Source organism: Alteromonas sp. G5_S2_22_S1 (genome assembly GCF_054968525.1).
Window position 1 is genome coordinate 1 of record NZ_JBQKUJ010000015.1, and the last position, 57,671, is coordinate 57,671.

Consider the following 57,671-nt stretch of genomic DNA (forward strand, 5'->3'; position numbering starts at 1 on the left):
ATGCTAACCCCATCACAGGCTTGCCGTTTGATGTAAATCTGTATAAGCAATTAGGTAGAGAAAATATTCTCGCCATGGTGGGAGATTCTACTAATGCCCCCAAACCCGGCTTTTCTATTTCCGAAAGAAATTGCTACGACGGATTGCTGAGCACAATTGCTCCCATAAAGGGTAGGGTGGTGGTAGGTTGTTTCGGCAGTAATATTGCGCGGCTTATTTCAATAGCCAAAGTGGCAAAAAAGACTAAGCGGTACATGGCGCTGTATGGCCGTTCGCTTATGAACATGTACGGTATTGCGAAGCAACAGGGTATTTGGCCCGATGACTTGCCAATTACCGATCCTCAGCATTTAGGCTACCTACCTCCTCACGAAGTACTTGCAGTGGCTACAGGTAGTCAAGGGGAGAAAAATACCGCGCTGGCGCGACTAGCAAAAGACAGCCATCCGCATTTACAGCTGGAAAAAGGAGATACCGTATTATTTTCCTCAATAGTCATACCGGGCAATGAAGAAAGTGTAGAACGGTTAAGCAAAGCGTTGGCGGCAAAAGGCGTAGCAGTTATCCATAGCGAGGATAGCACATTGCCAATTCACGCAAGCGGCCACCCTTGTGAAGAAGAGCTCAAACTTATGTATCACTGGGTCAAGCCTGAGATTGCCATTCCGGTCCATGGTGAGCATTCACACCTTAAGGCTCACGCAGACATTGCGAAAGCGAGTGGTGTTTCAAAACATTATGTAGGGCAAAACGGCGACTTGTACCGCTTAGCGCCGCAGCCAAGTATTAGAAGACAGGTTATCCCGGTGGGCCGGATCCCCGTTCAACAAGATTAACCACATCGAAGTTAAAAGATAACGCAAAGCGTGGAGCTGCAGATCTTTAGTGCATAGCTCCACCCGTAAATTGCAAAAATAGCCCATTATTATCAATACGATAGTCGCTAATAACTTCTGTGTTAAACCTTAGTTATGAAACTGCCCAAGTTTCAAACATTCTGTTACACTTAGATTTATAATAACAATTTCAAACGTGCGACCCATTCCCAATGAGACGTTTTGCTTACTTATTTTTGCTGATGGCAATCACCGCGACGCAAGCGGTGGCGGCGCCTCGGCTGTCTAACCCTGTATTCCAATCACTGTCGACAAAGAACGGCCTTCCCCAGGATATCGTCAACGATATTGTCATCAATAGCGACGGATTTGTTTGGATAGCGACAGACGGTGGGTTGGTTCGTTGGGATGGCATTAGAACGAAGCGTGTTGCTGGGCCGGATAACCTACTTTTCGACGCTTCAATCTACCGTTTAGCACTACAGGGTGAAGAGGCGCTTTGGTTTAGTGTTTACGGCCGAGGTGTGTATTACCTCGATTTAGAATCACAAGAAGTCGTACAAATTGAACCTACTGACTTTCGCGATTTAGAAGGTTTTGTGCAGCACGGTGAAACCTTCCATTGGCAGAGCGATACGCAGTTAATTATTGCGCTGAGCGAAGAAGTACAGCGGTTCAATACACAGACAGACACCCTTGAAACCTTAGCTAAATTACCCGAAACGTTGCTCGACAATAAGCAAGCCATTCGGGCAGCGATAACGGTTGAAGATATCTTAGTGGTAGCAACCACTGACGGCGTCTACACCAAAAATGTTAACGACATCGCGCAGCCGCTTAAAGAGCTAGATTATCTTGCCGATATTCCCGCCAACTTGGATAACTTAAATGCCAAGTTTTTGTTGGAAGACGATAGCGGTAGAGTGTGGATTTCCACTGTTTTGGGTGTCTTCGTAGCGAATAAACAGGATTTCCTTCAGCAAGTACGTGGCGAAAAAGAACATGTATTTACGCAAGTAGTTGCAGATAGAAACGTTTGGACGCTAGTACAGCATAAAGATGATGCTTTTTGGATGGGCACTAACAAGGGGCTTTATCAATTAACCTGGTCAGCAAATGATGGCTGGCAATACGAACATATTCTTGAGCCTAATAACGGCTTAACAGAAATATCAAACAAAAAAATTGCGGCAATTGCCAAAGACGAATCCGATAACTTGTGGCTAAGTTCGGTCTACGCAGGCGCGTTGTATTTCGGCACTAAAAGCGCAAATATCTTTGCGATACAAAACGAGCGCTCTGTCGGTAACGACGTTCTTACTAGCCATGTTATATGGGCGTTCGCAGAGACAGAGCCAAATAAACTTTGGCTAGGCACAGAAAACGGGCTAAATCATTACGACTTTTTGGCCAAAAGCGCTGAAAAATACCTGTATTCAAACAGTGAATATGCGATAGCAGGCAATGGCGCAGTCGATGGTATTATACCTGGCCCGGACGGAACAATATTTCTTGAGACCTATGATGGTATACGTATTTTTAACCCAAATAGCGGTGAAGCAAAACGGCCAGAGATAGCAAACGGTGGTGATAGCAGCGTTTTCGATGCTTATGGTCCGGGCGCGACGCTCTCTAGCAACGGCCAACTGTATTTCATTGGCAATGAAGGTTATTGGAAATATGACATCGCCGAAAAATCAATTTCGCCGTTACAGCTCGACCCTCGTGTTTTCGATATTAATTTCTCCTACGGGTTTTTAGGCGAGTCTGAGTATCACCAAAAAAGGTTGTTTTTCGCAACAGAGGGTGGGTTGTGGTTAATTAATCCAGAGACGAGCCAGCACGAAATCGTATACCGTTTCTCTGAGGTTCATCGAGGAAGGGACCGCTCTATTGGTTCTTGGGTAATCGACGATTTAGGTGTGTTGTGGCTTGCTTATAGCGGCGTGGGGTTAATTGGCGTAGACGCTGATACCTTTGAACCCCTTTATAACTTAAATGACAGCAACATATTACTCTCAAACATTGTTTATGGGCTGCAAAAAGATGAGTCTGGCAATATTTGGTTCAGCTCGCATAAGGGGCTACATAAATACGACCCATCAACAGGCCAAATTAAAAACTTTATTTATGGCCGCGAACTTAGCGTGTCCGAGTTTAATCAAGGTGCTTCAATTAAGTTGAAAGACGGGCGACTCGCCTACGGCTCTACAAGCGGGGCTGTGGTTTTTTCTCCGTCACAATTAGAAAGTTTAGAGCCTGAAGGGAGTTTACTTGGTAAGCAAACCGCGATTACTGAAGTGGCGGTAGACAATCGAGTATTGAATCAACCCTTAAGGAACTTAAATGGGCACCACTTCGACTTAAACTACGAAGATTATGGTTTAACTATCCACTTTTCTTCGTTGACTATGTCGGGCGTCGGGAAAGTTAAATACTATTACAAGTTATTAAATGGCGACAAAGTGGCGACCGAAGGGGTTACGGAAGACGCGAAAATTACGTTTACCAACATATCGCCCGGCGATTACGTCTTCTCTGTGGTACCCACCCCGGGCAGCTTCGATTTTAACGTGTTACCGGCCGAGATAACCCTTTCTATGCCCTATGCGCCGCTGCGCTCACCGTTGGCTTACACTATTTATGCAACGCTTGTTATTGGCTTATTCGTCGCTTATTTACTCTCCAGACAGCGTCAGTTGTTCAAATTACAAAAGGCGAAACAACAGGTTACGCTATTTAGCGATGCCTTCAGACAAACCCGCGATTGGGTATTAATTTTCGATAAAGAAAAGCGCTTAGTCGCAGCTAACCCTGCTTTCGAACAAGTATTTGGTTTTAACAATAAAGAGCCCTTACCCAAGCAACTCGCTAAGTTGTATATGCGCTATCCGAACTTAAATCGCCAGCTGTCTGGAAAACTTCCTGAGATGCAAGGCGGTGACTTTTGGAAAGACGAGGCGGTTATCGATGGCGCTGACGGTAAACGTTACGATGTACTAATTGATATCACAGCAGTAAGCGGCGAAAGCAATGCAGCCGACCATTACCTAATTGTTATCTCAGATATCACTGAACAAAAAAATGCTGAACGTAAATTACTGAAAATAGCCACCTACGACAGCTTAACCGGGTTGGTTAACCGTACTTTGTTACTCGATAGGCTAGAGCATGCTATTGGGCTTGCTCGTCACAATAAGCATCGCGTAGCCGTGATGTTTGTAGACCTAGACAGGTTTAAAGGCATTAACGACTCGCTAGGTCATGACTACGGCGATAAGCTATTGCGCATTGTTGCCAATCGAATGAGAAATTTGGTGGCCGAGTCGGGTACGGTTGCCCGGTTAGGTGGGGATGAATTTGTCATTGTTATTGAAGAAGTGCTAAATGACGACGATTTAAGCTCTTTTGTAGGGCAAATAATTGAATCGGTTGAAACACCCATCTCGTTAGCAGAAGAAGTACTTCGTGTTTCTTGTAGCATTGGCGTGGCATTTTATCCAGAGGATGCCTCTGAACCTGCTGACTTGATAAAGCAGGCCGACGTTGCCATGTATAGCGCGAAAAAAGATGCCCTTAGCGGCTTTACTTACTTTACCCGTGATATGAACGAACGGGCGAAAACGCGTCTGTTGCTAGAGAATAAGGTAAAACGTGCCTACTCAGATGATTGCTTCTTTAATCACTACCAGCCAATCATTGATGCCCGTACCAACACGACAATAGGCGTAGAGCTACTATTACGTGGAAAGCTAAACGATGAACCGCTCTACCCAGATCAGTTTATTCCTGTTCTCGAAGAGCTTAAGTACATTATAGAAGTGACGCGGCAAGCGATGCGCAGAGCAGCCGAAGACTTATCACAGTGGTACGAGCAAGGATTTAACGGATACGTCTCCATTAACCTATCTGCATTACACTTTAAAACCGAGTTTGATCTTGGTGGTGTGCTGAGCGTGCTTGAAGAGTTTAAGCTTCCTAAATCGGCCTTCCGATTTGAAATTACTGAAGGAGTACTTATGGACGACAGTGATAATGCGTTAAGGCAGATAAAGCGCTTTGTTAAGGAAGGGTTTATCCTTGCGTTAGATGACTTTGGAACGGGCTATTCATCGTTAAGCTATTTGCAGCGCTATCCGCTATCCGTACTCAAAATAGACAAAAGTTTTGTTAACGAAATGGCGGCGGGAAATGCTAATGAAGCCTTGGTAACCACAACAATCACGCTAGCTAGTAATCTAAATATGAGTTGCGTAGCGGAAGGCGTAGAGACACAAGAGCAGGTAAAAGAGTTAATCGATAAAGCCTGTTTTTTCCACCAAGGTTATTTTTATGCCAAACCCTGCACGGCGAGTGAGGTGGCTCCGCTGCTGTTTAAATCTTGGTCATAAAGGCATTTATGGGCAGGGATTTTAAGCTAATAAGCCCATAAAAATGCAAAAGCCCAATCTATAAGAAAACTAAATTAAGGGGCTCAAGCCCCGTCATTCGTCGCATAGAATGTAAACGCTTGTTTAAAAAGCTTGTTTTTCAATAAAAAATAAGGCTTATTAGAAGTCTGTGAAATCATTGTGAAAATGAGCTACATTATAACAACATATGAGTGACCTATGCCGCTAGACATGACAGCAAACGCAAATACCACGGAAGTAATAACATCGCCATTAAGTATGTTGTACCACTGGGAACAGAACCGTGGGAACGATGTATTTCTTACCCAGCCTATTAAAGGTGAATATCACGATTACACGTGGAAGCAAGTCGCCGAACAAGCCAGAAAGGTAGCGGCCCGCCTGCGTGAATTCAATTTTCCACAAGGTAGCCGAATTGGAATTTTTTCAAAAAACTGCGCCGAATGGTTTATTACCGACCTAGGCATAATGATGGCAGGTCATGTCTCGGTGCCTATTTTCTCTACGGCGGGGCCAGACACTGTTCAATACGTATTAAAGCACGCTGATGTACAGTTACTTTTTGTGGGCAAGCTAGATAATACCGCAGAGCAGGTAGCGTCTATTCCAACTGAATACCTAACGGTGGCGTTTCCTTACCCCAACATTGCTACCAAGCAACAATGGGCTGAGTTTATGGATATTGCGCCTATTAAAGATTCGCCTGTACCAGATATGGACGACATCATGACCATTATCTATACATCAGGTAGTACAGGTCAGCCAAAAGGCGTAGTACACAGCTACAATACTGCTTGTTGGGCTGCTCGCCGCTCGTTGGACCAGCTCGGCATTAATGAAAACGACCGTACAATGAGTTACTTGCCTCTGGCGCATATCACGGAACGAGTGCTTGTAGAGCTTTCCAGCTATTACAGCGGTGGAAAGATTCACTTTGTCGAAGACCTGGCTACATTTCAGCGAGATGTGGGGCATTGTCAGCCAACACTATTTATTTCTGTTCCCCGTTTATGGACGAAGTTCCAAATGGGCGTGCTAGCGAAAATGCCGCAAAAGAAACTCGATACCTTGTTGAAAATTCCAATTCTCAACAAAATTGTAGCGAAAAAAATTCGCAATGGTTTAGGCATAAACAACGCGCGTTTGTGGGCCAGTGGTTCTGCACCGTTAGCGCCTGCCGTAATCGAGTGGTTTGCTAAAATAGGTATTAATATTTCTGAAGGGTGGGGCATGACCGAAAACAGTGCTTATGGCACAGGTAGCGTTCCGTTCCGCCACGATAAAATAGGTTGCATTGGAAAGCCTTATGATGGCGTAGATATCCGAACGTCTGAAGAGGGTGAGATACAGGTTAAGTCGCCATGTAATATGCTGGAATATTACTTAGAGCCGGAAAAAACCGCTGAAGTGTTTACCGAAGATGGGTATTTGCGTACTGGCGATAAAGGGGTGATTGACGCTGATGGTTACGTAAAAATCACAGGCCGCTTAAAAGACATCTTCAAAACGGCTAAAGGCAAGTACGTGACGCCAGCGCCAATTGAAGCGAAGTTTATGGAAAACCCTATCGTAGAGCAGGTATGTGTAACAGGTACAAACCTTCCTCAACCTGTGGCTCTGCTAGTGCTTAGCGAAGAGGCGCACAAGAAAGATAAGGCAAGCATTGAATCGAGCCTTAAGAAAACCTTTGATGCCATAAATGCTAAGTTGGAAAGCCATCAAGTGATGGATCGTGTTGTGGTCATGAAAAAAGAGTGGAGTATTGAAAACGACTTACTTACACCCACGTTGAAAGTGAAACGACACGTTTTAGAAGAGCGTTTCGAAGGTATTATTCAAGGCGATTACTCCGAAAAACTTGTGTGGGTAAACGCGTAGAGACCCGCGCTATTTAGCTAAGTTCATAGTAAAAAGCTCTGCAACTTGCAGAGCTTTTTTACATATAAGGGACTGTGTTTTGAAATCATACCCCTTTAAGCTGGTGGCGTTCGGTGCTTTCGCCGCTTGTAGGCGGGTGATAGTAGGCAGGGGCGCTTTCTAACACCCCGTGATTTCGTGAAAAGCCTACCTTATGAAGGGTAGCGATTGCGCAGACCTTCATAAACTAAGTCGCTAAATTCGGGCTTAGTTAAATCAAGGGCATCCATTACTTCAACTAAGTGCTCGTTATCTTCGCGGCCTTCCCATACTTTAACGTAGGTACCTTCTTTATAGCCGTTGTCTTGGCGGAAGAAGTTCAGTACGTTTTTACCCACATATTGTCGGTAGAGCTCGTCTGCGCTCATTTCACATTGGTTCACAATAAACATAAATAACGGCACGCTAAAGCGTTTTGCTGCACATAAGCCAGTCATTAACTCTAGGTTGTCCAGCAGTGACTGGTTTGCTGCATCGTAATCTTTTCCGTCAAACGTTACTAATGTATCGCCACTTGCTAGCTCAGCAGCAATACTTTTAGCTGACGCTTCAATGTCACCGTTATATTCAATGATGCAGGCGCTTAGGGCAAAGTGCCATATATCAACTAATTCCATTTGCAGTTGCGGTAAGTCTTTTTGTTGCGCCTTCCACCATTTCCAACCGTGGTGCTCAATAGCTTCAACCGACTCAACCATGGCGGCCCGCAAGTATCCATAGCCCGCATTCAGCCAATCGGGGTTTACTTTGGCGTTCATTTTGTCTTGAAGAGAAAGCATAGTGGCGAGTTGTTGGGCGGTTAACATTATTGCTCCTGACCGTGAAGTGGCACGCGAAATTGCAGTGATTCTTGTAAAGGGCAAATTGTACTTGAATGACGCTTACTGAGAAACTGATAAATTTTAGTCGGTAATGGCTTAGCATTTTCTTTACGGACTGCTTGCTCTTGGTGCACCTGCACCACGGTGCAACTGTGACCTATTGGTCATGTTTTTTTGCTTCTTCTAAGTTATTGAATTATATGAAGTAAAAAACTGGCACTCTATCTGCAAAACAATCATTGTTAACAGTGCTGCGCAGTAGCGCTAACGTGAATGAGTGCCAGGCAACGCTTATTCACGTTGTTACTGAGTAGACCGTAAACCTTACCCATACAGATTTTTCGTGTCCTGAGGTCTGTATGGGTTTTTTTTAACAACTGTCTCGATTTTCTATCGTTGCTTTCCTTCGTAAAACCCCACTCGTTTCGTTCTGCAGTATTTTTCATTTTTACGCTTTCAAAAAGCATTGTATTTGGTTTAAGAGTACACGATTTATCCGGTCCAGACGGCATAAGCAATTTACTTAGCTAAATTGGAAAGAAATCACTTAACTACTACGCTGATTGCGCTACACTAATTTGAATATCTAAGATGAATGTTCGCTATCTATACATTATCTAAGGGCTCGTTCTACAAAGGATTTTTCGATTGCTTGCGCTATATCCCTCTAACAAATTAGAACACTTAAGTTTTCTTCTTACTACGCTTTTACGTCAACAACCTTTAGGCGTATTTACCCCAGAAACGATCTTGGTTGAAAGCCCAGGTATGCAGCATTGGGTAAGCATGCAGATGGCTAACGAACACGGCGTAGCTATGAACATCGACTACCCACTGCCCGTGCGTTTTATGTGGAATACAGCACGCACTGTATTGGGGGCTGACAAGGTACCGAAACAATCGCCTTATCGCCGCGAAGTACTCACGTGGCGTATAGATAATGTTCTTCAAGATAATGCGCTAATGGATAGCGATGCATTCGAGCAGGTTAACAAATACTGGCAAAGTGCAGGTAGTGAACAAGAGCAGCGGCTTCAGCTTGCTACGGCACTGGCTGACGTATACGAACAATACTTGCTGTATCGCCCTGACTGGTTGTTTAAATGGGAAAATAACGAGCGAGCCGTATTCGACGATATGGAAGTGTGGCAAAGTGAAATTTGGCGAATTTTAGCGAAAGACCAGCCTTTGCATCCCGCACGCTTACACCAAATGACGCTGGAAGCGCTAGAAGCGGGTAACGTACCTGCTCATTTGCCCAAGCGCGTTATTGTTTTTGCCATAAACACCATGGCGCCCCAACTCATTGCGTTTTTCGATGCCCTTGCCCAGCACATCGATATACATATCTTTCACCTCAACCCCAGTGTTAACTATTGGGGTGAAGCAAAAAGTAGTAGTGAGCAAGCCAAGCTGCTTCGTTTAGAAGGACTTAAAAAGTGGATGGAAGAAGACCAATCCAACCCACTGCTTGGCAACTTAGGAAAGCAGGGCCGAGAACTGTTTAACTTACTCACCGAGCTGGATACGTTTGAAATAAGTGCATTCGACTCGCCAGATTTCGAAAGTGCAGGTGAGGGAGAGGATGAACACGGACAGTGTCATTCCAGAGGCCTGCTCGACTACATTCACAATGATATCCTTCAGGCTGCTCACCCCCAGCCACTGACTCACCAATTAAAGAACAAAGACGACAGTGTCACCGTAATGTGCACCCATTCTGCACTGCGCGAAGTTCAAGTGTTACATGACCACTTGCTGCACTGGTTGTCTCAAGACAAAACCCGCACACCCTCTGACATATTGGTGATGTGCCCGGCGATTGAGAATTACGCGCCGTTTGTTGATGCAGTATTTCACCGAGTGGGTACCAAATCTTTAGGTGGTACTGGCCAGGTACGTCTTCCTTGTACTATTGCTGACAGAAGCCCCATGGATGCAGAGCCCCTTATTGCAGCATTCATGGCCTTGCTACAGTTACCGGATAGCCGCTTTGGTGTATCGGATATTTTGGATTACTTACAGCTCGACTCGGTTCAAAAGCGCTTTTCCGTGTCTCAAGATGATATAGAGCAAATGGTCGTTTGGTTAAAGCAGGCACACATTCATTGGGGCCTTAATAGCGCTCATAAAACTGCGGTGTCAGAAGGCGTAAATTTAGACGACACCTATAGCTGGTGGTGGGGCATTCGCCGTTTACTTATGGGCATGCTTGCGCCAGATAGCGAAATGATAGTGAGTGATGTACTTACCATTCCCGATGTGGAAGGGCAAAGCGCGTTAACGTTAGGTAAGCTCATAGAAGTGGTGGCGTTACTGGGGGAATTTGCTCAAGAGTTAACCCAACCCCGACCGCCAGAACAGTGGTCTAAAGCATTGATTGCGCTTCGTGACGCCTGCTTTATGCCTACAAAAGATCAGCAGCAAAGCTGGGATCTCATCGCCAAAGTCGCCGCAGACCTTGCCGCCCGGTGTGAAGAAGCTAACTATGAGCACGAATTAACCTTGCGACAGGTTCGAGATCTTTTGCTCAATCGATTTTCATCTCCAGATGCCGGAAACCACTTTATGACCGGTCAGGTTACGGTATGTTCTATGCTTCCAATGCGAAGCATACCGTTTAAAAAAGTGTGTATTTTAGGCCTGAATGACAGTGAGTTTCCTCGTAAATCAAGCCCGTTAGGGCTCGATTTAATGGCAAGTGATGGTCGCAGGGTTGGCGATCGCTCTAGACGATTGGAAGACAGGTACTTATTCCTAGAAGCTATTATCTCAACCCGGGAAAGCCTGTATTTAAGCTATCAAGGTAACGATGTAACGAATAACAGCGAACGGCAGCCCAGTCTCGTTTTGGCTGAGTTCATGGATATGCTTGAAAATAACTATGCATTGTCACTAGAGAAATACGCGGTTCATGCGCCGTTACATCCCTTCAGTGAACCGGTTTTTGCTGGGGCGTTGCCCAGTTATGAAACGGGGTGGCTTCGCCTAGCCGATGCGCTTCAGCACAACAAATTAGGTGCTAACGCGGCTGATACGAATGAAAACGCTGATGTTGTTGATACCTCCCTTGATACGGCGACAGCTGATATTAGCCAGTCGCCCCGCGCACTTGCAACACAAGCGCTACGTTTGTCGAATATGCAAATCGCCAGAGCATTTAAAGATCCGCTTGAGCATTTTTCCATACAAAGGCTTGGCGTGAATTTATCGCAATCATTTACCCTGCTTGAGAACAGCGAACCTTTCGAAACAAATGCATTGCTGCGTTATCAGGTGCTCGACGCTATATTTTCCTCGCCTGAGCGCAATAATTCGTCAGAACTTGATGCCAGTGAACTTACATACAGCGAGCAAGTAATTACATTTGCTTCGCTTAGAGGGGATATTCCCAATAACCCAGTGGCAATGGATGAAGTTGAAATGTGGAAAGAGGGGGCGCTAGCGCTAAGTCAAGCTATGGGCCCTCACGATGCCGAGCACAAAAAAGCACAGTTTCAAGGTAAGTATATTACCTTCACTACCACGGCACTAGAAGGCAGCGACGCATTAGTCGAGCTTTGCGCCGGGAAAGTTGACGCTCATCGGGCGCTAGGCTTTTTCATCTCACAATTGATATTTTCAAGTAGCGATGAAACAACTAGTTACACCAATTACCCATTAGAAATTTACGCCTGCTCGTGGGAAAAAGGCGAAACTATTCTGAAAAAACAGAAATTTCCTGCAGTTGAGCGCGAGTCCGCCGTTCAGTTACTCCTGTTTATAGAGCAGCTTTACATGGCTATTTACACCGCGCCAACCCCCGTGCATTTAAGTTTGTTTGGTAGCATTATACCTGGTAAGAGAAATTCAGAATGTAAACCAATTGTCGACAGTATAAAACCTGAAATGTTTGGACACCTACTTAGGGCGCTATTGAGTGCTGACAATTCCTGTGAAACCGACAAAGCGGTTATTTATCAAGTAAAGCAGGCTATTGATGAAGTCTGCCCCATTGCAGATAACGACACTGTCGATGAAGCAAGCGAAAAAGCACAGCAAATCATGACTCAAGCGGCTGGGCTTTTCGACACGGTAGAATTACATCGGGCGCTAACCGATTGGCAGCAAAGTAGCGGGCAGTATAGCGCTGACATGGCTAATAACCCTTATCTTAACTGGCTATTTCCTCAAGGCATCAATTGGAGTGATGTGCCGCATTTAAGTGCCTTTTTACTATTCGCCATGGTAAACAACGCGTCTCAAGAGGAGAAGTTATGAGCAATATTACCCCATCCTCTGCAAGCGATATGGCAACCCAAACCCAGCTTGAAACCAATGAAAAGGCCAACAATGACGCGCAATTGCTTGATGTGGTAGCAATGCCATTAAAAGGGCGGCATCTAATAGAAGCCAGCGCAGGGACGGGTAAAACCTTTAACATTACCCGGTTATATTTGCGCTTACTGTTAGAAAAAAAGCTGACGGTAAAAGAAATATTGGTAATGACGTTCACCAAAGCTGCCACCGAAGAAATAAAAGGGCGTATTGCCAAAACCTTAAGAGAGGCGTTTCTGATTTGGCAGCAAGCCAAAGAGAATGACAATCAAATTGACAGCAACTGCGACCCTGTTTATCAGCATTTGTTTACTCGCTGTAATACCGACGAAAGCCTGGCTTTGCTAAAAGCTGCACAGTTAGAACTTGATGAAGCGTCGGTTTTCACTATTCACGGCTTCTGCCAGCACGTCATTACCCAGTTGGCGTTTAACAGTGGTTTTGCCATGTCGTTAAACTTAGGTAATGACACTAGCGATTTGTACCTTCAGGCGGCAGAAGACTACATTCGAAAGGTGAGCAAGAACGAAGACAATTTTAGGCTGCTGGCAGAGTCAGGGTGGCATACACCTGAAAGGCTGTTACTGGAGTTTAATGCCAGCATTAAAAGTACTCTGACCCCATTAATGCTTAGCGAGCAGGATATTGAGCTTGCCTATCAAAGGCAGCTAGATGAATCGCCGCATACTTCTGTGGCCTACGTAAAAACGCTATCGCAAAGCGTAGAAGATAATGAGGGGTTGTTAGTTGAGCAGCTTATTAAAACACCTGCTCATAAGAAAGAAAGGCCGCAGGAATTGGCCGCATTAAAGAGCTGGCTACGTTCATGCGCAGATAGCGGGCAATATTACTTACCCCCGCCTGAAGCAGAAGCGTTTGTTAAAGGCACTCGCTACGCGAGAAATTCTTCAGGGGTAAAAGAAATACTAACGCCGATTAAAGAATTTGCTGCTGCATTGAAAAAAGTATTCGGCGAAAAGGATAAGGCACTGGCTAAAGTACCCGTGTTTAAGCTGGTTGTAGAAGCCATTGCGTTCATTAAAGGGCGCGTTGATAAACAGAAAAAGCAGCTTGGTGTTATCGATTTTGACGATCTCATTCGCATGTTAGCCGATGAGGTGGTTAAGCCTGACAATACGCTTGTCCCTGAACTTCGTAAAAAATTTCCTGTGGCGCTTATTGATGAGTTCCAAGATACCGATGCCAAGCAATACGCCATTTTGGACGCGGTTTATCCCAATGCATCGAGCAATTCGGCCTCACAAACAGAAACAGACCTTTCAAACGATAACGAGGAGAGCGCGTCGGCAAGAGTCAGTGCGTTATTAATGATTGGCGACCCTAAACAGGCGATATATCGCTTTCGCGGAGGGGATATCTTCACCTACTTGAAGGCGGGCAGACAAGCAGACTATCGCTGGGTAATGAACACCAACTGGCGCTCGGTAGAGGGGATGGTAAAAGCCTATAACCGGTTATTTTATGGTGCACCTGTGGCATCAAATACCCCAACTGATGTGTTTGGCTTTGATATCAAATACAACCCCGTTGAATTTACGCCCAAAGCGGCAGCGGCTAAAACCCCATTGATAGACCCTGCAGCGCAGCGTAGCGCGATGAATTACGTGAGCCTGTGTTTGGAAGAGAAAGAAAATACCAACATTATGCGTCGTAAAATGGCGCAGTGGATTGCGCAAGAGATTTATCGCCTGCTAAACGAGGCTCAATTTCAATTGGACAACGGCGAAACAAAACCGGTAAAGCCGCAAGATATCGCTATCTTGGTAAAAGACAGGACCGAAGCCGGCGCTATCAAAAACGTTCTACAGCAAAAAGGGTTAGCCTGCGTTTATTTAAGTGATCGCAGCAACTTGTTTGCCAGTGCCGAAGCGAAAGATGTACTTAGGCTTTTAAACGGTATATGGCATGCGAACGATACAAGCAACGTTTCCTCTAGCTTAGCATCTCCGCTTTGGGGCTATAGCCCGCAGACCCTCATTGAACTGCTTTACCACGAAGATGATACTATGTGGGATAAAGCGATGGACAAAGTATTGTCTTTACGCGACATGTGGCTTCAAAAAGGCTGTATGAGCGTACTTCTGCACCTAATGCAAGACAGCTACGTCCCCCATGCTGATAACGTGGAGCGCGCGCTTACAAACTATCAGCATCTTGCCGAAGTGCTGGAAAAAGCCAGTACCACGCACCAGCGACCCGAACAGCTACTCGACTGGTTAAATAAACAAATTCACAAGCCAGAAAGTGATGAAGAACTTACGTTACGCCTTGAAAGTGACAGCCAGCTAATTCGCCTTATTACCCAGCACGGTTCAAAGGGCCTTGAATACCCCATCGTGTTTGTTCCTTACGCAACCGGCTATAAGGATGCATCGAAAAATGGTAAATCTACGTCACAAATATTTACCTTTTACGATGAAGACAAGCAAGATTTGCAAATGCAGTTAGGACAGACCGCTCAAGCTATAGCTCGTGTTCAACGCGAAAGCGAAGCAGAAGACATGCGCCTTGCTTATGTTGCGGTGACGCGTGCGGCACACCGTTGTTACATGGGGGTTATTCCACTGGCTAATAACGAAAAAAGCGCGCTGGCCCGCGCCTTGGGCGTGAGTGGCGATGAGAGTACGAACAGAGACTGGCAGAGTGTATTACGCCGTGTCGCCGAGGAGGATGAGTCTCATGCTAGCTATATTGACGGCGATGAATTTGAAGAAATCTATTCAGGTTTTGAACAAGGTGACGCGATACCTCAACTCACAGCACTACAATTTACGGGTACTGCAAGCGAAGAATGGCGGCTCTATTCATTTTCAGCCATGAGCCGTTTAACTACCGTAGGCTCGGTGAAAAGTACAGATACTGTTGAGGGCGCGGGTCAAAGCCTTCCAAGCGTACCTGTACTTCAAACCGTACGCGATGAAGAAGTGTACGCGCTCGATACGCTTTCCACTGACGGAGAGATACTTGGTGCTATAGATGTAGACTCTCACACCCCGTTGATACAAACGAGCGCAGTAACGAAAAATGACTTGCGCTTTACGCTAGAAAAGGGCGCAAGTGCAGGTAACTTACTTCACGATATCTTAGAACACAGTGATTTTAGTGCGCCGGTGTGGGAAGAAAGTGGCAAAGAGTTAGTGAATCGCTTTGGGTTAGAGGAAAAGCGTACGCCTTTTCTTTACGAGTGGCTTGAAGAAGTTTTACAAACGCCTTTGTACCCCAATATGCAATTGTGTATGAGTGACTTGACGTTAGAGCAAACTCTGCGCGAGGCTGAGTTTTATTTTCCAATGAACGATACCCAGTGGAAACAGCTTCGAGAAGTGCTTAATACCCATCGGCAAAGCGTGGCGGAAACCTTAGGCGGTGAGGCTGAACCGGCTCCCCAGTTCATTACGGCTAAACTTAAAGGTATGATGCATGGATTTATCGATTTAATTTTTGAACATGACGGTCAGTTCTTTGTAGCCGATTACAAGTCAACCTGGCTGGGTGATACCCTTGAAAGCTACATGCCTTCAGGTCTGTTTCACAATAATCAGCACCACCTTTATGATCTTCAGTATTTAATCTACTGCTTAGCGTTACACCGCTATTTAAGCAATACGCTGCCTGATTATGACCCCGATATCCATTTTGGCGGCGTTTATTACCTTTATTTACGTGGTATGCACCCAGAGAACGAGCAAGGTGAAGGGGTGTTTTATACCCATATTCCATCCAGTTTACTTCATCAATTGGACGCTATTTTCGCAAGTAAAGGCACTACTCACACCCCTCCAGACCCGCTAGATAATGGGGATGAAAACGAAGCACCGTTAAGTGAACGAGATTCGGCAGACCCACTTCAAAAAGGTACGAATGCTAATTCTTCAAGTGAAAGCCAAAAGCCTTCGGGTCAGCAGCAATTTAGTTTCGACGACGAATAGGAGAAGCAATGAATAACAACCAACATTCAGTGTCGTCGTTTTTCGATAACTTATTTGGCATTGAAGCCATCGACAAATTCGTGGCAAAAGAATTTGGCTTTATAGAGGAACTGTCTCAAGAGGACGCGTTTATATGGGCGGGAATATTGGTATACCTGTCGTATATGCAGCGAAATGGACATAGCTGTATCTATTTGAAAGACGTGGCGGGAACCACGCTTTTTAAAGACGCGGTTGCCTTAGAAAATAATGCGTCAGCGTCTTCAGAAAAAAGCAGTGCCAGTGAGCAACATATGGCTCTCACTCAAGTCATGGAGCCTAAGGTACAGCAAAATAAAGAGGAAAAAGCGCCTAAAACAGGCTTTGAGGTACCAGAGTTAACGCCTTTGCTTAAAATAGTGAAAAGCGCCCTTGGCAACGAGCAATTAGCCAAGCTTTTCGTATACGACAATGGCAGACTTTATAGCCGCCGGTACTATGAATTTGAACAAGAAGTGGCGAGAAGCGTAGTAGAACGCGCAGTACTTCACCCTTTAAATGATGACGTAGCCGACAACGTAAAAGCCTTGTGGCCTGCTATATTTCCTACCACCACTACAGACCAACAAGACTGGCAGCAAATAGCGGTAGCCAAAAGTTTGATACAGCGATTTTGCGTAATAAACGGCGGGCCGGGTACAGGTAAAACCTACACCGTGCTGCGTTTATTACTTGCGCTACAGGCCTGCGATGAAGAGCTAAAAATTGTACTGGCAGCCCCTACGGGCAAAGCGCAGCAGCGTATGACTGAGTCTATCATGAATAGCGTAGAAGGGCTTCGCGGTAAGGTAAGCGACACCGCGCTTGATAGTGTGCCTACAGAGGCCGTTACCCTGCATAGGCTGTTAGGACTCAGAGAACATGGCGTTGCGACAAAGTACAATCAACACAACAAACTATCAGCCGACGTACTTATTGTTGATGAAGCCAGTATGGTTGATTTAGCCCTAATGACGCGCATAGTTCGGGCGTTACCTGACCACGCGCGGTTATATTTCATTGGTGATGCTGATCAGCTTCCAGCGGTTGAGCTAGGCAATGTGCTTGAACAGTTAGTTAGCGATGAAACTGCGCTTGATTTTTCTCACGAAAACCCATTAGCCGGTGGTGAAAACAGTAGTAATGAGCGTACACTTGGCGGTGTACCTTCTTCAATGCGACAGCATATTGCCACGCTTTGCCCGCATCTGCCTTTGTTACCTGTAAATGAACAGGCAAAAAGCTACGTGGCAACGTTGCAAGCGCCGCAACGCTTCAAAGGGCAGGTGGCTCGGGTGGCAACGGCAATTCAGCGCGGCGATGCGAACGGTGCGCTTGCTGCTATTGCACAAAAGAATAGTGGCAGTAAGCAAGGCGATAATGCTTCACAGTCGAAAAGCGCTGGTGAAAAAAGCATCAGTACTAATGGCCGCTCACGTTTACAGCCTGGTGTTCACTTATGGCCAGAAAGTCAACTTGGTGGTCGTGAGCTACAGCAGTTAGCGAAAGAGAGCTTCTTACCCCTATTTGAAGCCCAAAGTGCAGAGGAGGCGCTCAACCGCCTTAATTACGTTAGGTGGTTAACCCCTATACGTAAAGGCGCCATGGGGGTGGAAGGTTTGAATAACTTGGTGTTCGATGCCATTAAGCACAAGATCAGGCGACGTGAGGGACACTTCTATCAAGGTCAGCCTATTATGATTGTAAAAAATCATCATCCACAGCGTTTGTCCAACGGCGAGGTAGGCGTAATTTGGCCGGATAGCACGGGCAAATTGTATGCGTGGTTCTACCAGGATACGTATGTCGAAGGACAACAAACAGGCAAGAGCTTGAGCGATAGCTCAAATAACAGTAGCGCGCAAAATTTAGGGCAACAGAAGCAAGCGCTACGCAGCATATCGCTATCAAGAGTACCGCAGTTTGAAACCGTGTATGCCATGACTATTCACAAGTCTCAGGGCTCTGAGTTTAATCACGTTGTGCTTATTTTGCCCAAACCCGAAAGCGAAAAAGCCGCTAACCTGTTTCACCGAGGTTTAGTCTACACAGGGTTAACGCGGGCAAAAGACGGGTGCTTAATTATTTCCGATAGCAATACATTCAGCGGCATGGTGGCAACGGTTGATACACGCTATTCAGGCTTATCTAGCGCAATAAGCCGATGCGCTGAAAAAGTACTCTGACCCCCCAACTCGGGGGAGGGCAGAGTGCTTTTCTTGATGATTATGCTACTGGCGTGAATAGACAAAGGCCGCGCTTGTTGATATCAATTGGCGTATTGCTTATTAAATAGATACGAGTTGGTGATGTAACCCGCAGTATACCGCCTTCTGCTTTTAAAAACTGAGATGGTAGCAGCACGGGTGCTTCGCCGCTTTCGGAGTTAGATGTTTCAACTTTTACGTCAAAGTATGACAAGCCGCCATGATCTAGCCAGCCCAATATATTGTCTGGTGTGGCCACAAAGTTATCGTGCTTCAGAACATTGCTGTGAAGCGTAATATTGGCACCGAAAACGGGTTTAGTTTCAATCGCCATTTGCGTGTTAGGCTTTAAATACAATCGGTATAGCCCGTGTGCTTCGGGCACAATGTCGTCGTTTGCATCTGTATTATTCACTAACGTAAGCATACAAGGTTTCGCATGGTAGTACTGATGGTTTATTGTGGCGGACATAAGGCAATGTTGCGTTGATGTGGATCAAGCAGAGTTGAATGCTGTATTGGGCGGGCGAAAATAGCATGAACCCGCCTTGGAAAGTGGAAATAAAGAAATAAATACTGAGAGTAATAGTGACAGAATCCCAAATTAGCGTGCATTTTCGCTTAACAAAATTAGATGCCATGCAGGCGTATACGCTAAAAAGAGAAATTGAAGGAGCATACTTTGTCAAACACGAAGGTTCTGACATTTTTGTTGGTATGGTGCCTTTGAAAGAAACCTTGTTTGATGAGTTAAATGACTACCTTATTCGCCAACAAATTCATTATGACGCCTGCGATATTCATGTAAAAGCGAAGCGCGCTGACGGTGAGATAACAGTACCAAAAGTAGTCAATAAACTGCTTAAGTATATCGACTGTAAGTTAACTTACGCGTTTTCTGCATAGCACCAACACTATTTACGCGCGCTATCTAGTGTAAACCGCCAAGGCAATTGGGCATAACTATTCCCTGTACGTTTAATATTGCTACCGATATAGATGTTTAACGAAAACGATAGGAATTGAGTTCATAGGGCAGGGCAAAAGCACAGCAGGCTTTTTGCGCTAAGCGAGGGTTTCGACCTGCTTTTGTCTTTGCGTTATAGAACTTCCAGCGGTAGCTATGACCACCAAAGCCACTGCAAACCATTGAGAAAGCGTAAGGCTTTCATCAATAATGATAAACGCTGCTATAGCTGCAACAGCAGGCTCTACGCTCATCATGATACTGAACGTTTGCTTTGGCATATTGCGCATGGCGCTCATTTCTAATGTGTAGGGTATAGCAGATGAAAATATGCCTACGGCACAGCCAATCAACACCGCTTCAGGGGCAAGCAAAGCACTCCCTTGAGTGATTACACCCACAGGTACTACACACATAGCGGCTACCAACATGCCTAAGGTTACCGTAATTCCGCCTGACCCTTCGTTGCCTGTTTTATTGCCAAATACAATGTAGCCTGCCCAAAAAGCGCCTGCCGTAAGCGCCAAAAGCACGCCGAGTGGGTCCAAGCTTTCAGCAGAAGCCCCGCCAATATCAGGAAGTAATAAGCAAACGCCAGCTACGGCTAACAGCGCCCAAGCGAAGTCTCGCTTCTTTCTGGCGCTGAAAAACGCAACAGCCAGTGGGCCTGTGAACTCAAGCGCCACGCCTATACCTAACGGAATTCGCTCAATGGCAAGGTAGAAGATGATATTCATTGCCCCTAAGCAAGCGCCGTAAAAAAAGACGTTTCGCCAACCTTTTGCGCTTAAGCGTGCTCGCCAAGGCCTAAAAATAACAGTCAAAATCAATGCTGCGAAAAAAGCACGTAAAGCACTGGTACCTTCTGGCCCTACAACAGGGAAAAGTTGTTTAGCAAACGATGCACCCGATTGAATGGTTACCATTGCCAAAAGCACGGCAACGATGGCAAGTAAAAAACGTTGATTCACAATGTATTACAGCTTGAAAGAGATAAAGCTGAATTATATTTGTTCTGAAAGTGAAATGCTCGTTGATAAGAGAAAATATTGAAAATTAACGTTAACAACGAGTGCCTACTGACACTAGTTGATTATGTACTCGTATCATTATTTCACATCACTACAATTTGAAATGGGCCATTAGGCTTCGTAGCGTTGGATCGAACCGATCGGGAACCCGTTCAATAGTCATGTGATATTCTGGCACATTCCGCCTAAAAGCAGAGCAATAAGCACTTGGTTGGTGACCGTGTGTATGGGGTGTATTTTAACTATGAAAGGGCATCCGCGATAGATTTCGAACACTATGTTAATGGTAATCACATTGATGTACACATAGGAATAAAATAACGCTTTTCAGCAAATTTGCATTAATCTGCATAAACGTAAATTTGAAAACTAGTTGCTATTGCTCGCATGCTCTATACTAAAATGTAGATTATGGCGTGAAGTCGTCGATATCCATTTAATTTCAATGATTTTAAATACACGAGGTTTGTGTGTAAGTACTAAATAATCAGTTGATGTTTCCTCTTTTAAGGAAAGCAATTGCATACGCTTACTCAATTACATATAGACATCGCTCGAAACGCCACGGACGATTTTAATTTATTTCACGATCCTATGCGTTGGCAGCGCATATCATGTAACCCGTTTCGAGGCACCATCGCGCTGGGGTTTCAACTTGGTCTTTATGTAGAAGCCCAGATAAATCAAAGTGCATCTGCCATTGAGCAAAGACAATATTCAGTTTATGAGTTTACTTTCGTTAACCCGGCGAAAGTAGGGGACGAACTCAATCTAGTAGTAAAACTTATGCCTTTATCAGATATGCTCGATAAAAACAGTTAACCCAGTCGAATTGTTCGGCCAGTTTTCGCTTTATTCAAACAAAAAACCGGCGTAAAAACGCCGGTTTTTTTTCAGGTTACGTACTAAACCGTAAATTACATTTTGTATGCTACGGTTACATAGCCAAAGCGGCCAATGTTGTCGTAGGCGCCGTCGATTTCACCCGTACCCGTTGTACCTGTAGGTAGCGCACGGTTAAACAGGTTATCAATACCCACGGTTAGGCTTACACCATTTTTAAAGTTGTAACCCGCAGTTACATCGGTTACTGCGTATGATGCAAGCTCCATACGGTTACTTGGGTTAGGGTTACGTGCTAGCTCTTGGTTGTCGTAAAGGCTCGCGCGCTCAATGTAGCGCGTTTTCCAGCTTGCTTCCCAATCGCCACGGCTGTAGTTAACCGTGAAGACACCTTGCCAGTCAGACTCACCAGCAGTGCCGGCGTTTTGATAAAATAGCTCTGGGTTGTCCTGGAATGGGAATTCTTTACGGTCTTTAAGGTAAGTTGCAATTAGGCTTGTACGGAATGCACCTTCAAGTGCATCGAAGTCGTAGCCTAGCTCGAAATCTACACCTTTTGCTTCTTGACCCGCAATGTTCAATGCGTAGCTGCGAATTTGCGTAATTTCGCCGGTTTCTGAATCACGGTCGATTAGGCCGCAGTAAGGGTTATTGATGCCCGTTTCAGAGTCTACGCAGCGATCAAGGATCGTTTGACCGTCAATATTAGTAATTGCGTCGGTAAGTTCAATTTCCCAGTAGTCGACTGTTGCAGTGAAGCCTTCAAACCAAGCAGGTGTGTAAACCAAACCTAGGGTTTTAGAGATAGACTGTTCTGCCTGAAGGTCGATGTTACCGCCGTTTACGCCTTCCAGCGTTGCCGAGTCATAGTCAGAATTAAAATCTGCAGGAACGCCTAACGCTGCGCAGTTTGCAATGCGCTGGTCGGCATTAGCAAGGTCTTCTAGCTCGTCTGTACGACAAGGGTCGCTGACGCTAAAGAACGTTTGGCTTGCTTCACCGTAAAGTTCGCTGATGTTCGGTGCACGAAGGGCCGATGACTTAGTCGCTCTAACACGCAAGTCTTCGAAAACTTGCCAATCTAGACCAAGTTTCCAGCTTTTCGCGTTGCCAATAGATGAGTAATTAGCAATACGGGCAGCGGTGTCGAAGGTTAGCATATCCACGCCCGGTAAGCCTTCAAGAAGCGGAACCGTTACTTCGGTAAATACTTCAGAGACATCGTACTCACCCTTGTCTTCGCCTAGTGCATTGAAAAACGTACCTGCTGCGTTGTCTGGCTCTTCAATTGCGCTTTTTTCTTTGCGGTATTCTACACCTGCGGCAAAACCTACGTAGCCCGCTGGCAACTCGTAAATACCAGAGTTAGCAATCGTTGCGCCCGCATTGTATTGCTCGATTTTGCTTGTACCCACAGAGGTGGTATTCACATAGTCAATTGCGTCTTGTGAAGGCTGTCCGTAACCCATGATGTTAAGCGGCACACAGCCATCTTCGCTGCCTGATGCACAAACAATGTTGCCATTGTCATCTTCAATAGCGTCTATTGCATTATAGAAGTTCTGAAGAATAAGGTTGTTGCGGTTCTCACGCTCTAGCTCAGTTTTACCGTAGTTTACGAACGCCTCGTAGTTCCACTCATCATTGATGTAACCTTCTACACCTAAAACGTAGCGATAAGTTTCGCGTTCATCAGCTTCAGTTCGGCGACCTAGGTCGGTCATCATGCGGTTTAGCTCGATGCTTTCAAGGCCGTTTGCGTCCATGTACTCAGCAACGCTGTCGTCTAAAAATGCGTTGTTGCGTGTGATAGTTGTTTCATCGCTATAGAAGAAAAACGCTGGCTGTGCCATTGAGATAGCGCGCGTGCGGGCGTATTTTGCCTGTGCGTAAACCGTAGTATCGTCGTTAAGTTCGTAGTTACCTTTAACGTTTAGGTTAGTACGATCAAACTCAGGCTGTAACTGCGTGAACTGACGAAGGTTGAAAAGGTCACAGTTAGCGCAGAAAACGCCATCTACCTGATCGCCAATATAGATGTCTTTAATTGAGCCGTCAGCGTTAAAGGTTTTTGTTCCGCCGCCAAATACACCTGCGTTATTTAGTACGTAGTAACCTGCATTAGGCGTGTAGAAGTTGTCAGGGAACGCCGTTGAATTAAGCTGGTCTTCCTCGCGCTCATAACCCATGATGCTTTCGAAGCTCATGTTGCGGTACGCCGTAGCAGTCCACGGGTTGTCTAAGGCATCTAGCGATTCTTGTGAGCTATATTCAGCTGCGAAGGCGATGTTACCGCGGTCGTTGTCAAAGTTAAAACCGTAAGACGCTTGGTACTTATCGTTTTTGTAGCCGTTTTCCTGCGCGAAACCTTGCGTTGCGCTAATGTCGAACCCTTCAATATTCTTTTTAAGAATGAAGTTAACCACACCGGTCACCGCGTCGGCACCGTATACAGCAGATGCGCCGCCAGTTACGATTTCTACACGCTCAATCCATGGTAACCGTTCACCAGGACCCTATTGACAGCTAAAAATATTTATTTTTAACGATCGTGAGGATCCTATTGATTGATCCCGCCAGTCTGTCAGAGTGGTTTCATGCCACGTAAAAAGCAGCCCACAAAGCCACCCGTCGCCACTAATCTCGATGATGCCAATGAGCTCATTGGTGCATTGTGGGATAGGCTTAATGACCTCGAAGACCGACTGAATCAGAACAGTCGTAATTCATCGCTCCCGCCATCTTCTAATGGTCCGAGTGTAGCTTCATCTGCGCCAGCTAAAAAGCCGACGGGCCGTAAGCGCGGTGCGCAATCCGGCCATAAAGGTAGTAAGCGGATGCTGGCCGATACCGTTGATGAGACGCGCACCTATTATCCCGACGATACTTGTGCTTGCGGTGGTGACATTGCTATCAATGATTCCCCTTATCGTCGGCATCAGGTATTTGATATTCCCAGCCAGGCATTCTCTGTAGTCGAACATCAGTTGCATCAGGGCCATTGTTGTCAGTGCAGTAAAACGGTAAAAGCCACACTACCCGACAACGTGAATCAAGGGCAGATGGGCAATAACCTGCTGGCGTATGTGGCGATGCAGTCGGGTCAGTTTCACCAGAGTATCAGTAAAATACAGCAACAGCTTGAACAGAACTTCGGTTTATCGTTCAGTCGCGGTGCTATCTCCGAAGCACAAGGCCGCGTCAGTGCGGTGCTGACGCCTGCCTATCAAGATATTAAAGAGACTATGCATAATGAGGCAGTGGTTCATTGTGATGAAACCCGTCATCAGCGGGGCAAAGAAAACCGCTGGATGTGGCAAATATGCACAGATGAATTGTCTTGCTTTATGACACACTACTCTCGCGGAGCCTGGGCAGCGAAGAAATTACTGGGCGATAATCCAGAAAACATTGTTGTGACTGACCAGTATGCCGGTTATCACTATATTGATGCTGACCATCGTCAACTATGTTGGGCGCATATCTTAAGAAATATGAATGCGCTGGCGGAAAGCTGGGGCACGAATAAAATCTACGGTACAGTATTGGTCAGGCTCATCCGCCTGTTGTTCCGGCTGCAACACCGGTATGAAAGTAACAAGCTAAGTGAAAAGCGATACCGGGACCGAATGGAAAAGCTACGCATCGCATGGCGACAACAACTCGAACTGGCATCAAGACGTTGTGTGACTCCCCGGTATCAGAACCGGTGTAAACTGCTGCTGAAACACGATGATATGTGCTGGGTATTCCTCAAGAATGAAGGCGTGCCCCTGACCAATAATGAAGCAGAACGCTCATTGCGTAGCTATGTACTGTGGCGAAAAGGCAGCTATGGCGTGTGGTCACATCGGGGCGAACTGTTCAGACAGCGCATCCTGACCATTGTTGAAACCTGCCGAAAACAAAAGTTGAATCCTCTGAAATGGATCCGGGCAATACTTGCTGCGACGCTGAATAAAACCACCTATCCTCTGCTCAAAGACTTTAAAGTTGCCTGTCAATAGGGCCCTGGTGAACGGTTACCAATCCATGTAGTTGGAATGGTATTCGTATCAACGGCAGCTGTGCCTGCTGATGAAGACACATGACGCTTACCGTCAACCAATACAAGTGTGCGGTCTGTACCCATGCCGCGAAGATCCAGGATGTTTAGACCTGCAGTACCAATGAATTGCCCTGAGTTACCTAGCGAGAACGTATTTGCTAATGACGGCAGTTCGTTTAGAACCTCACCAATGTTCATCGCGCCTGAGTTAAGCAGTGACTCGCCAGAAATTGCGGTTACTGGTGAAGGTGCAATTGCGCCCTGACGAGAAATACGTGAACCGGTAACTTGAATTTTTTCAACATCGGCGCTTTCTGTCGCAGCGTCTTGAGCGATAACGTTAGCAGACGTTAATGCCACGCTTCCTGCCAGCGCTAACTGAACAGCAGTTGCTACTTTTTTCATGGTTTGTTCCTAGTGAATTTTATTTACATGCTTGTTGTTTGGTAAATGCCCCCCTTTTTTAGGCAAGGGCTGTCCAAAATGCATTACGTAAATTTTTTACTTATGTTTAGGTGGGCGCGCATTTTAGTGAGCTGAATTAGCCCAAATCAATTTTTTGCGATGAATAAAAGAAGTAAGCCTTACCTTTTAACGTACTGTTAAAGTATTTATAAATAGTAGTTTTTAGTTATATTTCTTGGCGTTGTTTTAAAACTATACGAGCATTGTTTTAATGTTGGCCAGGCGGTCAATTTTTATCTCTATTGCGCTTATTTTATGCAGGGTTGATTCATTTTGATAAAGTATCGTCAATGGGTTTTTGCAATGTTTTTAGAAAGCATTAGTACAAGTAGTTTAATAATAAAGCACCATGTAATTTGTTTCGCAGTTTAACTTAATTATTTGTTCATTCACCTCTCTGCTTTAAATTGTTAACCGGTTTGTTAAAAATATTTTGTTTTTGCGGTTGGGAGGTGCTGTATTTTCGCTCTAAATTAAATAAAGAAAAATAGAATTAGTGTATTTTTTAAACCTTTATTCTGCTGTGCGTCACAACTAAATAAATGCCCACGTAAAGTGGGCAAGTTGCGTAAATAATAAATGAGTCTCAGCAAGCAGCTTAAGCAAGACGCGTGTTAGGCATATTTATCGTCTATTTATCGTCTATTAGATTAGGCACTTAGCTTTTGCGCTAATTCTTGCCTTACTATTTCAGCACCAGCGCTAAGCGCTTCAAGCTTACCTTTTGCGACAGAACGGGGCAGTGGCGCCATACCGCAGTTAGTACAAGGGTAAAGCTTATCGGCATCCACGTATTTAAGGGCTTCACGTAATGTAGCGGCGACTTCTTCTGGCGTTTCTATTGTGTTGGTGGCTACATCAATAGCGCCAACCATCACCTTTTTGCCCTTGAGCAATGAAATAAGCTCAATAGGCACGTGGGAGTTATGGCATTCTAACGACACCATATCGATATTCGACTTTGCAAGTTTTGGGAAGCTTTCTTCGTATTGACGCCACTCAGCGCCCAGCGTCTTTTTCCAATCTGTATTGGCCTTAATGCCATATCCATAGCAAATATGAACTGCGGTTTCACATTTTAGCCCTTCAATGGCGTGCTCAAGGGCGGCTATACCCCATTCATTTACTTCGTCGAAAAACACGTTAAACGAAGGTTCGTCGAACTGGATTATATTTACACCCACAGCCTCTAGCTCTTTCGCCTCTTGGTTTAGAATTTTTGCAAATTCCCACGCGAGCTTTTCGCGGCTTTTGTAGTGGTCGTCATACAAGGTATCAACCATAGTCATAGGGCCAGGTAGCGCCCACTTAATTGGCTGGTCGGTTTGGCTTCTAAGAAACTTAGCATGTTCTACAAACACCGATTTTGGCCGTGTGACCGCTTGTGTTACAACCGGTACGCTCGCATCATAGCGGTTTCTAATTCTTACCGTTTTTCGGCTCTCAAAATCAACACCGTCAAGATGCTCTATAAAGGTGGTTACAAAGTGTTGACGGGTTTGCTCACCGTCACAAACAATATCAATGCCCGACGTAGTTTGCTCTTGTAGCGTAACGCGTAAGGCGTCTTTTTTGCCTTCTTCAAGTGCTTCACCTTCTAATTTCCACGGCGACCATAGGGTCTCGGGCTGTGCGAGCCATGAAGGCTTTGGAAGACTGCCTGATATAGATGTTGGTAGTAGCTTTTTCATGTGATTTATTTTCTTTTAGTCGACAATTTGTATTAGTGCATCTGGGGCGAACCGTGCCGCCCCATCAAAATTTGATGGTTCAAACTGAACGCGTTGAACATTGCAATTCGTAAGTTGCGAATTGCCATTGTCAGAGAATTTATCTGGCGTAACTTGCCGTAAATTGCTCCAGCTTGTGCTGATAGGGCTTTAAAAAGTTCTCTTCAACAAATTTACCCTGTTCTACAGCTAACTGAGAACGTTCTTCGCGGTCGTAGACGATGCGTGTTAGCGAGTGATCGCTGTTTTTTAAGTTAGGCTTATAGTAAAGGCCTGCTTGCGCATTCGCGTTGTAAATCTCAGGGCGATAGATTTTCTGAAACGTTTCCATCGTCGCGATAGTGCTAATAAGCTCTAAGTTGGTGTAATCGTTTAACAAGTCACCAAAGAAATAAAATGCAAAAGGAGCTGCACTGTTAGGCGGCATAAAGTAACGCACATTTAAGCCCATTTTTTTAAAGTACTGTTCCGTTAGCGACGACTCATTAGGCTGATATTCAAACCCCAATACAGGGTGCTGGTTTTCGGTTCTACGGTAGGTTTTGTTGTCTGAAACGCTTAAGCAAATAACTGGCAGCTTAGAAAAGTGTGCTTTATACGCGTCAGAATTCACGAAGTATTTAAATAGCTTACCGTGTAGGTCGCCGAAATCGTTAGGCACACTGAACGAAGACTGGCCGCGGTTGTGATTAGACAGGCGTACGCTGAAGTCATAGTCACGAACATAGGAAGAAAAGTTGTTACCGACAATACCTTGTGTGCGCTTGCCGGTCTCGGTGTCAATAATGTTGGTTTGCAATATTTCGATAGTAGGAAAGGTGTTGCCATTACCTTCTACATCAATATCTACAGATATAATTTCCAGTTCAACAGAATACCGATCGCCACTTAAATTATCCCAGCTAGCTAATGCATTGAAGCGATTATTAATCATGCTTAGGGCGTCCCGTAGGTTCTCCTTACGGCGCTCTCCGCGGGCTAGGTTTGCAAAGTTAGTGGTAATACGCGTGTTATCTGAAGGGCGATAATCTTCATTAAACTTAACGCTGTTAATGGTAAATGAAAAATCAGTGTTCACGTTTTTGTTCATGAGAATGCGCTTCTATTCCTAAAGTTAAACTGAGTATCGTCAATGCTGTAAAAGCAATGAGTACGTTATACGCTGTTTTATTTATGAATAAAAATGACTTAATTTCATTTTTGCATGAACGAATTTCATGAGTTTGTTGAGGCGATGGGGCATTTCCCTAAGCTCAGCAATTTAAACAATAATGCACCAGGCAGAGGTTGTTCTTCGCTAAGCTATCAGGAAGCTATAATTCCTGCGTGCGGCCTTCGCTGGAAATGTTGTGCTAAGCGCATCAATGATTGCGCAGTGCATCGATTAACTCGTCTTTGCTCATCGTAGAGCGACCTTCGATACCTACTTCTTTGGCTTTTTGATACAGCTCATCTTTGGTGCGTTCTTCGTATTTATTGGCTTTACCACCATCTTTAGACGGCGTTTGCTGACTATTTGCCTGTGCATTAGCGATACGTGCAGACTTTTCTTTACTGTAGCCCTCGTCACGAAGTGCCTCATACGTGTCATCGTTCTTAATTTGATTACCGTGATCCTTAGCCATTTTGAAACTCCTGTTTAGTGATTACAATATTGCTTTTTACTTAAGTTGTAATATTAAAGTTTAAAGAATTATGAGGAGGTCATTCTGATAAATACAATTCTTTCCATGCTGTATCCATCTGTATCTTAAATGATTACTGTTTTACTTTTCTGCCTCGTAAAATTTAAAAATGCCGTAGTTTGTAGTGTTTTTGGAGTGTCGATAAAATTTACAAACCTCCAGAATGAAATTATAACCTCATGAAAAGTATGAAAATAAAATGTGGATTAGAATTTGCTTATGTCCCGGAGCAATTAAGCTATTAGAATTAAAAAAAAGGAATTAAAATGTATTTTAGAAATGTATGCCTTTCATTAGCGCTCATAGGGTTAGCATCGTCAGCATCGGCTGGTTTGATTATTGAAACCGATGCTCAAAACAGAACGATAATTAGCTGGACTGGAAGTTGTTCTGATTGTTTAGGCACAAAGGGTGACAATAGTTTTTCAGATCCAATAGATGTATCAGGTAACATTGTTGTAGATGGCTTCACTGATGGCCAAGACTTTCGTTTTAATTCGTCTAACCTCTATTCATTTCAATACGATGGCCCATCAAATCACGTAGACAATTTGATCATATATAACGCGGGGTATTCCTCTGACGATGCTTGGATAGATAACTCTGACGCAATATTTAGTGACATTGAACGCACTGAGTTTCTTGCAACAGTAACTGGTACGGTTCCACCAGAGGGCTATTATGCTGAATTTGGCGAAAACTTGACCGTATCGGGTAAAATTACAGGTAATTTAGAAAGTTATTTCTTATCAATATCTTTCGATACTTACGTTCCTGTAAACCCGTTGACAGGCGAATATATTAAAATGAGTACATTAGTCAACACAGGTGAAGAAGCTCTTCTTACGTTGATTAAGTTTGATTTAGAGTTTTTCGATGATGGAACTTGGTATATCAGGGCTAATGACGAGGCTTATGATATCGGCCGAAACGCACAACTTTCAATTGCCCAGGTTTCTGAGCCTGCATCTTTTGGCATTCTTATGCTATCTGCCGCGGCTTTTTTGCGTCTAAGACGTAGTAAGTAAAGTCAATAACTGAACTATTTTAGATACTATCTAGATAAAGCGTGTTGGTACACGCTTTATCTTTTATCACTCCTCCCTCAAAAAATGTCATTCATCGCAAACAGTAAACTGGTTCCGAGAACACTGCACCGTTATGTACCGGCTTAACACGTTAAAACTTCTTATGTTGTCAATTTTAGTGCGTTTCATGCACGCAAAAAGTGCATTTGGCTCAATGGGTTAGGTGTTTTCCGCTATTGCGCACCCAAAATTAAGCCTTTAGTCTAAAGAGAATCTAGATGGAAGGCAGAGCGAAATATGAATAAAAACGTACAACAAACCTCGGTGAATTCTTCACGTCGTAATTGGTTAAAATCAGTGGGCTTAGGAGCAGGTGCGGTAGCGCTAACGACGAGTGTCGACAGTATTATGGGCGACCTACGAGCGGCCGGTATGCCAACCGAACACTTTCCATCTGCAACCCCTAATGTAAATGACGGTCTTGTTCGTTTATCGTCGAATGAAAATGCGTTTGGCCCGTCTAAAAAAGCGGCAAAAGCCATGCAAAGTGAGCTTTTGAATCTTGCTCGCTATACCGATGCTACGGTTGAAGTGTTAGCGCAGAAAATTGCCAAACAAGAGGGTGTCTCTGCCGATCAAATCGTTATCACGAACGGTTCTTCACCTATATTATTTGGTTATGCCGACTGGATCACGAAAAACGGTAATAAGCTGGTAACGTCTATGGCCACTTACGAAGGTGTACCGCGAGGCGCTGAATTTATGGGCGCCGATGTTACTTACGTACCCCTTGCTGCCGATATGACTTTCGATTTAGATGCAATTGAAGCAGCGGTAACAGAAGATACCACTGCGGTTTACGTGTGCAACCCGAACAACCCGACGGGTAGCGTGGTAGATGCAGCCAAACTTACCGCTTTTGCAAAACGCGTGTCGAAAAAAGCACAGGTATTTATTGATGAAGCCTACATTGAGATGTCTGATGCTTACCCGGCTAATGTGCAGTCGAAGCTAGTCGCAGAGGGACACAACGTAGTAATTTGCCGTACGTTTTCGAAAATTCACGCCATGGCAGGCCAGCGCTTAGGTTATGCCATAATGCCGTCTGAGCAAGCTAAAACCATGGGCGGTATGTTGCGAATGGGCGGTGTGAACTACTTGGCACTCGTGGCAGGTATGGCAAGTATGGACGACCATGCAAACCTAAATACCATGCGTTCACGGATTAAAACCGAGCGTGACAAATTAGTAAACGTAGCTAAAGAATTGAAGCAGCCTTATGCGCCGAACCCACAAGGTAATTTCATTTACATGGATACGGGCATGCCGCACGATAAATTCGCGGAAAAAATGAAAGCCCAAGGCATAAAGGTTGTAGGGCGCACATGGCCCGGTTATGACTCATGGTCGCGCATCAGCGTAGGCACGCCCGCAGAAACAGATGCTTGCGTTAAAGCATTAAAAGCAGTACTTGCTTAAAAAAAATAATAACACCTAGCGCAGAAAAAAGGCTGAGCACAAATTGTGTTCAGCCTTTTTCATATCACCAAATCGCTAACTAACACAGCTTTTCGAATTATAGCATCGCGCTTATCACACGAATAAAGCGCTATCTCTAGCGGTTATGCAGTTACCAAGATTTTATTCAACAGTTTTTCCAAACTTGAGCTTGCCGCCGCTACTTTTGATTTTGTTCTTAAACCTTATTTCTCGATAGCAAAGGTTAAGCCCGCTTTTTCTTCCAAGCGGCTAATTAGCTTATCGCCAAAGGCTGCCGCTGGTGTAAAAAAGCCGCCTTGCAGGTTAACGTCTTTACACAAGCAAAGGGCCGATTCTGAAATCATCTTGCTGGTAGAGCCATAGCCTGGGTCTTTGTCGCCTTTTACCGATATCGCAAGCATATCGCCATTGGTGGCTGTGCCCACAAACATTACATCGTAAAATCCGTTTTCACGCTCTTCTTTGCTTGGACCTTCACCAGGTTTAGGGCCATCATCGCTGGCAAGCGACTTATCTTTTGCTACGTGATTCGCCATGGCTTCGCCTTTCTCGCCAGGCCCCGTCATCATCATTTCATCGTACTGGAAGTTTTTACCGTAAGCGTATTCTGCTAGGTAGTTAGAGCGGTGAACGTTCTTAGTATTGATAGCCGCCATAATAAATGGCGCAACCCATGTACCTAATTGTTCATCGAAATAAGGCTTGTTGCCGTCTGGCTGTGGCTGATTTGAAGCGCCGTCGGTTAACGAATGCGGGTTAACAAGCGCCGCCATTACCGACTTATCTTTGTGCGCTGCCGCCATGGTCGCTTTTAAGCTGGCAGCCGTGCCACCAGAGAAGGTTCCCTGCATCTTGCGAACGCGACCTTTAACGTATTCAATCACCTCGCCAGTTTGCAGTTTCGCGTGTTCTTGCAAGTAAAAAACACCTAGGTCAAACGGTACAGAATCGAAGCCGCAAGAGAACACAATGTTTGCGCCTGTTTCTTTCGCTTTCGCTTCATATTTATTGATCATTTGGTGCATCCACGCTGGCTCACCGCATAAGTCTGTATAGCCTGTGCCATTGTCTACACACGCAGAAAGTAATTTTTCGCCATAAATTTGATACGGGCCAACAGTGGTAAGTACCACCGCTGTGCGCTTGGTCATGGCATCAAGTGCTTCAGCGTCGTCGCCGTCTGCTACAATGCTAGCAACGCTATCGCTAATGCCTAATTCTTGTTTTACGTTGTTAAGCTTGGCTTCGTTACGACCTGCCACTGCCCATTTCACACTGCTGTCGCTACCATACTGAGCTTGAAAGTACTCCGCCACTAACTGGCCTGTAAAACCTGTAGCACCAAAAATAACTACATCAAATTCGCGTTCGTTACTCATTGTTTTATCCTGTTTTATTTCGCTTCGGCACTTCTCGCCAATCTATTATCCCAATATACGCACTAGTGCCGATACCTATCATTTTTTTAGGTAATATTTGTCTATTCACGAAATTAAACGAGGGGCATAAAGCCATTAGCCTAATGATTCAACGAACTTTGCTAGCCGCGACAGGCCTTCATTCAAACGTTCAATGCTGGTAGCGAAAGACAGCCTTACGTACTGATCAGCATTGTGTTCGCCAAAATCATTACCCGGCGTAAGCGCCACATGATGGTGCGAGAGCAGGGCATCACAGAATTCGATAGCACTTATGCCTGTATGTTTGATATTGATGTAAGCGTAAAACGCGCCGTCAGGCTTTGCATCTAAACTAAGCCCCATATTTTGAAGTGCATCAAAAACAAGAGTTGCACGCTCTATCAGCGTATTGCGGTTTTGCTCGCACTGCGCCAACGCTTCAGGGGTAAAGCACGCAAGTGCGGCTTTTTGAGAAAGGGTAGAGGGGCAGATAAACAAATTCTGCGCGAGCTTTTCAATGATGGGTGTCATTGCTTCAGGCACTACGCACCAACCAAGACGCCAACCCGTCATACCAAAGTACTTAGAGAAACTGTTAATGACTACCACGGTATCTTGCAAGTCTGCGCTGGCAAGCACGGTTTGAAGTTTAGTGTCGGTGTTGTGGGTTGCTTGGAAAGCTGTAGAATCAACATCGGCAGAAAGCGAAAGATCTAAGTAAATTTCATCAACAATTAAAAAGCCACCCTTGGCTTTGCAGTATTGTCCAATCTTATACAGTTCGTCTTTATCTATCGCCGTGCCTGTTGGATTGGCTGGTGTGGCGATAAGTACACCTTTGGTGTTCTGCTTCCAATTGTCTGCAACACTTGCTGCGGTTAGCTGAAAATTATCCTCACTGCGTGTTGGTACTAGCGTTACCTCTGCGCCAAATGCGTTTAAAAAGCGTCGATTACACGGGTAAGACGGGTCGCCCAAAATCACGTTGTCGCCTGGCTCAACCAATGCTGCGCTTGCCAAAAGTAACGCACCAGACGCGCCAGCGGTTACGACCACGCGTGAAGGACTTACCTTTACGCCGTGTTTAGTTTCGTAAAAGCTAGCAACTGCTTGGCGTAGTTCAGGAATACCCAATGCAGAGGTATAGGGAAAATCAGGGGTGTCCATGCTTTCTTTCATTGCCGCAAGTACGGGTGCGGGTGCGCCGAAATCAGGCTCACCAAGATTTAGTCGAATAACGTCTTTACCTTGCTGTTCAAGTACTGTGGCTTTTTCACCGTAGGCCATGGCGAGAAACGGAGAAATAGCGGTAGCGCGAGAAGTAAACTTCAAAATTAAACCCTTCATAGTTTGAGCTGTTAAATCGATAACGCAATTAGGGCTTACTCTTGGTTGTGATTCAAGTAAATTCTTTAGAGAAAAAGAAACTCGCTTAGTATGCCAGGCGCGTTAAAACGATGAATTACCATGGGCAAACGTCACCACATAGGGTAGGCTAGAAACTCACAATAATAAGGACTAACTGCATGCTGCAATTGAACATTTTTCATAAAGCGGCGCGACAAGTAAAAGCTTCTGGCAAATTTGCCATTGCGATTACGCTATTGTTTGTCGTGTCTACGTCTTCAGCTTGGGCAGCGTTACCAAGCATTGGTGAATTCACCAGCGATATGACCAAAAAAGATGGTTTAATCCCCGTTTACTATGACGATGAAAGCGACAAAGTTTACTTGGCCGTGCCTACAAGCGATGCCGAATATTTGTTCCAAAGCAGTTTGCCTTATGGCGTAGGTTCAAACGATATAGGCCTTGATCGCGGGCAGTTGGGTGATACGCGCTTAGTCAGCTTTGAAAAATTTGGCAATAAGGTTTTATTAAAGCAGCACAACACCAAATACCGCGCGGCCCACGGCAGCGACGCTGAAAAGCAGAGTATTGATGAGGCTTTTGCAGACTCGGTCATAGCTGGCTTTACGCTGGTGGCTAAAAACGACAGCGCCAGCCTTATTGATTATACGCCTTTCTTGTTAAGTGATATTCACGGCATTGGCAACCGTATGGCGCGCACCAACCAAGGTAGTTTCAGCGTAGATAAAATGCGCAGTGGCGTATACTTACCTAAAACCAAAGGCTTCGAAAAGAATACTGAATTAGAGGCTTTAGTCACTTTTGCTGGTAAAAAGCCGGGCGAATACGTGCAGCAAGTTACGCCCGATCCAGAAAGTGTGACGGTTCACTTGCATCACTCGTTTGTGGCACTGCCAGACGATAACTACACACCCAGAGAGTATCACCCATACTCAGGCTACTGGAAGTTCAGTTATTTCGATTACTCAACACCTATCAACGAGCCTACTGAACAGCGTTTTATTACCCGCCACCGTTTACACAAGAAAACACCTCATGCGGCGAAGAGCGAAGCAGTTGAGCCTATTGTGTATTATCTTGACCCAGGTATTCCAGAGCCGGTAATGACCGCGCTTAAAGAAGGCGCAAGCTGGTGGAACCAAGCCTATGAAGCCGCAGGCTATAAAGATGCGTTTCAGGTCAAAGTACTGCCTGAAGGTGCCGACCCTATGGACGTGCGCTACAACGTGATTAACTGGGTACATCGCGCAACCCGCGGCTGGTCTTATGGTTCGTCGGTTGTCGACCCACGTACGGGCGAAATTATCAAAGGTCACGTTACTTTAGGTTCGCTGCGTGTAAGACAAGACTATTTAATCGCCCTTGGCCTAACCAGCCCGTTTAAAGAGGGTAATACCGACACCACTGTGCAGCAAGAAATGGCGCTAGATCGTATTAGGCAGTTGTCTGCTCATGAAGTAGGGCATACGTTAGGCATAGCACATAATTTTGCAGCAAGTGAAAACAACCGTGCGTCTGTGATGGATTATCCCCACCCCAAAATTAGCATTAAAAATGGCAAAATAAGCCTGGAAGGCGCTTATGACAAAGGTATAGGCGCATGGGATATACACGCCGTAGCATATGGTTATCAAGACTTTGCCAGCGACGTAGAAGAAGCCGAAGCCTTGGCAAAGATTATCGTAAAAGGTCGCAACGAAGGTTTAAGCTTTAAGTCAGACCCAGATACCCGCAGCAGCCGACATGCATCAGCAAACGGCCATATGTGGGAAAATGGCAGCAACCCACTAGATGCTTTCGATGAAATTTCACAAGTGCGCGAACAGGCATTAGCCAACTTAGGTTTGGACACCTTAAGCCCAAGCAGCAGTTTGTCGTCCCTTGAAAATGCTTTAGTGCCTATTTACTTACTTCACCGTTACCAGTTAGAAGCCGTAGCAAAGCAAGTAGGCGGTTTAGTTTATGAGTACGAGCGCAAAGGCGACTATACCCAGGCGCAGGGCCAGCAGTTTGTAGCACCCGCGGTGCAGCAACGTGCAATGCAACAGTTACTGACCGCTACTACCGCAGACTATCTCACTATACCTGAATCGGTACTCACGCTTATTCCACCTACAGCCTACGGTGACGACATTACTCGCGAGCATTTTAAGGGCAAAATGGGCTTAATGTTGGACCCTGTTTCTGCCGCTGCTTCGGCATCCAACTTTGCTTTTGAGTTGTTATTAAACCCAGAACGCTTAAACCGTTTAGAGTGGCAAACAAGAAGCACTAAAGACCGACGCAAAAAAGTAGGTGTTTCCATGCTTGTGAAGCAGATACTTAGCGTACACTGGTATAAAAATAAGTCGCAAAGCCCATTAGCAAAACGCTTACAGCTAGTAGCGTTAAATGCAGTGATGAAAGCGGTAACTAGCGATAAGTTGGCGCCCGAAGTAAGAATGGAAGCTGAACTTGCTTTACTTGAATTTAGCGAATGGCTAGACGATAAGGCTGACGACAATCAGTATGAAATACTGAAACAGCAGTTTGATACTTATTGGGCCAGCAAAACATGGCCAAGTACCTTTGAAGTAGAACCGCTGCCGCCAGGTTCGCCGATTTAGAAAAGCTGATAATTAATGTTAGGGACAACGCAATTAGAGCAAAACCATAGCCCGAGCAACAAGCAAGTGCCGCAAAGAACCTTTGCGGCTTTGATCACTCCCTTACTCGCTGTGCTACTTCTAGTAACTGTTCCATTAGTAGAAAGTCTGCATGGCGGTGTGCTGTGGGGCTTAAACTACCATTCCCCCAAGTTCATGTCACAGGTCGGCGACGCGTTAGCCTTAGTCAAGCTCATAGCGCTTTGCGCAGGTGTGTACCTGCTTTTTACGCAGCACGGTACATTTAGGCTTCTTGTTAAAAGTAAATGGTTATCTATTGTTTTGAGCAGTGTTTTAGCAATAGTGGCACTCATTCAGATTGCGATAGGTTTAATAGGTGTACTGATTGATGCAACACTAGGAACTAACCGAGACTACTTTCATAAAGAATTTGAAATAGAAAATAACACAATTTACGTGTTTACCGCAGACCCAGGTGCCATGGGTACGGCCTACCATTATTTTTACTTAAAATGCCCACTTCCTTTATACCGTTATGAACTAAAATTTATCGAAAAAGCAAACTGGGTAGGGGATGTAGAGCTTAAAGATTCTGATGACGGCTTTGATGTGTTTAACCAGCGTGATGAGTTTGGGTATCGAGTTAGTTTTGGTGAAGTAGGGTGTGGTTAGTTACCTTGTAAATCTGCGCTGAGTGAATGAAATCTTGGGTGGTAATCATTGAGTGATACTAAATGAGCCTGTTTTGGTTACTGAGCTACCCTCTCTCAATTACCGCGAGCGACTTTAATTGATTGTCAGCCGCCACCTATTAGTAATGGTAACGACACGAGATAACTGTAATTGCGGTATCGTCCAAGGTATATACCAAACGGTTGGTGTCATCTATTCTGCGGGACCAGAAACCTGAAAGATTTTCTTTAAGAGGTTCCGGCTTTCCTATTCCATCAAATGGAGAGCGCTTAACATCGGAAATTAACTTATTGATACGTTTCAAGGTTTTCTTGTCTTGAGTCTGCCAATAAACGTAGCTATTCCAAGCTTCATCAGTCCATGATAACAACCTGTTACTCATCAATAAGTTCTCGCTGGGCCGTTTTTGCCGCTTTAAACTGTGCTATTGAACGATTTAAGTGTTCAGCGTTCGCTGGAGAACGAAGTAGATGAACGGTTTCCATAAGGCTGTTGTAGTAATCTAATGACATTACAACAGCATCTTCAGAATCACGACGAGTGATTACTGTTGTATCTGCATCGTTGATTACATTGTCCAAAACGGCCTTTAGACCATTTCTTGCTTCGGTAAAAGAGACTATCCTCATTTTGCATCTCACTTGTACATTATATGGGACAAGTTTAGATCGGAAATGAGCACATGTACAGGATGTTGTGCATTACGGCGCCATGGCAGCTAACAGCTTATTACTTATACTTCATAGTAACACCCGCTTTCCCTTAAAAACTATATTCGGCGTGTTCATAGGAAAGAAAATGAGATGTCTGCTTTACGCATTGAGTTCAATCGATAGGCACAACGCCGCTGTTCAATACAATAAATTGAACGGCATGACAGAATTCGAAAAATAAACCAGTAACTTGCGCGAGACGTTTCTACGTACTCTAATCAACCATGTTGTAATTAACGTTTTACTCCATCAACTTGCCTATAAAAACCTACAACTCCATATAATTAGTAAACACCTTGTAAAGCTGCGTTCCGCTCAATACTGAAGCCGACGGGAAGTGCAGAATAGGGATCAAATCGCAAGGCGCTTCTAGCGTCCTGCTGCCGTTATCATTGTCTAGGTCATCTATATTTAAAATTTGCGCCAGCGGTTCGCCTTTTTTAACGCTTTGGCCGGGTTTTGCCATGTATTCCACCATGCCACCCCAGTTGGTGAACAGGGTTTTATAGTCTTTTAAATACACACCTAAACGCTGCATTGCTTTCGGTTTAATATCACATTTGTGTAATACACCTTTGGCGTTTAGGTAGCTAAGAATACTGGTGGCGTCTATATTACCTTCGTTAAAGTCGATCACTTCTTGGCTACCCATTTCCAAGGTAAAGGCTTCAACGTTAAAGCAAATTTCGCGCTCTAAATTACTTTTTATACTTTCTTGAAGTGTCCACCATGGGCAGAAGGTGGCTTCGTCTAGTGCACCTGCAAATACGTTAGGTATAAAAATACAATGGGGGATGTTAAACAGCTTGGCGCTGTCTTTGGCGTATTCAGGTATATAAACGTGGCGGGTAGACACCGGCCCGTTGTGAAGGTCTAACACGAAATCGGCGTTTACCGCCATTTGCTGAAGCTTAAGGTTTAGCTGCTGCGCTAGGCCCAAACCCCACGGCTCGGCCAATTTGTTGTCGATAGCGTTCGACAAGTGCGCGCGAAAACGCTGCTTAATACCATCTATCGACTCTTCGCGTGTGACGGTTTTGGCGAAATGTTCTACTGCACCTTTGTCGAAGAAGTAACCCCGGTTCCAGTTTGTACCGTTTACAGGGTCAAAGCGGCCTAACGTGTACTCACCGGCTTTAATGTTAGTACCAATGGGATTACAGTTGGGTACTAGAATAATTTCACCGCAAATATCCATGTCTTTTAAGCGCTGAATAAGATGGTAAATAACCACGTTACCTTGCACTTCAGCGCCGTGAATAGAACTTTGGATGTACACGGTGGGGCCAGGGCGCGCGCCCTTCATACGATAAATTGGCACGTTCATGTTACGGCCAGACGCGTTTTGCGCCACTACCATGTGTTTTTTTACTACTTGGGTTGTCATTTAAATCAACCTATTTTCTGTCTTATTCTTTGTTTAAAGATGCTGCTTTTAAACACAGCTTTTATCATTAATGCTGCGGAAGTGCGTATAGTTAGCAAGCACAAAGCTCGCAGTCCACGCCTTTAGGTAGCTTCCAGTTTCGCCACTCGTGCGACAAAGCATCAAACGTCATTAACGTGTTTTTAGGAATATTATCGAAATCCATCAATACTTGCATAACTAACATGGCTTGGTAAGTACCAACAATGTTTACTACAGGCGAGAATATACCTGCTTCAACACAGCTTAAATCGGGCGATGCAAATAGCGTTCGTAAGCATGCATAGCAACGGCTTTCACCGGGTATAGCTACGAAAAGCTGGCCTTCAAAGCGAATGGCTGCGCCCGATACAAGCGGAGTATTTAATTCAAAACACAATACGTTTATTAAATCTCGCGAGTCGGTATTGTCGGTGCAATCTAATACCACGTCGGCACCTTCTATAGCCTGTTTTAACGTTGGGGATAGCTTAGCTGCGTTAGGCGCTGAAAACGGTTCTGCTATTGCGGTAATGTCACAGTCGCTATTTATTGCGTGAAGTCGTGCTTTTGCAGCTTCTACTTTATTTACCCCGACATCTTGTTCGCTGAACAAGGTTTGCCTTGGAAGGTTGGTGGCCTCAACCGTGTCATGGTCGATAAGCGTAAGCGAGCTCACGCCGCTTGCGCAAAGGCTAGTGGCGGCCGCGGTGCCAAGCCCGCCAATACCAATGATACAGATATTGGCGTTTAGTAACGCTTCTTGACCGTCTAGGTCTATTTTGGGAAGCACAATATGGCGGTTATAGCGCATAGCCTGCTGATTAGTTAGGCTTTTAGACATAGTTTATGCCAACTTAGTTGTTGAATTCATGGCATGCACCCTTATAAAGTGATTACCAAATAGTATTTTGGCTGGTACTTTATCAAAAACCGCCAAAATGTCGCATATCAAATTAGGATTTCATATGTCAGCTGTCAGCCAACCCCTTAACATTGCCGTTCTTACTATTTCAGATACGCGCACCCTCGAAAACGACAAGTCAGGCGATTACCTGAAAGAGGCGCTTACCTCGGTTGGCCATAACCTTTACGACCGCGACTTAGTAAAGGACGATATTTATCAGCAGCGCGCCGTGGTGTCGAAGTGGATTGCCGACAAGAATATTCACACAGTATTAATTACCGGCGGTACAGGCTTTACCCACCGCGACTCAACGCCAGAAGCCATTAGCGTATTATTCGACAAAGAAGTCGACGGCTTTGGTGAGCTATTCCGCCAAATTAGCTATGAAGAAATTGGTACGTCTACGATTCAGTCTCGTGCGGTAGCTGGCTTTGCAAACAATACCGTTGTTTTCTGCTTGCCAGGCTCAACCGGCGCGTGTCGCACGGCGTGGGAAAAAATCATTGCTAGCCAGCTAGATGCCGACTTTAGGCCGTGTAACTTTGTAAAGCACTTGGTGGAAGCATGAGTACCTTTAGTCATTTAAACGCTGGTGGCGAAGCCAACATGGTAGATGTTAGCGACAAAGACGTTACCAAGCGAGAAGCTACAGCAGAAGGTTTTTTATACGTAAGCGAAGACGTTATTCGCCAAATCTCTGAAGCAAAAATCGCAAAAGGTGATGTATTCGCTGTTGCTCGAGTAGCGGGTATTCAAGGGGCGAAACGCTGCGCCGATCTTATTCCACTTTGTCATCCGTTAGCGCTATCGAAAGTGGATATTAACTTTGACATTCAAGCTGATAAAAACCGTATTAAAGCCACTTGCTATTGCAAGCTAAGTGGTAAAACGGGTGTTGAAATGGAGGCGCTCACGGGCGTAAATGTGGCGCTGTTAACCTTGTTTGATATGTGCAAAGCCATCGACCCTGGCATGCACATGGAAGGGGTCCGGGTGCTAGAGAAAAAAGGCGGTAAAACCGGCCACTGGCAATCTGATCGGCAACAGGCTTAGTTACCCAGTAAAAACGTTGGAACAAAACTAGCGCTTGCACGTAGACGTGTACAATGACGTTAACGGAATATACCAAAAGGCGAACCATGCAGATAACGGTTAAAACATTTGCGCAAACCCGAGAGATCACGGGTGAAGATAATATTGCGCTTAACCTAAGTGATAGTAGCACCATTGAAACCGTGATATCGCAGCTTAAAACTCGCAGCGACAAGTGGACATTAGCCTTAGAAGGCAGTGTGCTGACTGCCCGTAATCAAGAGCTTTGCGATACCGATACCGTACTTAGCGATGGTGACGAGCTGGCGCTATTTCCACCTGTAACTGGGGGGTAGTTATGTTCGCACTTGTTCAAGATGCAGATTTCGATCATGGCGAATTGTATGCTCGTCTAAAACAGTCGGCAGACGAAAGAGCAAGCGGCAATACAGGCGCTATTGTTACCTTTACTGGGCTAGTGCGAGATTTCAATAACGCAGGCGATATAGACGGCATTGAGCTAGAGCACTACCCAGGCATGACAGAAAAAGCGCTGATGAAGCTGGTTGAACAAGCGGTAGTACGTTTTTCACTAAACAGTGCTGGCGCGCTACACAGAGTGGGGCGCATTTATAATAACGAGCAAATTGTATGGGTAGGTGCTGCTGCCCAACATCGCCAAGCGGCGTTTGATGCCGCCAGCTTTTTAATGGATATGCTTAAGCAGTCTGTCCCGCTTTGGAAAAAAGAGTTTAAAGGCGATAACTCTGAGTGGGTTGCTGCAAAAGCGTCTGACGATAAATCTGCGCTTAAGTGGATGCTTAAAAAATAATGGCAGCTGTAGGTTTTAAGCGCTTATTAACAAGGCGCTATCCTTTCGTTTTTAGTGTCGTGAGCAGTATATTCCGCGCTTGCTCTATGCGATTTATAAGCGTGTCTGTTTTCATAAACGTGGTAGTTTTAACAAGCGCTAGCGCCGTTACTAGCGCTACAGAAACGGACAGCTACACAAAAAGTGCGAAACTCTTCACTAGTGCCGATAAGCAAAACCCTTCATTATCGGTTAAACGGCACGATAAAATTAACGTTGCCGTAGCGGCAAACTTCGCTAAACCTTTAAAAAGCATTGCCCAGCAGTTTACGCAGCTTACGGGCATAGACGTCGCGGTAACCGTGTCTTCTAGCGGAACGCTGTACGCTCAAATTCAGCATGGAGCCGCGTTCGATGTGTTTTTGTCGGCAGACCGTGCCAGGCCACAGGCACTGGTTAACAACAATCTAGTACATGAAAGTAATGTGGTAGATTATGCCAAAGGCAAGCTGGCGTTTGTATATACCGGTAAGCTGCCAGCTAGCGCTAACGCTAATGGCTACGAAAGCGTTCCCAGAGAAGCTCGGCGCACGGCTGAAAATCAGCAGGGCAGAGAGCAAAAAGCGCAGGCTGGCGGGCAAGGTAAGTCGTTAGAGGGTAAGATAAACGCACAACTTTCAAAACAGCTTAGTCAACAGCTTATTCAGTTAACTGAGACCCCAGGTAGCAAAATTGCCATTGCCAACCCTAAACTGGCGCCTTACGGCGAAGCCGCGCAACAAACCCTACAAAACTTATTGCTATGGCAGCACGTTTTACCACACAGAGTGATGGGTAAAAATGTACTGCAAACCCTGCAGTTCTATTCCACCGGCAGCGTTAGAGGAGCGTTTGTGGCATATTCGCTGGCGCTTGATTTACCGAATATGAGTTCGCCAACCTCGGATAAAAGCATCGCTGACGGCAAGGGCGCTACAACGGTTATTATTCCTGTACCAGAAAACTTATACCAACCTATTGTTCAGTCGCTTGTAATTAATGCTAAAACGGCAGCAACGCTTTCGCCTAACGTGTTTGATGCGCAAACTGAAACCCGAACCCCAAATCAAGCCAAAACAAGTGAGCTAACTCGGTTTGATATGACGAAGGCCGAAGGCGTATCATCGCCGAGTTTGTTCGTGCAGTATTTGATGTCGCAAGGGGTACAGCACGGGTTAGCCGAGTGGGGTTACCAGCCTGCGTTGCTCGACATACAACCCCATGCAGAAAGGCAAATAAAAAATAACGCTAACACACCGGTAAAGGCTGCTTCTGAAATAGGCAGCCTAACTGGTAAAGCCGGCAGTTTAGATGCCCGTGGGCGTACTCGCTTTGAACTTTACGGTGCGCATGGATGAACGCGCTTAGCGAATTCTTTGGAGTATATGCCTTTGACGCCATTTGGCTTACGCTTAAGCTGGCGTTAATCACCAGTGGCCTGCTGTTGCTTGTTACCTTACCTTTGGCATGGTTTTTAGCGAACTGGCATAGTAAAGCCAAGCCGTTTGTTATGTCGGTGTTGGCGCTGCCGTTAGTGCTTCCACCTACGGTACTGGGGTTTTACTTACTCATTGCATTCTCACCGCAAAGTGCTTTGGGTCAGGGGTGGCATACCTTAACGGGAAGTAATTTGGCCTTTAGCTTTGAAGGTTTGGTGTTAGGTTCGGTTCTCTATTCTTTACCGTTTGCGCTTCAGCCCCTTTATGGTGGCTTTTCTCAATTAGACGCTCGTTATTTAGATGTGGCTAAAACGTTGGGCTTTTCGGCAACCGAAGCATTTGTGAGAATTGTATTACCCTTAAGCAAAGCGCCCATTATCGTTGCCTTGGGGTTAAGCTTTGCCCACACCATCGGTGAGTTTGGCGTGGTGCTGATGATAGGCGGGAATATTCCTGGCGAAACTCAAGTGCTCTCCATAGCCCTTTACGAGCAAGTCGAAGCGTTGGAGTACGAAAAAGCGCATAATCTTGCCATAGCACTCTTGATATTCTCGTTTGTGCTGCTCGCTGCCCTTTACCGTTTTAATGGCATTGCGAGCCGTTTCGGCAGCAGGTCACAAATACCTCGTTCCGCCCCAAACAAGGGCGAGGGTTGATATGGAAATTCACGCTTTCTTGCCTAACAGAATTGATGCCCAAATAACGCTTCAGCCCGCAAGCCGTTTCATTGGCGTTACCGGCCCTTCCGGGGCGGGTAAAAGTAGCCTTTTTCGGGCTTTAGCCGGCGTAGAAAAACGCGCCAAGGTGGCTAAATCATGGTCTTTTGAAAAGATAGGTATCGTGTTTCAGCAGCCCATGTTGTTTCCGCATACTAACGTGCGGGGTAATTTAGCCTTGGCGCAGCGTCATGCTAGCCCCAACGCCTTATCAGTAGAGGCGTGTGTAAAAGGGTGTTACTGCGAGCACCTTTTAGAAAAGCCTATTGATTCACTATCAGGGGGGGAGGCACAGCGTGTGGCGATAGCGCGGGCTTTGGCGAATGGCCCTTCCGTTTTATTGCTAGATGAGTCACTAAGCGCCATCGATATTTTTACCCGGCGCAAAATTTATCAGTTCTTAAATACTCTGTGTGTGTCTGGCCAGCTTACTTGCTTTGTTATCTCTCATGATTTAGATGATTTAGCACTCTTTAGTGATGAACTGGTTTATGTAGAGCAAGGTAAGGTATCGCTCTGCGGTGCGACAACAGATGTGCTTTCTCAAGTATTCGAAAAAGAAGGGGTTGCAATACCTTCAGCCGTATTAGAGGGGCAGAAGTGCTCTGAAAGCGTTACGCAAGTTGAAAATATGCACGGCATAGCCCGAGTTATGGTTGCAGGTCATGAGGTATTTGTTACAGAAGAAGCAATATCATACACGGAAAATATTAAGAGCGCTTACAGGGCACACAGCATTACAGAGGTGAGTAACCCAGAGCAGGATAACGGGCCTGCGCCAGTACGTTTTGCGGTAAAAGCCTGCGATGTGAGCGTAGATATTAATGTGGGAGGTTTTAACAGCGCGAGCACGGTTAGCATTTTAAATGCGCTACCTTGCACGATAACAAGTATTGAGCCTGTACGGCTCACTTCTAGCCAAAACAAAAAGTCGCATCAGCAAGTTACATGGGGCGGTAAAGTGCTTTTGAAGCTTATTTTAGAGAATGACAGCCAAGCACTTTACGCAAGTATTAGTCATATTTCTTTATCGCGCCTTAACTTAAATGTTGGTGATAAAGTGATTGCCCGGTTTAAATTGCCTTAGAGTAATTGCTAAGCGTTTCAGTCGCATTTAGGTAGGCATCAAAACGGGCACATACCGCTCTAATAAATATCCGAGCATGTTCTGGTACCCGTATGTGGTGCGCCGAAATTTCAATGATTCCATCGTCTGCAAGACGCTCTAAATTACTTAATGCTTCTGAAAAGTACTCGTCAAAAATAATATGATGCTTGCTGGAAATACTCTGTTTATCTACAGACAGGTTGCACATCAAGCTTGATATTACATCACGACGAACGAGGTCGTCTGGTGTTAACGAAAGCCCAACTTTGGCTGAGGGTAATTGTCTGTCTATACGTTTATAGTATTCTTTCAAATCCTTGGCGTTTTGAGTAAAAGCATTACCTATTGTGCTAATAGCAGACACGCCGACGCCAATTAGGTCGGTATCTCCGCGCAAAGTATAGCCTTGGAAGTTTCGGTGAAGCTTACCTTTATGCTTAGCGATGGCGAGTGAATCGCTGCGTAACGCAAAATGATCCAGCCCAATCATTTCATACCCCACTTTTTTAAAGCCATTTACAGCAAGGTTGTACAAGGCTGCTTTCTCTTCGCTACTAGGAAGAGTTTCTGGCGCAAACTTTCGCTGTGCGGCAAAGCGCTCTGGCAGATGAGCGTAGCTAAATAGCGAGATACGGTCTGGCATCATGGCTTTAGTTGCAGCTATGGTAGATGCAAAAGTCTCTTCTGATTGGTTAGGCAGGCCGTAAATTAAATCCAAATTCACCGATTCGAAACCTAAAGTACGGGCTTCGGACACTAAATCTGCGATATGCGAAGTACTTTGAACACGGTTTATTGTTTTTTGCACGTTGTAGTCAGTGTCTTGAAGGCCAAAGCTGATACGGGTATAGCCCAAGCCCCTCAGATTTTGTAAATAGGTTTTATCAACGTTTCTTGGGTCTAATTCAATAGATAATTCAGCGCCTACTTCAAACGTGAAATGTTTTTTCAAAAGGTACATTAAAAAAGTGTGCTGAACTTTATTTAAAAAACTGGGCGACCCACCGCCTAAATGCAGCGAAACTACAGGCTTATCGTCTGCTAAATAACGCTTAGAAACTATCTCTTTTTCTAAGTAGTCTAAATAGTCGTCTGCCTTTTCGTTGTGCCGAGTCACAAGTTTGTTGCAGCCGCAGTAATAGCAAAGCGTTTTACAAAAAGGAATGTGCACATACAAACTCACGGCTTTCGCTTTAGACACGGTTAGCGCGTCAGGGAATAAATCTTCTTTTAGCGATTCGAACTTAAGTGCAGTAGGGTACGAGGTATAACGAGGTGCATGTTGCGCATATTTGGTTATAGTGGAATTATCGCGAAGTTGTTTTATAGCAATGGTGTTCATTTTTTATCTACACTTATGTTGAACCATCTTGGTGGTTATTCACCAATATAGATTTAGCATAATGGATAAGGCAGGGGCTTGTTTTGATCTACTTCAAGGTTTTTGCGTTAAATATAGTTACAGTTTTGCTTATGCCCTTAATTCTGGTACAGGGGCTTTGGGTTCGCAAAAAAACGCAAGTGCTGCCTGAGCCTAGGGGGGAGCGGGTATTTGCCGCTTTTAAAAACATTAAGGCAACATCAAATCGTGTTTTAGTTGTGGGCGACTCAGCGGCCGTGGGCGTTGGGGCTGATACACAGCACCGTGCGCTATCAGGGCTGCTGTATGCTGGCTTGTCTAAGCACAGCCCCACCCACGTATCGCTACATGCCAAAACGGGTTATAAAAGTGAAGATGTGATAGCGCTTCTACATGGACTACCTGCTGAAAGCTTCACATCAGCATTGGTTTCTATTGGTGTAAACGATGTCACTAAGTTTGTTTCGATAGCCCGCTGGCGAAAAAATATAGAAATTGTGCATAAGCTCTTAACCCAAAAATTCGACTGCCAACGAATAGTGTTTACCGCGCTGCCACCAATCCACAGTTTTCCCGCACTACCCCAGCCTTTGCGGGCGCTACTTGGGTTAAGGGCGCTTCTGCTAAATCAAGTGCTTGAGCAGTGTGTTGTAAATTGGGCTAACACTGAAGTGCTTTATGTACCAGCGCTTAAGGTAACGGGTTCGGTTCAAGGTGTTCAGCAAAGTGGGCTAATGGCAGAAGACGGCTTTCACCCGTCTGCAGAGGGATATCAACTGTGGGCACAGCATGCGCTAGAGCGATTAAAACGATAATTTATTTTTCTACGGCAGCTCTAAATAAAGCATCCCTTGGGGTTGAAGTTTCTTTTAGTAACCGCATTTTGTTACCAACCTTATCTAGTTACTAACCTTAACTAAGTAATAACGATTTCAATAAAAGAGAGCAAATATGCAGAAAGTGACCGTAAATATGGTGTCCGATGTGGTTTGTCCGTGGTGTATCGTAGGGTACCAGCGTTTACAAAAAGCCATTAAAACGCTTGACGATATTGAAGTCGACATTAAGTTTCACCCCTTCGAGCTAAACCCAAACATGCCTGAAGAAGGACAGAACTTACGTGAGCATATAATGGAGAAATATGGCATTGGTGCAGAACAAAGCGCGCAGGATAGAGCACGTCTTGTAGAAGCAGGCAAAGACGTGGGCTTTGCGTTTAATTTCGACGACGACTCTCGCATGCAAAATACCTTTAAAGCCCATCAACTTATTCACTTTGCAGCCGAGAAGGGGCTTGAAGAACAGATGAAGCTAAGTTTGTTTAGCGCTTATTTTACCGATGGCAAAGACATAAATGATAATGCCGTGCTAGTAGAGCTTGCCGCAGGGGCAGGGCTTGATAAGTCACAGGCCAGCGAAGTGCTAGAAAGCGGTAAATACGCGTCTGTTGTGCGTGAAGAAGAAACACTGTGGATGCAGCGAGGAATTCAAAGTGTTCCTACCTTTGTGATTGGCAATCAGGGCGTAGCGGGGGCACAAGAGCCAGCCACACTTGCGTCATTTATCAAAGAAGCAGCATCGCAGTAATAAGCAGTTTAAACAAGCGCTAGGGTAATTATGAGCAATCACGTTAATCATCTGCTGTCGCAGTGGCTACCGCTAAAAGATAAGCACAAGTGGGTGCTTGGTTTCATTTTTAAGACTGAGGGGTCTTGCTATCGAAAAGCGGGCGCCATGATGCTTTTCAGCGATGCGGGCCATCAACTTGGTATTTTAAGTGGTGGGTGTTTAGAAAGTGACATTGTTAAAAAAGCGCAGCGGGTAATGACTGATGGTGTGAGTCGCACGGCGGTTTACGATGATGAAGATGAAGAAGATATCGCCTTTAAATTGGGCGTAGGTTGTGGTGGCGTGGTGCACCTATCGCTTGTACCGGTTAACCAAGACAATCAGTACCTTTCTCTTGACGCGGTCAGTAAAACGCTAACGAATGGCAATGCGTGCGAGTGGGCCTGTACGGTAGACGGCACGCGAGGTGTGTGCGAGGCAGTAGAGTATTCGAATGCTAAACCAAGGAAGGCATCGCTTGAAACCATCAAGGGAATGCGTACTTTATCGGTACTAATGCTTCCGCCTATTCACCTGCTTGTTATTGGTGGGGGCTATGACGCTACCTTTATGACGCGCCTTGCCAGCCTTCAAGGGTATTTGGTAAGCCTTTGGGACCCAAGGCCCGCCCAAGCCAGAATTGAGCATTTCCCCGAGGTTAATTATTTAATAGAAGACCCATCTGTTGAAGGTTTGCGCTTACACTTAAGCGAGCATAACATTCAAGCTGCCGTGCTGATGTCGCACCACCGTGAAATAGACGCCAAAGCCTTGCAAATACTTAGTAAACGCGCGTTAACCTATACGGCCATGTTAGGGCCCCTTCATCGCAAGCAAGAAATTATGGATTTAGCGGGCATTCAAGACACCGACTTTAGCCAGTACTTCGCCAGTCCCGCGGGCTTCGATATTGGTGGCGAACTGCCTGAGCACATTGCCTTGTCTGTGATAGCACAGTGCCACGCTGTATTTCACACGAAACCTACGAATTTAAAGCGTTAAAACGTCTTTCTGAAAGTCACGCCAAAGCTTCTTGGTGCGCCGGGATAGGCCATGATTTTGCCGGTTTGTACCGGCACGTCGAAACCGCTTCGCGCAACGTACTGTTCATCGAATAGGTTGCGCGACCACGCTATGATTTCGCTGTCCCATTGAGTAATCTTCACGCGTAATCTTGCATTAAACAGCGAAAATGCGCCTGAGTATTTGTAAGGGTCGTTGGCATCATCTAGAAAAACATCACCTGTGTATTGATAGTCAATACTGGCGGTAAGCGGGTAATTACCAAGCGCAAAATGGTGGTTAAGCGTCAGTGATAGAGAACTTTGCGGCTCGAACCCCACGCGATCGCCGTCTCTTGCACAAAACGGATCGCCAGGATTAACCCGGCCCGGGTCGTCGATGCCGGTGTGCCAGGTGTAAGCCACCCAACACGTGCCTTGTTTAAACTCGTCAAAATTAGCAAGCGTGCGCGATGCGTTAGCGTGTAATTCTGTGTTTGATGTGATTAGCCACGTTGCTTCTAGCTCAATACCTTTAACCGCGATATCTCCCGCGTTTTGCAAGTTAAACCCGGTGCCAGTAAACGTGGTTGCCTGAAAATCTTGAATTTTTGTGTAGTGCGCCGCCGCATTTACCCTAAGACCAACGTCCTCAAAGTCGTGTTTTATACCGACTTCAGTGCTTCGAGATTTTTCTGCATTAAATAGCGGGCTTAGGCCCGGAAGAATTCTATCTGTGTTGGTACCACCCGCTTTATAGCCAGTGGCGAAGCTTACATACGCTAAGGTGTTGTCTTGAGGGTGGTAAGCTAGCTTTACTGTACCTGTGAGCTGGTCATCATCTATGCTTTCATTCAAATCTGGGCGGGGCATTACGGCAGCTGAGCCTAAAAAGAAGTAACCCCAGCCCGCTTGTTGGAAGGGGGCTATGGCGTTAAGCGAACTTTGTGAAGGAAAGTCCCCTTGCGCCAATGCGGCCCCAATTTCTTGCAAGCCAAGGAGAGCGCTGTTGATATTCGGCCACTTTGTAGGATCTTGTTCCAGGCCATTAATCCCTGGCCCTTGTTCATCAAATTGGCCTTTAATTGTTTTCTTTTCTTGCGTAAATCGTAACCCCGAGGTCAGGGTTAGCATATCGCTAAACCGCCAATCGAATTGAGTAAACACTGCAAAACTGTCTTGCTCTTGATCTGCATTATGTATAAAAGCGGTGTTGGGTGGCGCTGGAGAAGCAGAAGGGGCAATAAGACCAGAGGTTAGCGCACTGAGTTCATCTATAGCGTTTGCTAATGGGAGTAAGTCACCTGCGACCGCATTAAAAAACACGCTGAAATCGGCCTGAGTTGTTGTATCAAAAGTAAGGTCTAAATTTTGACTGTAATAGTAGGCACCAATGAGTCCTTCAAGTACACCACTGCGATAGTGAAGCCTTAGCTCCTGAGAGAACGACTGTTGCTGCGCATCGTTGGTCGCATTAAGTAAATCCGCGTTAGAAAAGTCAGTATCTACCGAGTCTAGGCTGTCAAATGCCCGATAGGCACTTAAACTTACTAAATGCCACGCCTTATTAATATCGAAATCAACTTGAACCGATAGGCCTTTATCTTCCATTTGAGATATGGGCGTTTGAGACAACGACGTATTGAAACGGTAAAAGTCTTCGCGCCCGTATACCGTGGCGTCGAAGGGGGGCTGTAAAAGTAACGCATCAGTACCGAACTTACCCTCTACTTGGTTTGCTTGTATATTGTTTTGGTAGGTAAGAGCGCCGCAGCAGCGTTCGTCTAACTCGCCATAGTCGGCAATTACCTTTACGCTAACGCTGTCACTAGGTGTATACAGCAACTGCGCTTTGATAGCAGAGCGATTTCGGTTGTTAAGCGTTTTTCCACTTTCTTCGTCTGTAATAAAGCCGTCGCTGTGCGACGTGAAGCCGGATAGGCGAAGCGCCAGAATATCTTCAACAAGTGAAAAGGACGAGCCGGCGCTTAAGCGCACAAGCGCATCGTTCCCGACAATAGCTTCAGCAAAACCGTCGCGATCGTTATGGGAAGGGGGAGTAGTGGTAAGTGTCATGGCCCCCGCCGCAGTATTTTTGCCAAACAAGGTGCCCTGCGGGCCGCGTAAAACTTCTATCGATTCAATATCGACTACATCATTGATAAGAGCATTCTGCCGAGAGCGATAAACGCCATCAACATAGAGTCCAACAGAAGACTCGAAACCAAAGTTTTGTGAAGAAGTACCGATACCTCGTATAGAAAAGCCTGAGTTAGTTACACTTTGGTTTTGAAACGCGCCGAAAGCAGGCACGTAATTTTGAAGGTCAAACACATCTCTGCTTACGGTTTCGACTAAATCCTTGCCAGATAACGCAGTAACTGCCACTGGCACATCCTGCAAATTCTGCGGTGTTTTCTGGGCATGAACAACAATGTGCTCAAGCGTGCTCGTAGTGGGTTGAGAAACATCATCAACTTCTGCATAAGCCAGAATAGGTATAGCCACGAGTAAAGGCGCACCCAATAGGTAAAATGTGATTTTATTTAACGTAGGCAGAGCAGGTGTAGGCGATTTCATTTTGTTTCTTTTGAGTGGGGAAGCCGTGCGCTTCCAGCAAAACTTATCACGACGAGGTCGCGTCCAATTGCGCGCAGTCCCTTACACTTTTCCTTTGTCTACATCCATACGACATCACTAATGCTGCATTAATATACAATCTTAAGCACTAAAATTGCACGTACTTGATCTCACCATGTCAAATTTTGTTTTGAACGTATCAAAAATACTCAACTCGCTTCAGCGAATAGTTTCACCTGATGCATACTCATTCAAAATATCAATTAAACTTATATTGCTGTTTTCCTTAGTATGGTGAAAGCAAGTTAACATATTAATAACATCAGGCAGTGGTATGACAGACATCTACTTAGTGCGCCATGGTCAAGCATCATTTGGTAAAGCTAACTATGACAAACTTAGCGACTTAGGTGGGCAGCAAGCCATTTGGCTTGGGGATTATTTCAAACACCGCGATATTCATTTCGATGAAGTCTTCACTGGCGATATGGTGCGCCATCACGAAACCAAAGACGGCATAGCCGCTGGCCTAGCGTCAAACCGATACACATTACCCGAAGCATCGGTAAACAGTGCGCTAAATGAATTTAACTTTCAAGCCGTAGCCAAAGCGTACTTAACCCGTTACCCAGAAGCGAAAGTGCCGGAAGGGGCGTCGCCATCCGAATATTACCGGCTGCTCAAAAAAGCCATGATTGCGTGGTCGCAAGACGAACTTGCCCACGATCTGCTCGATGAAACTTGGGGACAGTTTGAAGATAGAGTGCATTCAATGCTCACTCACCTTAAAAGTACCGACGCTAAACGGGTATTAGTGGTTAGTTCTGGGGGCGCTATTGCCATGATGCTTAAACATATACTTGGCTACGATTCAGCCACGGTTGTGAATATGAACTTGCAGATACGAAACGCCAGTTTTTCGCAATGCTTCGCTAATGCGCGAGGTGTTCATTTAAATAACTTCAACAGCGTACCTCACCTGGATGTGACTGACAGGTTGCACGCCATTACCTACAGCTAAATGGGGCAATTATGAACTTTGAATATAATGAAAAGACCCAAGCACTTTTAGAAAAGCTAAAAGCGTTTATGAAAGACGAAGTGTATCCAATTGAAAAGGAATATATTCACGCCGTAGAAAATAGCTCAGCGACCAACGGCGAAGGTCGTTGGAAAACGCCTGAAATGATGCAAACGCTGAAACAGCGTGCCAAAGACGCCGGTCTTTGGAATTTGTTTTTACCAGAAGAGTACAAACCCTATGGTGCAGGGCTTACTAACGCAGAATACGCGCCCCTTTGTGAAGAGATGGGGCGCGTGCTATTCAGCGCTGAAATATTTAACTGTAGCGCACCTGACACCGGCAATATGGAAGTATTAGCCAAATACGGCAACGACAGTCATAAAAAGCAATGGCTAGAGCCTTTGTTAAACGGCGAAATTCGCTCAGCGTTCGCAATGACTGAGCCGGCTGTAGCATCGAGTGATGCCACCAACATTGAAACTTCGATAAAGCGCGATGGCGATGAATACGTGATCAATGGTCGTAAGTGGTACACCAGCGGAGCGATGAACGAAAACTGCAAAATTATGGTGGTAATGGGTAAGACAGACTTCGATGCGCCTCGTCACCAACAGCAGTCACAAATTCTGGTACCTATGGATACCAAAGGCGTAACCATTGTTCGCCCAATGGCCGCAATGGGCTATTACGACGAGCCTGTAGGTCATGCTGAAGTATTGTTCGAAGACGTACGCGTACCGGCTGAAAATTTATTACTCGGTGAAGGGCGAGGCTTTGAAATAGCACAAGGCCGTTTGGGCCCGGGTCGAATTCATCACTGTATGCGCTTAATTGGATGCGCCCAGCGTGCATTAGACATGGCCTGTGAGCGTGTTGAACAACGCGTGGCGTTTGGTAAGCCGTTAGCTAAACAGCAGTCGATAAGAGAAAACATTGCGCAAATGCATTGTGATATTGAGCAAGCGCGGTTACTTACGCTAAAAGCGGCAGACAAGATGGACCGCTATGGGAACAAAGTGTCGCGAGACATCATTGCTGCCATCAAAATAGTGGCACCTACTATGGCGTGTAAAGTCATTGATCAAGCGATTCAAATGCACGGTGCGGCGGGAACCAGTCAAGATTTCGTGTTATCTGCTATGTATGCCTATGCACGCACAATTAAGTTGGCTGACGGCCCTGACGAGGTTCATATGATGCAGCTTGGGCGTAACCTGATTGCTGAAAAAAATGCCTAAGGAGTAAGTGTGTCTCAAGACAATACTAAAAACGCCCATGCAATAGATTTGGCGGAGCTAAATTCATACCTTGCTAAGGCATGCCCCAGTGTTGGCCACGTAGAAAGTGCTGATAAGTTTGCAGGCGGACAGTCAAACCCAACGTTTAAGTTAACGACGGATAACGGCGTATATGTATTACGCCGTCAACCTCCGGGCAAACTGTTAAAATCAGCCCATGCGGTAGACCGGGAATTCCGGGTTATTAACGCTCTGCAAGGCTCTGATGTGCCGGTGCCTAAAGTGTACCATTTGTGTGAAGATACCAGCATTATCGGAAGTATGTTTTACATAATGGCCTTTGTTGAAGGTGAAATTTACTGGAATAGTGCGCTACCTGTAATTGCGTCTTGTGCTACTCGCGGTGCTATGTACGATGAAATGAACCGCGTGCTGGCCGCGCTTCACAGTGTAGATATCGAAAATGCCGGTTTACATGATTACGGAAAACCGGGCAGCTACTTTGAACGTCAGCTAAGTCGCTGGACAAAGCAGTACCGAGCGTCTGAATTAGAGCATATCGAAGAAATTGAAAGTTTAATTCAGTACCTCGAGTCGAATTTACCTGAAGACGATGGGCAGGTGTCTTTAGTTCACGGTGATTTTCGTTTAGACAATATGATGTTTGATATGTCTAACAACGAACAGCCAAAGGTTGTTGCCGTTTTGGATTGGGAGTTATCTACCCTAGGGCATCCGTATGCCGATCTAGCATACCAATGTATGCAGCTGCGCCTTCCGTCTGATATTGCGCATGCTGCTGGTCTAGGAGGGCTAGATAGGAAGCAGTTAGGCATTCCCAGTGAACAGGAATACATAAATACCTACTGCCAGCGCAGAGGTATTGACGCTATCGATAATTGGACGTTTTACCTTGCTTTTAGCTTTTTCCGATTAGCCGCTATTTTACAAGGTGTAGTAAAGCGCGCACACGAAGGTAATGCATCAAGTGAAAAAGCCATGCAGCTAGGTGCAATGGTGCGCCCGCTTGCGCAAATTGCCAATAAAACCATACACCATAGCGAATAAACGAAATATAACCCATTTAACGGCCTGTATTCGCTTAACTCAACTTACGGGTCGAACAAAAAACTGGAGACAGTATGAAAGCAATTGTATGTGAAGCCTTTGGTCCACTTGATGACCTTCAATTTAAAGATGTTGCAGACCCAGTAGTAAAAAAGGGCCATGTCGTTGTTAATGTAGAAGCGGCAGGGGTTAACTTTCCTGATGGGCTTTTAGTGCAGGGGTTGTATCAGATGCAGCCCGACTTCCCATTTATTCCGGGTAACGAAGTGGCGGGTACAATCACCGAAGTGGGCGAGGGTGTGAGTCATCTAAAAGAAGGTCAGCGCGTTATTGCGCTTTCTAACTTAGGTGGCTATGCAGAAAAAGCACTTATTCCAGCCACCCATGTTATGCCATTACCTGACCCTATTCATGTGAATGAAGGGGCAGCCCTTGTAACTGCCCATGCAACAGCGCATCACGCTTTGAAACAGCGCGCGAAGCTGCAACCTGGTGAAACACTGGTTGTAACCGGTGCTGCTGGTGGTACTGGTTTGGCGGCTGTGCAGATAGGCAAGATAATGGGCGCTAAAGTTATTGCCGTTTGCTCAACGGAAGAAAAGCTTGCCCTTGCTAAAGAGTACGGGGCAGATGTTTTAATTAACTACAAAGAAAAAGACCTAAAAGAAACGCTGAAAGAAGTAACTGGCGGGAAAGGCGCTGATGTCGTTTATGAATGTGTTGGTGGCGATACCTTTCACGCATGTAGCCGAAGCATGGCATGGGAAGGACGGTTACTTGTCGTTGGTTTTGCCGGTGGTGAGATACCTAAATTTCCGGTTAACCTTGCTTTGGTTAAAGGTTACTCAGTTATGGGCGTATTCTGGGGTTCGTTTACTCAGCACGACCCGAAAGGGTTCGCTGAAAATATGCAAGAGCTTCTTACCTGGTATGTGCAAGGCAAAGTTAAAGTGGTGGTAGATGAAGCGCTGCCATTAGAGCAAGCGACCAAAGCCATGGCTAAAGTTATGAATCGAGAGGTAAAAGGCAAGATGGTGTTAGTGCCTTAATGACGACGGTTGAGTGAGCAGTAGTAAAGACCGTGCGCTAGCACTGATTATGTTCTAAAAAAACGTCTTATTAGCAATGGTTTAATCTATAGAAAAGCCTAAACACGACAGTGTGTTTAGGCTTTTTTGAACGTATCAAGGTTAAATTATTCGGGGATCAATTCAACATTTACTCCAGCATACAACCCTAAACTCGAACTGGTAGCTATCAATATTCGCGTTCTCTCATTTTGCTCGATTTTTATTAAGTTCATCGAGTGTATTACTCGAGTCGCTACCTCCGCATCCAAAAAGCAAAGTAGTGGCAATAAGTGTTGTCGCAAATCGTACGAAGCTTTTCATAACTGTCCTTGTTTTAGCATGTTTTAAATACTGCAGAGGGTATTCAGCAATTCAAAGGTGCTAGCAACCCTTTCGCAGTACTGTGTTGGCGAACAAACTTTTTAGATCAACGGGTTAAAAAAGCAGCTCACTTTTTATAATAGCACCATTGACTAAAAAGTGAACCGTTAACGAGAGGGGGAAAGTTGGTTGCTTTGTTCTGCCAAGGGAACTTAGTGGGCTGATATACGTTAAAACATGAAGCGTGTCGTTTGTACGTAGTTAATGGCTTTTATTAGCGCAGCATTGCTTGAACTTTTTGCTGCTTCCACATACACAGGGAAGGTTCCTGCCATATTTAACTTTTCCGCAGTCATCGTGCAGTGTGCCATCATGATACCGCCACGCGC

At 45.3% G+C, this 57,671-nt stretch carries 43 protein-coding genes and 1 pseudogene (1 of these 44 running past the window's edge); 27 read left to right on the plus strand and 17 right to left on the minus strand.

Features of this window, described 5'->3' with window-relative positions; all coding sequences use genetic code 11:
* The 3 genes from ACTRWF_RS14930 to ACTRWF_RS14940 all read left to right on the plus strand — a co-directional run.
* On the plus strand, nucleotides 1–836 hold an 836-nt coding region (locus tag ACTRWF_RS14930; RefSeq protein WP_462835778.1), incomplete at its 5' end, for an MBL fold metallo-hydrolase RNA specificity domain-containing protein.
* A 212-nt stretch (nucleotides 837–1,048) separates the two neighbouring features.
* Entirely contained in the window at nucleotides 1,049–5,227 is a 4,179-nt protein-coding gene (locus ACTRWF_RS14935) for an EAL domain-containing protein (protein ID WP_462835779.1), read from the plus strand.
* A gap of 219 nt (nucleotides 5,228–5,446) precedes the next feature.
* Nucleotides 5,447–7,126, plus strand: a complete 1,680-nt coding sequence (locus tag ACTRWF_RS14940) for an AMP-binding protein (RefSeq protein WP_012519156.1) — start codon at nucleotides 5,447–5,449, stop codon at nucleotides 7,124–7,126.
* Between the two features lie 191 nt (nucleotides 7,127–7,317).
* On the opposite strand, the gene ACTRWF_RS14945 is transcribed toward ACTRWF_RS14940, so the two are convergent.
* Nucleotides 7,318–7,971 (minus strand): dUTP diphosphatase, encoded by a 654-nt coding sequence (locus tag ACTRWF_RS14945; RefSeq protein WP_012519155.1) that lies wholly within the window; start codon nucleotides 7,969–7,971, stop codon nucleotides 7,318–7,320.
* Between the two features lie 663 nt (nucleotides 7,972–8,634).
* On the opposite strand from ACTRWF_RS14945, the gene recC reads away from it, so the two are divergent.
* Genes recC through recD form a run of 3 tightly spaced genes read left to right on the plus strand, consistent with a single transcriptional unit; the run spans nucleotide 8,635 to nucleotide 18,457 of the window.
* The gene (gene recC, locus ACTRWF_RS14950) at nucleotides 8,635–12,246 is read left to right on the plus strand and encodes an exodeoxyribonuclease V subunit gamma (protein WP_462835780.1); all 3,612 of its coding nucleotides are present in this window, start codon (nucleotides 8,635–8,637) and stop codon (nucleotides 12,244–12,246) included.
* On the plus strand, nucleotides 12,243–16,253 hold the full coding sequence (recB, locus tag ACTRWF_RS14955; RefSeq protein WP_462835781.1) for an exodeoxyribonuclease V subunit beta: 4,011 nt from the start codon (nucleotides 12,243–12,245) through the stop codon (nucleotides 16,251–16,253). Before recC ends, recB begins: the two co-directional genes overlap by 4 nt.
* A gap of 8 nt (nucleotides 16,254–16,261) precedes the next feature.
* Entirely contained in the window at nucleotides 16,262–18,457 is a 2,196-nt protein-coding gene (recD, locus tag ACTRWF_RS14960) for an exodeoxyribonuclease V subunit alpha (RefSeq protein ID WP_462835782.1), read from the plus strand.
* A 40-nt stretch (nucleotides 18,458–18,497) separates the two neighbouring features.
* Here the strand turns inward: recD and ACTRWF_RS14965 are convergent, their stop codons facing one another.
* The gene (locus ACTRWF_RS14965) at nucleotides 18,498–18,905 is read right to left on the minus strand and encodes a hypothetical protein (protein ID WP_020743772.1); all 408 of its coding nucleotides are present in this window, start codon (nucleotides 18,903–18,905) and stop codon (nucleotides 18,498–18,500) included.
* A 161-nt stretch (nucleotides 18,906–19,066) separates the two neighbouring features.
* Between ACTRWF_RS14965 and ACTRWF_RS14970 the strand changes: the two genes are divergently transcribed.
* Nucleotides 19,067–19,384, plus strand: coding sequence for a hypothetical protein (locus ACTRWF_RS14970; RefSeq protein WP_015067432.1), 318 nt, complete (start codon nucleotides 19,067–19,069; stop codon nucleotides 19,382–19,384).
* Between the two features lie 159 nt (nucleotides 19,385–19,543).
* On the opposite strand, the gene ACTRWF_RS14975 is transcribed toward ACTRWF_RS14970, so the two are convergent.
* Nucleotides 19,544–20,416, minus strand: a complete 873-nt coding sequence (locus ACTRWF_RS14975; protein ID WP_012519148.1) for an EamA family transporter — start codon at nucleotides 20,414–20,416, stop codon at nucleotides 19,544–19,546.
* Between the two features lie 579 nt (nucleotides 20,417–20,995).
* Here ACTRWF_RS14975 and ACTRWF_RS14980 point away from each other — a divergent pair.
* Nucleotides 20,996–21,298, plus strand: coding sequence for a hypothetical protein (locus ACTRWF_RS14980; RefSeq protein WP_012519147.1), 303 nt, complete (start codon nucleotides 20,996–20,998; stop codon nucleotides 21,296–21,298).
* A 95-nt stretch (nucleotides 21,299–21,393) separates the two neighbouring features.
* On the opposite strand, the gene ACTRWF_RS14985 is transcribed toward ACTRWF_RS14980, so the two are convergent.
* Nucleotides 21,394–23,754, minus strand: coding sequence for a TonB-dependent receptor domain-containing protein (locus ACTRWF_RS14985; RefSeq protein WP_462835783.1), 2,361 nt, complete (start codon nucleotides 23,752–23,754; stop codon nucleotides 21,394–21,396).
* A 162-nt stretch (nucleotides 23,755–23,916) separates the two neighbouring features.
* On the opposite strand from ACTRWF_RS14985, the gene tnpC reads away from it, so the two are divergent.
* Entirely contained in the window at nucleotides 23,917–25,326 is a 1,410-nt protein-coding gene (gene tnpC, locus ACTRWF_RS14990) for an IS66 family transposase (RefSeq protein ID WP_015066339.1), read from the plus strand.
* Between the two features lie 20 nt (nucleotides 25,327–25,346).
* Here tnpC and ACTRWF_RS14995 read toward each other — a convergent pair.
* From ACTRWF_RS14995 to ACTRWF_RS15010, 4 genes and pseudogenes are all read right to left on the minus strand, one after another.
* Nucleotides 25,347–25,772: pseudogene (locus tag ACTRWF_RS14995) on the minus strand (TonB-dependent receptor plug domain-containing protein); the annotation flags it as partial.
* 710 nt (nucleotides 25,773–26,482) lie between these two features.
* The gene (locus tag ACTRWF_RS15000; RefSeq protein ID WP_462835784.1) at nucleotides 26,483–27,523 is read right to left on the minus strand and encodes a methionine synthase; all 1,041 of its coding nucleotides are present in this window, start codon (nucleotides 27,521–27,523) and stop codon (nucleotides 26,483–26,485) included.
* Between the two features lie 139 nt (nucleotides 27,524–27,662).
* Nucleotides 27,663–28,640, minus strand: a complete 978-nt coding sequence (locus ACTRWF_RS15005; RefSeq protein ID WP_015067428.1) for a DUF1852 domain-containing protein — start codon at nucleotides 28,638–28,640, stop codon at nucleotides 27,663–27,665.
* Between the two features lie 283 nt (nucleotides 28,641–28,923).
* On the minus strand, nucleotides 28,924–29,187 hold the full coding sequence (locus ACTRWF_RS15010) for a DUF7218 family protein (RefSeq protein ID WP_012519143.1): 264 nt from the start codon (nucleotides 29,185–29,187) through the stop codon (nucleotides 28,924–28,926).
* 326 nt (nucleotides 29,188–29,513) lie between these two features.
* On the opposite strand from ACTRWF_RS15010, the gene ACTRWF_RS15015 reads away from it, so the two are divergent.
* Both ACTRWF_RS15015 and ACTRWF_RS15020 read left to right on the plus strand, forming a co-directional pair.
* Complete coding sequence (locus ACTRWF_RS15015; RefSeq protein WP_462835785.1) at nucleotides 29,514–30,275, plus strand: hypothetical protein; 762 nt, start codon at nucleotides 29,514–29,516, stop codon at nucleotides 30,273–30,275.
* Between the two features lie 297 nt (nucleotides 30,276–30,572).
* A complete protein-coding gene (locus ACTRWF_RS15020; protein ID WP_012519142.1) occupies nucleotides 30,573–31,754 on the plus strand; it encodes a pyridoxal phosphate-dependent aminotransferase in 1,182 nt (393 codons plus the stop codon).
* A 224-nt stretch (nucleotides 31,755–31,978) separates the two neighbouring features.
* On the opposite strand, the gene ACTRWF_RS15025 is transcribed toward ACTRWF_RS15020, so the two are convergent.
* Together ACTRWF_RS15025 and ACTRWF_RS15030 are read right to left on the minus strand one after the other, a co-directional pair.
* A complete protein-coding gene (locus ACTRWF_RS15025; protein ID WP_462835786.1) occupies nucleotides 31,979–33,154 on the minus strand; it encodes a saccharopine dehydrogenase NADP-binding domain-containing protein in 1,176 nt (391 codons plus the stop codon).
* A 135-nt stretch (nucleotides 33,155–33,289) separates the two neighbouring features.
* The gene (locus ACTRWF_RS15030; RefSeq protein ID WP_462835787.1) at nucleotides 33,290–34,507 is read right to left on the minus strand and encodes an aminotransferase class I/II-fold pyridoxal phosphate-dependent enzyme; all 1,218 of its coding nucleotides are present in this window, start codon (nucleotides 34,505–34,507) and stop codon (nucleotides 33,290–33,292) included.
* Nucleotides 34,508–34,701: 194 nt separating this feature from the next.
* Here ACTRWF_RS15030 and ACTRWF_RS15035 point away from each other — a divergent pair, with 194 nt between their 5' ends.
* A complete protein-coding gene (locus tag ACTRWF_RS15035; protein ID WP_462835788.1) occupies nucleotides 34,702–37,149 on the plus strand; it encodes a zinc-dependent metalloprotease in 2,448 nt (815 codons plus the stop codon).
* A 15-nt stretch (nucleotides 37,150–37,164) separates the two neighbouring features.
* Nucleotides 37,165–37,821 carry a hypothetical protein gene (locus ACTRWF_RS15040; RefSeq protein ID WP_462835789.1) on the plus strand — a complete coding sequence of 219 codons (657 nt, stop codon included), beginning with the start codon at nucleotides 37,165–37,167 and terminating at the stop codon, nucleotides 37,819–37,821.
* A gap of 139 nt (nucleotides 37,822–37,960) precedes the next feature.
* Here the strand turns inward: ACTRWF_RS15040 and ACTRWF_RS15045 are convergent, their stop codons facing one another.
* From ACTRWF_RS15045 to ACTRWF_RS15060, 4 genes are all read right to left on the minus strand, one after another.
* On the minus strand, nucleotides 37,961–38,224 hold the full coding sequence (locus ACTRWF_RS15045) for a Txe/YoeB family addiction module toxin (protein WP_015067422.1): 264 nt from the start codon (nucleotides 38,222–38,224) through the stop codon (nucleotides 37,961–37,963).
* Nucleotides 38,217–38,471 carry a type II toxin-antitoxin system Phd/YefM family antitoxin gene (locus ACTRWF_RS15050; protein ID WP_012519136.1) on the minus strand — a complete coding sequence of 85 codons (255 nt, stop codon included), beginning with the start codon at nucleotides 38,469–38,471 and terminating at the stop codon, nucleotides 38,217–38,219. Before ACTRWF_RS15050 ends, ACTRWF_RS15045 begins: the two co-directional genes overlap by 8 nt.
* A gap of 352 nt (nucleotides 38,472–38,823) precedes the next feature.
* Entirely contained in the window at nucleotides 38,824–39,942 is a 1,119-nt protein-coding gene (locus ACTRWF_RS15055) for a M14 family metallopeptidase (protein ID WP_462835790.1), read from the minus strand.
* Nucleotides 39,943–40,033: 91 nt separating this feature from the next.
* Nucleotides 40,034–40,804: a ThiF family adenylyltransferase gene (locus tag ACTRWF_RS15060; RefSeq protein ID WP_462835791.1), complete on the minus strand. Its 771-nt coding sequence runs from the start codon at nucleotides 40,802–40,804 to the stop codon at nucleotides 40,034–40,036.
* 124 nt (nucleotides 40,805–40,928) lie between these two features.
* Between ACTRWF_RS15060 and moaB the strand changes: the two genes are divergently transcribed.
* From moaB to ACTRWF_RS15095, 7 genes are all read left to right on the plus strand, one after another.
* Nucleotides 40,929–41,435, plus strand: coding sequence for a molybdenum cofactor biosynthesis protein B (gene moaB, locus ACTRWF_RS15065; RefSeq protein ID WP_012519133.1), 507 nt, complete (start codon nucleotides 40,929–40,931; stop codon nucleotides 41,433–41,435).
* Entirely contained in the window at nucleotides 41,432–41,920 is a 489-nt protein-coding gene (gene moaC, locus ACTRWF_RS15070) for a cyclic pyranopterin monophosphate synthase MoaC (protein ID WP_015067418.1), read from the plus strand. The genes moaB and moaC overlap by 4 nt, the downstream gene beginning before the upstream one ends.
* 86 nt (nucleotides 41,921–42,006) lie before the next feature.
* Entirely contained in the window at nucleotides 42,007–42,255 is a 249-nt protein-coding gene (locus ACTRWF_RS15075) for a MoaD family protein (RefSeq protein ID WP_462835792.1), read from the plus strand.
* Between the two features lie 2 nt (nucleotides 42,256–42,257).
* Entirely contained in the window at nucleotides 42,258–42,731 is a 474-nt protein-coding gene (locus tag ACTRWF_RS15080; protein ID WP_015067416.1) for a molybdenum cofactor biosynthesis protein MoaE, read from the plus strand.
* A complete protein-coding gene (gene modA, locus ACTRWF_RS15085) occupies nucleotides 42,731–44,107 on the plus strand; it encodes a molybdate ABC transporter substrate-binding protein (protein ID WP_462835793.1) in 1,377 nt (458 codons plus the stop codon). Before ACTRWF_RS15080 ends, modA begins: the two co-directional genes overlap by 1 nt.
* Nucleotides 44,104–44,844, plus strand: a complete 741-nt coding sequence (modB, locus tag ACTRWF_RS15090; RefSeq protein ID WP_462835794.1) for a molybdate ABC transporter permease subunit — start codon at nucleotides 44,104–44,106, stop codon at nucleotides 44,842–44,844. Before modA ends, modB begins: the two co-directional genes overlap by 4 nt.
* Before the next feature lies 1 nt (nucleotide 44,845).
* Nucleotides 44,846–45,991, plus strand: coding sequence for an ATP-binding cassette domain-containing protein (locus tag ACTRWF_RS15095; RefSeq protein WP_462835795.1), 1,146 nt, complete (start codon nucleotides 44,846–44,848; stop codon nucleotides 45,989–45,991).
* Here ACTRWF_RS15095 and hemN read toward each other — a convergent pair.
* Entirely contained in the window at nucleotides 45,978–47,354 is a 1,377-nt protein-coding gene (gene hemN, locus ACTRWF_RS15100; protein ID WP_020746104.1) for an oxygen-independent coproporphyrinogen III oxidase, read from the minus strand. The genes ACTRWF_RS15095 and hemN overlap by 14 nt on opposite strands.
* 131 nt (nucleotides 47,355–47,485) lie before the next feature.
* Here hemN and ACTRWF_RS15105 point away from each other — a divergent pair, with 131 nt between their 5' ends.
* From ACTRWF_RS15105 to ACTRWF_RS15115, 3 genes are all read left to right on the plus strand, one after another.
* Nucleotides 47,486–48,187, plus strand: a complete 702-nt coding sequence (locus tag ACTRWF_RS15105) for an SGNH/GDSL hydrolase family protein (protein ID WP_043960648.1) — start codon at nucleotides 47,486–47,488, stop codon at nucleotides 48,185–48,187.
* 136 nt (nucleotides 48,188–48,323) lie between these two features.
* The gene (locus ACTRWF_RS15110) at nucleotides 48,324–48,959 is read left to right on the plus strand and encodes a DsbA family oxidoreductase (RefSeq protein WP_015067410.1); all 636 of its coding nucleotides are present in this window, start codon (nucleotides 48,324–48,326) and stop codon (nucleotides 48,957–48,959) included.
* Between the two features lie 30 nt (nucleotides 48,960–48,989).
* Nucleotides 48,990–49,982 (plus strand): XdhC family protein, encoded by a 993-nt coding sequence (locus ACTRWF_RS15115; protein WP_015067409.1) that lies wholly within the window; start codon nucleotides 48,990–48,992, stop codon nucleotides 49,980–49,982.
* Here the strand turns inward: ACTRWF_RS15115 and ACTRWF_RS15120 are convergent.
* Nucleotides 49,979–52,561: a TonB-dependent receptor domain-containing protein gene (locus ACTRWF_RS15120; RefSeq protein ID WP_462835796.1), complete on the minus strand. Its 2,583-nt coding sequence runs from the start codon at nucleotides 52,559–52,561 to the stop codon at nucleotides 49,979–49,981. The two genes, ACTRWF_RS15115 and ACTRWF_RS15120, sit on opposite strands and share 4 nt — an antisense overlap.
* A 334-nt stretch (nucleotides 52,562–52,895) precedes the next feature.
* On the opposite strand from ACTRWF_RS15120, the gene ACTRWF_RS15125 reads away from it, so the two are divergent.
* The 4 genes from ACTRWF_RS15125 to ACTRWF_RS15140 all read left to right on the plus strand — a co-directional run bounded on the left by ACTRWF_RS15125 (nucleotide 52,896) and on the right by ACTRWF_RS15140 (nucleotide 56,940).
* Nucleotides 52,896–53,582 (plus strand): histidine phosphatase family protein, encoded by a 687-nt coding sequence (locus ACTRWF_RS15125; RefSeq protein ID WP_015067407.1) that lies wholly within the window; start codon nucleotides 52,896–52,898, stop codon nucleotides 53,580–53,582.
* An 11-nt stretch (nucleotides 53,583–53,593) separates the two neighbouring features.
* Nucleotides 53,594–54,823: an acyl-CoA dehydrogenase family protein gene (locus tag ACTRWF_RS15130; protein ID WP_015067406.1), complete on the plus strand. Its 1,230-nt coding sequence runs from the start codon at nucleotides 53,594–53,596 to the stop codon at nucleotides 54,821–54,823.
* 9 nt (nucleotides 54,824–54,832) lie between these two features.
* A complete protein-coding gene (locus ACTRWF_RS15135) occupies nucleotides 54,833–55,891 on the plus strand; it encodes a phosphotransferase (protein ID WP_462835797.1) in 1,059 nt (352 codons plus the stop codon).
* A 74-nt stretch (nucleotides 55,892–55,965) separates the two neighbouring features.
* The gene (locus ACTRWF_RS15140) at nucleotides 55,966–56,940 is read left to right on the plus strand and encodes an NADPH:quinone oxidoreductase family protein (RefSeq protein WP_012519118.1); all 975 of its coding nucleotides are present in this window, start codon (nucleotides 55,966–55,968) and stop codon (nucleotides 56,938–56,940) included.
* Nucleotides 56,941–57,543: 603 nt separating this feature from the next.
* Here ACTRWF_RS15140 and ACTRWF_RS15145 read toward each other — a convergent pair.
* A protein-coding gene (locus ACTRWF_RS15145; protein ID WP_462835798.1) for a YchJ family metal-binding protein crosses the window boundary here: on the minus strand, nucleotides 57,544–57,671 show its final stretch. The gene runs 283 nt beyond the window's last position; 128 of the gene's 411 nt are visible here — the last part of the coding sequence; the start codon falls outside the window, past its right edge — the gene reads right to left on this strand; its stop codon occupies nucleotides 57,544–57,546.

Bases quoted from the DNA above. Each gene is read 5' to 3' on its own strand.
- ACTRWF_RS14935 (WP_462835779.1), top strand. From the start codon at position 1,049: ATGAGACGTTTTGCTTACTTATTTTTGCTGATGGCAATCACCGCGACG.
- ACTRWF_RS14940 (WP_012519156.1), top strand. From the start codon at position 5,447: ATGCCGCTAGACATGACAGCAAACGCAAATACCACGGAAGTAATAACA.
- ACTRWF_RS14945 (WP_012519155.1), bottom strand. From the start codon at position 7,971: ATGTTAACCGCCCAACAACTCGCCACTATGCTTTCTCTTCAAGACAAA.
- recB (WP_462835781.1), top strand. From the start codon at position 12,243: ATGAGCAATATTACCCCATCCTCTGCAAGCGATATGGCAACCCAAACC.
- recD (WP_462835782.1), top strand. From the start codon at position 16,262: ATGAATAACAACCAACATTCAGTGTCGTCGTTTTTCGATAACTTATTT.
- ACTRWF_RS14965 (WP_020743772.1), bottom strand. From the start codon at position 18,905: ATGCTTACGTTAGTGAATAATACAGATGCAAACGACGACATTGTGCCC.
- tnpC (WP_015066339.1), top strand. From the start codon at position 23,917: ATGCCACGTAAAAAGCAGCCCACAAAGCCACCCGTCGCCACTAATCTC.
- ACTRWF_RS15000 (WP_462835784.1), bottom strand. From the start codon at position 27,523: ATGAAAAAGCTACTACCAACATCTATATCAGGCAGTCTTCCAAAGCCT.
- ACTRWF_RS15010 (WP_012519143.1), bottom strand. From the start codon at position 29,187: ATGGCTAAGGATCACGGTAATCAAATTAAGAACGATGACACGTATGAG.
- ACTRWF_RS15015 (WP_462835785.1), top strand. From the start codon at position 29,514: ATGTATTTTAGAAATGTATGCCTTTCATTAGCGCTCATAGGGTTAGCA.
- ACTRWF_RS15020 (WP_012519142.1), top strand. From the start codon at position 30,573: ATGAATAAAAACGTACAACAAACCTCGGTGAATTCTTCACGTCGTAAT.
- ACTRWF_RS15025 (WP_462835786.1), bottom strand. From the start codon at position 33,154: ATGAGTAACGAACGCGAATTTGATGTAGTTATTTTTGGTGCTACAGGT.
- ACTRWF_RS15035 (WP_462835788.1), top strand. From the start codon at position 34,702: ATGCTGCAATTGAACATTTTTCATAAAGCGGCGCGACAAGTAAAAGCT.
- ACTRWF_RS15040 (WP_462835789.1), top strand. From the start codon at position 37,165: ATGTTAGGGACAACGCAATTAGAGCAAAACCATAGCCCGAGCAACAAG.
- ACTRWF_RS15045 (WP_015067422.1), bottom strand. From the start codon at position 38,224: ATGAGTAACAGGTTGTTATCATGGACTGATGAAGCTTGGAATAGCTAC.
- ACTRWF_RS15050 (WP_012519136.1), bottom strand. From the start codon at position 38,471: ATGAGGATAGTCTCTTTTACCGAAGCAAGAAATGGTCTAAAGGCCGTT.
- ACTRWF_RS15055 (WP_462835790.1), bottom strand. From the start codon at position 39,942: ATGACAACCCAAGTAGTAAAAAAACACATGGTAGTGGCGCAAAACGCG.
- ACTRWF_RS15060 (WP_462835791.1), bottom strand. From the start codon at position 40,804: ATGTCTAAAAGCCTAACTAATCAGCAGGCTATGCGCTATAACCGCCAT.
- moaB (WP_012519133.1), top strand. From the start codon at position 40,929: ATGTCAGCTGTCAGCCAACCCCTTAACATTGCCGTTCTTACTATTTCA.
- moaC (WP_015067418.1), top strand. From the start codon at position 41,432: ATGAGTACCTTTAGTCATTTAAACGCTGGTGGCGAAGCCAACATGGTA.
- ACTRWF_RS15075 (WP_462835792.1), top strand. From the start codon at position 42,007: ATGCAGATAACGGTTAAAACATTTGCGCAAACCCGAGAGATCACGGGT.
- ACTRWF_RS15080 (WP_015067416.1), top strand. From the start codon at position 42,258: ATGTTCGCACTTGTTCAAGATGCAGATTTCGATCATGGCGAATTGTAT.
- modA (WP_462835793.1), top strand. From the start codon at position 42,731: ATGGCAGCTGTAGGTTTTAAGCGCTTATTAACAAGGCGCTATCCTTTC.
- modB (WP_462835794.1), top strand. From the start codon at position 44,104: ATGAACGCGCTTAGCGAATTCTTTGGAGTATATGCCTTTGACGCCATT.
- ACTRWF_RS15095 (WP_462835795.1), top strand. From the start codon at position 44,846: ATGGAAATTCACGCTTTCTTGCCTAACAGAATTGATGCCCAAATAACG.
- hemN (WP_020746104.1), bottom strand. From the start codon at position 47,354: ATGAACACCATTGCTATAAAACAACTTCGCGATAATTCCACTATAACC.
- ACTRWF_RS15105 (WP_043960648.1), top strand. From the start codon at position 47,486: ATGCCCTTAATTCTGGTACAGGGGCTTTGGGTTCGCAAAAAAACGCAA.
- ACTRWF_RS15110 (WP_015067410.1), top strand. From the start codon at position 48,324: ATGCAGAAAGTGACCGTAAATATGGTGTCCGATGTGGTTTGTCCGTGG.
- ACTRWF_RS15115 (WP_015067409.1), top strand. From the start codon at position 48,990: ATGAGCAATCACGTTAATCATCTGCTGTCGCAGTGGCTACCGCTAAAA.
- ACTRWF_RS15120 (WP_462835796.1), bottom strand. From the start codon at position 52,561: ATGAAATCGCCTACACCTGCTCTGCCTACGTTAAATAAAATCACATTT.
- ACTRWF_RS15125 (WP_015067407.1), top strand. From the start codon at position 52,896: ATGACAGACATCTACTTAGTGCGCCATGGTCAAGCATCATTTGGTAAA.
- ACTRWF_RS15130 (WP_015067406.1), top strand. From the start codon at position 53,594: ATGAACTTTGAATATAATGAAAAGACCCAAGCACTTTTAGAAAAGCTA.
- ACTRWF_RS15140 (WP_012519118.1), top strand. From the start codon at position 55,966: ATGAAAGCAATTGTATGTGAAGCCTTTGGTCCACTTGATGACCTTCAA.